This window comes from uncultured Hymenobacter sp., from assembly GCF_964242765.1.
Taxonomy (GTDB): Bacteria; Bacteroidota; Bacteroidia; order Cytophagales; family Hymenobacteraceae; genus Hymenobacter.
The window spans coordinates 1-57,671 of the sequence record NZ_CAXTBM010000005.1; the positions used below are offsets into that span (position 1 = coordinate 1).

49 protein-coding genes (1 of these 49 running past the window's edge) are annotated in these 57,671 nt (G+C 52.3%); 32 read left to right on the forward strand and 17 right to left on the reverse strand.

Annotated elements, in window-relative coordinates:
- Nucleotides 1–123: 123 nt before the first annotated feature.
- The 5 genes from ACFE7X_RS03080 to ACFE7X_RS03100 form a co-directional block, all read right to left on the reverse strand.
- The gene (locus ACFE7X_RS03080; protein WP_375434192.1) at nt 124–1,371 is read right to left on the reverse strand and encodes a sterol desaturase family protein; all 1,248 of its coding nucleotides are present in this window, start codon (nt 1,369–1,371) and stop codon (nt 124–126) included.
- A gap of 160 nt (nt 1,372–1,531) precedes the next feature.
- A complete protein-coding gene (locus ACFE7X_RS03085) occupies nt 1,532–1,834 on the reverse strand; it encodes a DUF4286 family protein (protein WP_375434193.1) in 303 nt (100 codons plus the stop codon).
- 173 nt (nt 1,835–2,007) lie between these two features.
- On the reverse strand, nt 2,008–2,457 hold the full coding sequence (locus ACFE7X_RS03090) for a DUF6526 family protein (RefSeq protein ID WP_375434194.1): 450 nt from the start codon (nt 2,455–2,457) through the stop codon (nt 2,008–2,010).
- Between the two features lie 99 nt (nt 2,458–2,556).
- The gene (locus tag ACFE7X_RS03095; protein WP_375434195.1) at nt 2,557–2,952 is read right to left on the reverse strand and encodes a hypothetical protein; all 396 of its coding nucleotides are present in this window, start codon (nt 2,950–2,952) and stop codon (nt 2,557–2,559) included.
- Nucleotides 2,953–3,017: 65 nt separating this feature from the next.
- Nucleotides 3,018–4,268 (reverse strand): MFS transporter, encoded by a 1,251-nt coding sequence (locus ACFE7X_RS03100; RefSeq protein WP_375434196.1) that lies wholly within the window; start codon nt 4,266–4,268, stop codon nt 3,018–3,020.
- Between the two features lie 315 nt (nt 4,269–4,583).
- Between ACFE7X_RS03100 and ACFE7X_RS03105 the strand changes: the two genes are divergently transcribed.
- Nucleotides 4,584–4,817, forward strand: a complete 234-nt coding sequence (locus ACFE7X_RS03105) for a hypothetical protein (RefSeq protein ID WP_375434197.1) — start codon at nt 4,584–4,586, stop codon at nt 4,815–4,817.
- 45 nt (nt 4,818–4,862) lie between these two features.
- Here ACFE7X_RS03105 and ACFE7X_RS03110 read toward each other — a convergent pair whose 3' ends face one another.
- Nucleotides 4,863–5,738: a helix-turn-helix domain-containing protein gene (locus ACFE7X_RS03110; protein WP_375434198.1), complete on the reverse strand. Its 876-nt coding sequence runs from the start codon at nt 5,736–5,738 to the stop codon at nt 4,863–4,865.
- Between the two features lie 502 nt (nt 5,739–6,240).
- Between ACFE7X_RS03110 and ACFE7X_RS03115 the strand changes: the two genes are divergently transcribed.
- The 3 genes from ACFE7X_RS03115 to ACFE7X_RS03125 all read left to right on the forward strand — a co-directional run bounded on the left by ACFE7X_RS03115 (nt 6,241) and on the right by ACFE7X_RS03125 (nt 10,754).
- Nucleotides 6,241–8,073, forward strand: a complete 1,833-nt coding sequence (locus ACFE7X_RS03115) for a sodium:solute symporter family protein (protein WP_375434199.1) — start codon at nt 6,241–6,243, stop codon at nt 8,071–8,073.
- Between the two features lie 264 nt (nt 8,074–8,337).
- Complete coding sequence (locus ACFE7X_RS03120) at nt 8,338–9,558, forward strand: glycosidase (protein WP_375434200.1); 1,221 nt, start codon at nt 8,338–8,340, stop codon at nt 9,556–9,558.
- 17 nt (nt 9,559–9,575) lie between these two features.
- A complete protein-coding gene (locus ACFE7X_RS03125; RefSeq protein WP_375434201.1) occupies nt 9,576–10,754 on the forward strand; it encodes an AGE family epimerase/isomerase in 1,179 nt (392 codons plus the stop codon).
- Between the two features lie 119 nt (nt 10,755–10,873).
- Here ACFE7X_RS03125 and ACFE7X_RS03130 read toward each other — a convergent pair whose 3' ends face one another.
- The 3 genes from ACFE7X_RS03130 to ACFE7X_RS03140 all read right to left on the reverse strand — a co-directional run bounded on the left by ACFE7X_RS03130 (nt 10,874) and on the right by ACFE7X_RS03140 (nt 15,453).
- Entirely contained in the window at nt 10,874–11,827 is a 954-nt protein-coding gene (locus tag ACFE7X_RS03130; protein ID WP_375434202.1) for a cation diffusion facilitator family transporter, read from the reverse strand.
- Between the two features lie 105 nt (nt 11,828–11,932).
- The gene (locus ACFE7X_RS03135; RefSeq protein ID WP_375434203.1) at nt 11,933–14,392 is read right to left on the reverse strand and encodes a TonB-dependent receptor domain-containing protein; all 2,460 of its coding nucleotides are present in this window, start codon (nt 14,390–14,392) and stop codon (nt 11,933–11,935) included.
- A 719-nt stretch (nt 14,393–15,111) separates the two neighbouring features.
- The gene (locus ACFE7X_RS03140) at nt 15,112–15,453 is read right to left on the reverse strand and encodes a hypothetical protein (protein WP_375434204.1); all 342 of its coding nucleotides are present in this window, start codon (nt 15,451–15,453) and stop codon (nt 15,112–15,114) included.
- 594 nt (nt 15,454–16,047) lie between these two features.
- Between ACFE7X_RS03140 and ACFE7X_RS03145 the strand changes: the two genes are divergently transcribed.
- The 3 genes from ACFE7X_RS03145 to ACFE7X_RS03155 all read left to right on the forward strand — a co-directional run bounded on the left by ACFE7X_RS03145 (nt 16,048) and on the right by ACFE7X_RS03155 (nt 19,760).
- Nucleotides 16,048–16,521 carry a hypothetical protein gene (locus tag ACFE7X_RS03145; protein ID WP_375434205.1) on the forward strand — a complete coding sequence of 158 codons (474 nt, stop codon included), beginning with the start codon at nt 16,048–16,050 and terminating at the stop codon, nt 16,519–16,521.
- 231 nt (nt 16,522–16,752) lie between these two features.
- The gene (htpG, locus tag ACFE7X_RS03150) at nt 16,753–18,597 is read left to right on the forward strand and encodes a molecular chaperone HtpG (protein ID WP_375434206.1); all 1,845 of its coding nucleotides are present in this window, start codon (nt 16,753–16,755) and stop codon (nt 18,595–18,597) included.
- Between the two features lie 206 nt (nt 18,598–18,803).
- Entirely contained in the window at nt 18,804–19,760 is a 957-nt protein-coding gene (locus ACFE7X_RS03155) for a toxin-antitoxin system YwqK family antitoxin (protein WP_375434207.1), read from the forward strand.
- Nucleotides 19,761–19,799: 39 nt separating this feature from the next.
- Here the strand turns inward: ACFE7X_RS03155 and ACFE7X_RS03160 are convergent, their stop codons facing one another.
- Nucleotides 19,800–20,156, reverse strand: coding sequence for a YraN family protein (locus ACFE7X_RS03160; protein ID WP_375434208.1), 357 nt, complete (start codon nt 20,154–20,156; stop codon nt 19,800–19,802).
- Nucleotides 20,157–20,354: 198 nt separating this feature from the next.
- Between ACFE7X_RS03160 and lipB the strand changes: the two genes are divergently transcribed.
- The 10 genes from lipB (at nt 20,355) to gldN (ending at nt 30,777) form a co-directional block, all read left to right on the forward strand.
- Nucleotides 20,355–21,167: a lipoyl(octanoyl) transferase LipB gene (gene lipB / locus ACFE7X_RS03165; protein WP_375434209.1), complete on the forward strand. Its 813-nt coding sequence runs from the start codon at nt 20,355–20,357 to the stop codon at nt 21,165–21,167.
- 51 nt (nt 21,168–21,218) lie between these two features.
- Nucleotides 21,219–21,635, forward strand: coding sequence for a hypothetical protein (locus ACFE7X_RS03170; protein ID WP_375434210.1), 417 nt, complete (start codon nt 21,219–21,221; stop codon nt 21,633–21,635).
- Between the two features lie 67 nt (nt 21,636–21,702).
- Nucleotides 21,703–22,773, forward strand: a complete 1,071-nt coding sequence (locus ACFE7X_RS03175; RefSeq protein WP_375434211.1) for an MraY family glycosyltransferase — start codon at nt 21,703–21,705, stop codon at nt 22,771–22,773.
- Between the two features lie 22 nt (nt 22,774–22,795).
- The gene (locus ACFE7X_RS03180; RefSeq protein WP_375434212.1) at nt 22,796–24,001 is read left to right on the forward strand and encodes a DUF4271 domain-containing protein; all 1,206 of its coding nucleotides are present in this window, start codon (nt 22,796–22,798) and stop codon (nt 23,999–24,001) included.
- Between the two features lie 77 nt (nt 24,002–24,078).
- On the forward strand, nt 24,079–24,909 hold the full coding sequence (locus ACFE7X_RS03185; RefSeq protein ID WP_375434213.1) for a uroporphyrinogen-III synthase: 831 nt from the start codon (nt 24,079–24,081) through the stop codon (nt 24,907–24,909).
- Nucleotides 24,910–25,051: 142 nt separating this feature from the next.
- The gene (locus tag ACFE7X_RS03190; protein WP_375434214.1) at nt 25,052–26,068 is read left to right on the forward strand and encodes a PorP/SprF family type IX secretion system membrane protein; all 1,017 of its coding nucleotides are present in this window, start codon (nt 25,052–25,054) and stop codon (nt 26,066–26,068) included.
- 238 nt (nt 26,069–26,306) lie between these two features.
- Nucleotides 26,307–27,326: an SUMF1/EgtB/PvdO family nonheme iron enzyme gene (locus ACFE7X_RS03195; protein ID WP_375434215.1), complete on the forward strand. Its 1,020-nt coding sequence runs from the start codon at nt 26,307–26,309 to the stop codon at nt 27,324–27,326.
- An 82-nt stretch (nt 27,327–27,408) separates the two neighbouring features.
- Nucleotides 27,409–28,215, forward strand: coding sequence for a gliding motility protein GldL (gene gldL, locus ACFE7X_RS03200; RefSeq protein WP_375434311.1), 807 nt, complete (start codon nt 27,409–27,411; stop codon nt 28,213–28,215).
- Nucleotides 28,216–28,273: 58 nt separating this feature from the next.
- Complete coding sequence (gene gldM / locus ACFE7X_RS03205) at nt 28,274–29,863, forward strand: gliding motility protein GldM (protein ID WP_375434216.1); 1,590 nt, start codon at nt 28,274–28,276, stop codon at nt 29,861–29,863.
- A 47-nt stretch (nt 29,864–29,910) separates the two neighbouring features.
- A complete protein-coding gene (gene gldN, locus ACFE7X_RS03210; protein WP_375434217.1) occupies nt 29,911–30,777 on the forward strand; it encodes a gliding motility protein GldN in 867 nt (288 codons plus the stop codon).
- A gap of 96 nt (nt 30,778–30,873) precedes the next feature.
- Here gldN and uvrC read toward each other — a convergent pair whose 3' ends face one another.
- The 3 genes from uvrC to ACFE7X_RS03225 form a co-directional block, all read right to left on the reverse strand.
- Nucleotides 30,874–32,688: an excinuclease ABC subunit UvrC gene (gene uvrC / locus ACFE7X_RS03215; RefSeq protein WP_375434218.1), complete on the reverse strand. Its 1,815-nt coding sequence runs from the start codon at nt 32,686–32,688 to the stop codon at nt 30,874–30,876.
- Nucleotides 32,689–32,875: 187 nt separating this feature from the next.
- Nucleotides 32,876–35,206, reverse strand: a complete 2,331-nt coding sequence (locus ACFE7X_RS03220; RefSeq protein WP_375434219.1) for a penicillin-binding protein 1A — start codon at nt 35,204–35,206, stop codon at nt 32,876–32,878.
- 130 nt (nt 35,207–35,336) lie between these two features.
- Nucleotides 35,337–38,537: a tetratricopeptide repeat protein gene (locus ACFE7X_RS03225; RefSeq protein WP_375434220.1), complete on the reverse strand. Its 3,201-nt coding sequence runs from the start codon at nt 38,535–38,537 to the stop codon at nt 35,337–35,339.
- 218 nt (nt 38,538–38,755) lie between these two features.
- Between ACFE7X_RS03225 and ACFE7X_RS03230 the strand changes: the two genes are divergently transcribed.
- Nucleotides 38,756–38,986 carry an AtpZ/AtpI family protein gene (locus ACFE7X_RS03230; RefSeq protein ID WP_375434221.1) on the forward strand — a complete coding sequence of 77 codons (231 nt, stop codon included), beginning with the start codon at nt 38,756–38,758 and terminating at the stop codon, nt 38,984–38,986.
- Nucleotides 38,987–39,069: 83 nt separating this feature from the next.
- Here ACFE7X_RS03230 and ACFE7X_RS03235 read toward each other — a convergent pair whose 3' ends face one another.
- On the reverse strand, nt 39,070–39,198 hold the full coding sequence (locus tag ACFE7X_RS03235) for a hypothetical protein (protein WP_375434222.1): 129 nt from the start codon (nt 39,196–39,198) through the stop codon (nt 39,070–39,072).
- A gap of 345 nt (nt 39,199–39,543) precedes the next feature.
- On the opposite strand from ACFE7X_RS03235, the gene atpB reads away from it, so the two are divergent.
- From atpB to ACFE7X_RS03270, 7 genes are all read left to right on the forward strand, one after another.
- Nucleotides 39,544–40,617 carry a F0F1 ATP synthase subunit A gene (atpB, locus tag ACFE7X_RS03240; protein WP_375434223.1) on the forward strand — a complete coding sequence of 358 codons (1,074 nt, stop codon included), beginning with the start codon at nt 39,544–39,546 and terminating at the stop codon, nt 40,615–40,617.
- A gap of 49 nt (nt 40,618–40,666) precedes the next feature.
- The gene (gene atpE, locus ACFE7X_RS03245) at nt 40,667–40,936 is read left to right on the forward strand and encodes an ATP synthase F0 subunit C (protein ID WP_375434224.1); all 270 of its coding nucleotides are present in this window, start codon (nt 40,667–40,669) and stop codon (nt 40,934–40,936) included.
- A 179-nt stretch (nt 40,937–41,115) separates the two neighbouring features.
- Nucleotides 41,116–41,613 (forward strand): F0F1 ATP synthase subunit B, encoded by a 498-nt coding sequence (locus tag ACFE7X_RS03250; RefSeq protein WP_375434225.1) that lies wholly within the window; start codon nt 41,116–41,118, stop codon nt 41,611–41,613.
- Nucleotides 41,614–41,701: 88 nt separating this feature from the next.
- Nucleotides 41,702–42,262 (forward strand): ATP synthase F1 subunit delta, encoded by a 561-nt coding sequence (gene atpH / locus ACFE7X_RS03255; RefSeq protein ID WP_375434226.1) that lies wholly within the window; start codon nt 41,702–41,704, stop codon nt 42,260–42,262.
- A gap of 4 nt (nt 42,263–42,266) precedes the next feature.
- Nucleotides 42,267–43,850, forward strand: a complete 1,584-nt coding sequence (atpA, locus tag ACFE7X_RS03260; RefSeq protein WP_375434227.1) for a F0F1 ATP synthase subunit alpha — start codon at nt 42,267–42,269, stop codon at nt 43,848–43,850.
- 94 nt (nt 43,851–43,944) lie between these two features.
- A complete protein-coding gene (atpG, locus tag ACFE7X_RS03265) occupies nt 43,945–44,835 on the forward strand; it encodes an ATP synthase F1 subunit gamma (RefSeq protein ID WP_375434228.1) in 891 nt (296 codons plus the stop codon).
- Between the two features lie 192 nt (nt 44,836–45,027).
- Complete coding sequence (locus tag ACFE7X_RS03270; protein WP_375434229.1) at nt 45,028–46,776, forward strand: T9SS type A sorting domain-containing protein; 1,749 nt, start codon at nt 45,028–45,030, stop codon at nt 46,774–46,776.
- 206 nt (nt 46,777–46,982) lie between these two features.
- On the opposite strand, the gene ACFE7X_RS03275 is transcribed toward ACFE7X_RS03270, so the two are convergent.
- Nucleotides 46,983–47,708: an HAD family hydrolase gene (locus ACFE7X_RS03275; RefSeq protein WP_375434230.1), complete on the reverse strand. Its 726-nt coding sequence runs from the start codon at nt 47,706–47,708 to the stop codon at nt 46,983–46,985.
- Nucleotides 47,709–47,864: 156 nt separating this feature from the next.
- On the opposite strand from ACFE7X_RS03275, the gene pafA reads away from it, so the two are divergent.
- From pafA to ACFE7X_RS03295, 4 genes are all read left to right on the forward strand, one after another.
- Nucleotides 47,865–49,574 (forward strand): alkaline phosphatase PafA, encoded by a 1,710-nt coding sequence (gene pafA / locus ACFE7X_RS03280; protein ID WP_375434231.1) that lies wholly within the window; start codon nt 47,865–47,867, stop codon nt 49,572–49,574.
- Nucleotides 49,575–49,735: 161 nt separating this feature from the next.
- Nucleotides 49,736–50,320 (forward strand): inorganic diphosphatase, encoded by a 585-nt coding sequence (locus ACFE7X_RS03285; protein WP_375434232.1) that lies wholly within the window; start codon nt 49,736–49,738, stop codon nt 50,318–50,320.
- Between the two features lie 132 nt (nt 50,321–50,452).
- A complete protein-coding gene (locus ACFE7X_RS03290) occupies nt 50,453–51,136 on the forward strand; it encodes a DUF6766 family protein (protein WP_375434233.1) in 684 nt (227 codons plus the stop codon).
- Between the two features lie 109 nt (nt 51,137–51,245).
- Nucleotides 51,246–52,166, forward strand: coding sequence for a UbiA family prenyltransferase (locus ACFE7X_RS03295; RefSeq protein ID WP_375434234.1), 921 nt, complete (start codon nt 51,246–51,248; stop codon nt 52,164–52,166).
- A gap of 72 nt (nt 52,167–52,238) precedes the next feature.
- Here ACFE7X_RS03295 and ACFE7X_RS03300 read toward each other — a convergent pair whose 3' ends face one another.
- The gene (locus tag ACFE7X_RS03300) at nt 52,239–53,753 is read right to left on the reverse strand and encodes an NAD(P)H-hydrate dehydratase (protein ID WP_375434235.1); all 1,515 of its coding nucleotides are present in this window, start codon (nt 53,751–53,753) and stop codon (nt 52,239–52,241) included.
- 337 nt (nt 53,754–54,090) lie between these two features.
- Here ACFE7X_RS03300 and msrB point away from each other — a divergent pair, with 337 nt between their 5' ends.
- The 3 genes from msrB (at nt 54,091) to sdaAA (ending at nt 57,542) form a co-directional block, all read left to right on the forward strand.
- The gene (gene msrB / locus ACFE7X_RS03305) at nt 54,091–54,558 is read left to right on the forward strand and encodes a peptide-methionine (R)-S-oxide reductase MsrB (RefSeq protein WP_375434236.1); all 468 of its coding nucleotides are present in this window, start codon (nt 54,091–54,093) and stop codon (nt 54,556–54,558) included.
- An 84-nt stretch (nt 54,559–54,642) separates the two neighbouring features.
- Nucleotides 54,643–56,514, forward strand: a complete 1,872-nt coding sequence (locus tag ACFE7X_RS03310) for a M48 family metalloprotease (protein ID WP_375434237.1) — start codon at nt 54,643–54,645, stop codon at nt 56,512–56,514.
- 128 nt (nt 56,515–56,642) lie between these two features.
- Nucleotides 56,643–57,542: an L-serine ammonia-lyase, iron-sulfur-dependent, subunit alpha gene (sdaAA, locus tag ACFE7X_RS03315; RefSeq protein ID WP_375434238.1), complete on the forward strand. Its 900-nt coding sequence runs from the start codon at nt 56,643–56,645 to the stop codon at nt 57,540–57,542.
- A gap of 40 nt (nt 57,543–57,582) precedes the next feature.
- Here the strand turns inward: sdaAA and ACFE7X_RS03320 are convergent, their stop codons facing one another.
- Nucleotides 57,583–57,671: the 3' portion of a hypothetical protein gene (locus ACFE7X_RS03320; RefSeq protein WP_375434239.1), read on the reverse strand. 961 nt of this gene lie beyond the right edge of the window; the window shows 89 of its 1,050 coding nt (coding positions 962–1,050); its start codon lies beyond the right edge, outside the window; its stop codon occupies nt 57,583–57,585.

The window sequence follows — 57,671 nt, forward strand, 5'->3', positions numbered from 1 at the left end:
GCCTACACCTGCGCACCCGGCGTAGAAGCCATCGTGACTTCCAACCAGTAGTTAATACCACTCAACGGTTGGCGCGCCACAACAAAAGGCATTGCATAGCGTCTCTGCTCTAAGCCAACGTTTTCACTGAGGTGCTTGCGCCAATGCGGCCGAGGATGCGGCCGAAGCTTTTTGGCGCAGCCACCACAGCCACATACCCGAGCCCAAAACCCAGCCCACACCGCCTGCGGCGGCCACTACTAGCACAGTTGAGTTGAGGGCCAGCAAAGCAAGCAGCCCTGGCAGCAATAACAAGCGCGGTAGTTCCAGCCAAGTGGCCCAGGAGCGCGCTTCCAACAAACCGCCTACATTCATTACGCCCCAACCCAGCCAAACGGCGGTAGCCACCCGTGCGAAAAGCGGCATGTGCGCTTGGGTGAACATAAACAGCGCCCCAAGGCCTAATAGCAGTACATACTGCGCCAGTACGTACCAGTTGAGTGCTGGCGTAGTGGGAGTGGCGTACTTCTGGTACGTGTCCATCGCCACTTCCGGTACCACATAGGAGCCGCCCGCGTGCACGGGCCGCCAGCCGGGCCGGCCGAACAACGTGCGTAGCTTGTCGTCGAAGCGGGGGGTATAACGCACTTGCTGCCAGAGTTGCGTATAGTGCCCGAGGTTGGCCCACAGCGGGTTCCAGGTGTTGACGGGCGTTGTGACGCCGTACACCGGACGTTCCTCTTCCGCCTGAAACGTGTTGAATAGTCGGTCCCAGATGATAAGCGCCCCGGCGTAGTTTCGGTCGATGTACTTGGGGTTGCGGGCGTGGTGTACACGGTGGTGCGAGGGGGTGTTGAGCACCCATTCCAGGGGCCCAAGCCGCCCAATAAACTCGGTGTGAATCCAGAACTGGTAGAGCGTGACAAAGGCCGACACGTACACAAAAAACGTGGGCTCGAAGCCGATAACCGCCAGCGGCAAATAGAAAGCAAACGTAAACAGCTCCTGCCACGAGCCCTGCCGTAGCGCCACCGACAAGTTATAGTCCTCGCTTTGGTGGTGCACTACGTGCCCGCCCCAGAACAAATTGATTTCGTGGCTCATGCGGTGCGCCCAGTAGTAGCAGAAGTCAACCAGCACAAACAAGAGCAGCCCCGTAGCCCAGGTGCGCGGCACGTGCAGCAGGGCCGCGTGCTGATACAGAAACGCGTAGGCCGTAACGCCAATAATCTTCATGAACACGCCCGTTACTTGTTGCGTGAGGCCACAGCTAATGTTGGTTAAGGCATCGTGAAAGTGGTAGTGTTCGGTGCGTTGCCAGCGCTCCACTAGCAGTTCAATTCCAATCAGGAGAAAGTAAATAGGAATAGAGAGGACGATGGGGTTGAGCATGGCAGAAGGAATTGGCAGGTGGTATACTGGCGTGGCGTGCAGCTGAAACAGCTTCCGCCTAACCCAGATTCAAGCATAGAAAGATAAAAAAAGCCGCCTCAATGGAGGCGGCTTCAGTAGGCTACAGCGGTTAAGGCTTGATGCAAAGCGTCAATGAATGCTAGCTTACCACTTCCAGCATGGTGCGAAAGGAAGCATAGCGGCCGCCAAACTGCTGCTCAATATCTTGGCGTAGGGCCGGAGCCGCCACGGTTTGGTACTCTTCTAGCTGCTCTAAGCTCACGCAATAGTATTGCGCGGCGTAGGTAATGCCGTCATCTTCCTCGTTGAGCAAGCGGCAAAGCTGGCTCCTGACAAAGAAACCAGTGGCCATCACCTCGGGCATGTGCGTGTCGCGCATATACGCTACCCACTGCTCGGCTATTTCCGGGTCGAGGCTGGTCGTGACGTTGTAAAGTATCATAGAAGGTAGGGGCTTGGTTGATGGAGCGCCTGAAGACGTTGAAACAAGAAAACGTAGAACAGAGGCCCTTTGCGAAATTCACAGAACAACATAACGCAAAAGTCGGCCAAAAAATCCAAGACATTACCTACGCCAAGCCTGAGAGCTCACTCGGGTAGGTGATAAGCACTGCGTCATACCCGCATGTGGTCGAAATGAAACTCTTGAATGCGGGCTTGAATATCTTTCGAGGAAAGCTTTTCGCGGATAGCCGCTTGTACCAAGGCAGGTAGCTCGGTATTGCCAGCGAAACGCAACGCTAAAATCTGGCTGAGTTGCAGCTGGCTTTCCAGCGGCCGCAAGCTCTGGCCAGTAGCTTCAAAGTATTGCTGCCGTACTTCCAGCCGGATAATTCGGTCTTGGAGCGTTAGGGCATAGTGCTGCCGCAGCATCATGAGAACCCCAAAACTCACAACTGCCAGCGCCATTAGCGTAAACCAAAGTCGCGAAATTTCGGTGTCATCGCCGGCTACGGTGGCGTAACGACGAACACTGTAGAGCGCCACAATAAGTAAGGCGGGTAGCAGCACAAAGTGGTGCCACGCATAAAGCATGGGCTTGTTTTTGGTTGGTTCGGTGGCCATTCAACGGGTGGTTATAAGGAAAGATGCAGACACAAAAAACTCCGGCAATGCGGCCGGAGCTTTTCAATACTAGGTCAGAGAAAAAGCGAGTAAGTGTACCTACGACTTAAGGGCTTTAGCTGCTTTCTTGGCTTCACGGGCGCGGCGCTTCTCTTCGCTAGCTGTTTGCTTGGCCAGTTTTTCCTGGCGCTTAGCTTCTTTGGCTGCGTCCTTTTGGCGGTTTAGCTCCACCTTTTGCTCTTTCATCTGCCGCTTCTGCTCACGCATAGCGTTCTTCTGGTCCTTGAGCTGATTTTCCGACGCATCTACGCTCTTGCGCGAAGAGGCAGTTTGCTGTTTCTGGGCATCTAGCGTGGATTTGGCTTCGGCAGCGCGCTGCTTTTGTTGCTCCAGCCGTATTTGGGCGGAATCTGCTGCGGTTGTAGTTTGAGCCTGGCCACTATGACTGCTCACGATACCAACTGCAAAGGCGAAAATGGCGAGGATATTTTTCATGACGGACTTAAGGTTGAATTCCGTTCTGATACGGCCTGCTGGCACCAAAGTTAGATTTCTTAGCTTTATTCCTCGATATAGTCGAGGTCCTTGCCATAGCTTTCGGGTAAGGTGCTGGCGCTGAAAAAAGCTAAGAGCAGCGTCACGGCTCCAATAACGGCGGCTGCCCCCGTGATGCCCAGCGTGGGCTTCAGGGCCGAAAAAGCCGGGTTGATTAGCACAATGGCCCCCCGCGCAAAGTTGGGCGCCGTAGTTGCTACCGTGGAGCGCAGGTTGGTGCCAAACTGCTCGGCCGAAACCGTCACGAACAAAGCCCAGAAGCCTCCTGCGTAGCCGATTAGGAAGCAAACGAGGTAAAACATGGTGGTGCTGGCACCGTGCAGCCCATATAGGTACACGCCCACCATGGCGGCGCAGGCGGCAATAAACAACTGCAAGGTTCGGTTCCGGCTCTTGAAAAGCTGGCTGAGGGCGCCGCTAGTAAAATCGCCCAGGGTGAGGCCGAAGTAACACCAGAAGATGCTCAGGCCGCCCGTTACGGCCCCTCGCACGCCAAATTCCTGGCCGAACTCCGGGGCCATCGTTATCAGAATGCCAACCAAAAACCAGAACGGCACGCCCAGAAACAGGCAGCGAATGTATTTGGCCAGCCGGGGACCGTTGGTGAAGAGGCTGGCGAAATTACCTCGTTCTACTCCTTCACGCTTGGCCTGCTCGAACATACCCGACTCGAACACGCCCGCCCGCAGGGCCAGCAGCGCCAAACCGAGGCCACCTCCAATAAAGTAAGCGTTGCGCCAGCCGAAATATTGCCCCACCCCATACGCCACCATCGCTCCCGACACGCCCACCGAGGCTACTATCATGGTGCCGTAGCCGCGCTTCTCTTTGGGCAGACTCTCCGCTACCAGCGTGATGCCCGCGCCCAGTTCGCCGGCCAATCCTATGCCAGCAATTAGCCGTAGCCAAGCGTATTGGTCGATGGTCTGCACGAAGCCGTTGGCAATGTTGGCCAACGAATACATCAGGATAGAACCGAACAACACCGACAGCCGTCCTCGTTTGTCGCCTAAAATTCCCCACAGGATTCCGCCCAGCAGCATGCCGCCCATTTGCATACTGAGCAGGTATTGGCCTTGCTCCGTAATGGCCGCTGGTTCCGTAACGCCTATGTCCTTGAGGCTTTCCACCCGCACAATACTGAACAGTACCAAGTCGTAGATGTCAACGAAGTAACCCAGAGAAGCCACAATCACCACTGCGCTAAGCAAGGCGGCAGTCTTGGGGGGAGGCGAAGGGGACTTGGCGACGGACATGGGAGGGAAGGGGAGAAAGTGAAAGATGACGAGATTATCAGGAGCACTTTACGCATAATATCGAAAAGCGGCAACCAACGAATTCACTTATGCCTAAGTGAGTTTAGAGCAAGGTAGAAGCCGGATCGTTTAAGAGTGTCCCTTAAGTTAGATAGCGCACCTTGGTAGCCCCACTGCGAAGTTGGAGAGTGTAAAATCATGCTTCATGTTGTGGAGAGGGTTTATTAGCAAGAATATATACTAAAATACTTGGATTGTTTGCCAATAATATTAGTTTTGTATTTCTGTTACCGTCCTCATCCTTCCTTCTACGCTATGAAAAAGGAGCCACAGTACACGGTTTGCTGCCAACTCACTATTGCAGAGGTTGAGCTTGGGCGCATAGTCGAAACCCGACAAGTGAACCACCACTTGCCAACAGAGACCACCGAGCTAAACGAGCTATTCGCCGATCTTTACGAGCAGTTTCGGAGCCCGTACTTGCTAGGGCTTCAGATTACAGCTATTCACGACCAGTCGCCTTGTCCTGCTACAACGGACGTGGAGTAGTGAGCCGGAAACAGGGTAATGCAGCTAGTTGGGCAGGCCACGGGCTTAGATGAAAATGCGGGTGCCGGAGAAGCTCTGGCGAAACTCCCGCGGTGTGTAGCCTTTCTTCTTCTTGAAGATGCGGTTGAAGTTGGAAATGTTGTTGAAGCCGCACTTATACGCCACTTCCGCCACGTTGTGGGTGGTATCGATAAGCATGCGCGTGGCATGGCCCAGCCGGATTTCGTTGAGACTATCGATGAAGGTGCTCCCGATGCGTTTCTTGATAAAGCGGCTAAACGACACCTCAGGCATGTTGGCTAGCTTGGCTACTTCGGCCAGCGTAATCTGCCGGCTGTAGTTGGCATTCATAAACTCGAACACCTTCTCGAGGCGGCGGCTATTGTAGTTGAACTGCTCGCTGTTGAAGGTGGAGTCGGAGAGGATGCGCATGTTGCGCGAGGTGGAAAGGTCGTGCAGAATGGAAAGCAGTTCCAGCACCGAGTCGAAGCCGGTTTTCTGCTCCAGTGACTGAAGCCGCTCGCGCAGCCGCTCCGTGGTTTCGCGGGAGAACAGTATACCGCGTTGGGCATTCTCCAGCATCTTCCGGATAAAGCTGAGCTGGTTGCGGTGCAGGAGCCGGTCCTCTAGCAGGTCTTTGTGAAACTGAATCGTCACCTCCCGGATTTCCTGGCTTTGGCATTGGTGCGTAAACCAAGCGTGCCCCAAGTTGGAGCCCACCAGCACCAATTCCAGGTCGTCAATCACCTCAATATGGTCGCCTACTATGCGCTTGGCGCCGGGCGCGTCGATAATCAGGTTCAGTTCGAACTCGTCGTGGTAGTGCAAGGGGAAGTTGAACTCCTTTTTTACGCGCGAAAATAAAGTGAAACAGTCGCTCTGGGTGAGCGGAGTGATTTCGCGCATTAAGTTCTGACGCATGGCGAGAGCTAGATAGGGAGTGGTGATTAAACGCCGCTGCAAATGTTAAAATAGTATTAGACTCTTGTATACGAGGCTATCAAATTTAATGCATACACAATGTCAAAAAAGTAAATTTGTTTTATCAGGGCTTACCGACAGGCTAATTAAGTACCAGAGAAGGTTAATATATCATTACTAAGTGAGCAGGTTCGCGGCTACATTTGAAGGTATCAGATGGTGTTGTCTACTTCGATGGTGATGGCGCAGACAGAATAAATCCGGAAGACGAAACAACTGGTCGGATGCCAGCATCCGCACTAGTTTTGGTTGAACTCCTAATGGCACGTGGTACTTCCCTAAAGCCACGGCCAAGACCAGGCCCCTCTTCCAAAACCGCCTTTCGCCCTTGAATGCCTGCCGCAACTAGGAGTAGACCACTAGATCAAGCCGAGCAACAACCGCAGCCCACTTGAATTCGCTCTCTTCTCGCTCCCTCAATTCCCGCCTTCTCTCCCGTTAAATGAAATTACGCCTACTCGACGTACTCATTATTGTTGCTTATCTCCTTACCACTGTTGGGGTTGGCTTGTGGTACCGCAAGAAAGCCCGTGAAAACAAAGACAGCTACCTGCTCGGCGGCAAAAGTCTAGCTTGGTATAAGCTTGGGTTGAGCGACGCGTCGGATATGTTCGATATCAGCGGCACGATGTGGATGGTGAGCTTGTGCTTCGTGTATGGCCTGAAAAGCATCTGGATTCCCTGGCTCTGGCCGGTGTTCAACCAAGTGTTTCTGATGATGTACCTCTCGCGCTGGCTGCGCCGTTCCAACGCCGCTACTGGGGCCGAATGGCTGGCTACGCGCTTCGGCAATACGGGGCCGGGCGTGGGCGCTTCGCACAAAGTGGTTATTACGTTTGCCTTGCTGAGTTGCCTCGGGTTCCTGGCCTACGGCTTTGTGGGGTTGGGCAAGTTCATTGAAATTTTCGTGCCCTGGGAACTGGTGCAAGGATACGTGCCTTTCGCGGTGGCGTCGCAATACGTGCCGCACGTGTACGGCATCATTTTCACGCTGTTCGCCATGTTCTACTCCATTCTGGGTGGCATGCACAGCATCGTGCTCGGCGACATGATTAAGTACGCCATTATGACGGTGGCGTGCTTGTCGATTGGCTTTATTGCGTGGTCGAATTTGCAGGGCAAAACGCTTGCTGTGCCGGCCGGGTGGTACAGTCCGTTTTTCGGCTCGAAGCTGGAACTTGACTGGTCGGGCATCATCACCGAAATCAATCAGAAAATCAAGGCGGACGGCTACTCACTGTTTGGTGTCTTCTTCATGATGATGGTCTTCAAGGGAATATTTGCCTCGCTGGCTGGGCCCGCGCCCAACTACGACATGCAGAAGATTCTCTCGACCCGCTCGCCCGAGGAAGCCAGCAAAATGAGCGGTTTCGTGTCCATCGTGCTGCTGCCCATCCGCTACTCGCTGGTCATTGGTCTGACGGTGCTGGGCCTGCTTTACTACAACCAGATGAACATCAAGGGGCCGGAGGGCACCACCGACTTCGAGCGGATTTTGCCGGTGGCCATCAACAACTTCCTGCCTACTGGCTTGCTTGGGCTGGTGCTAACGGGGTTGCTCGGCGCCTTCATGGGCACGTTCAGCGGCACCGTGAATGCGGCGCAGGCCTACATCGTCAACGACATCTACCTGAAGTACATCAACCCCAACGCCAACACCAAGCAAATCATTTCGCTGAACTATGTGGTGGGCGTGGTGGTAGTGGCCGTGGGGGTGCTGCTCGGCTTTCTGGCCAAAGACGTGAACAGCGTGTTGCAGTGGATAGTGTCGGCGCTGTATGGCGGCTACATTGCCTCCAACGTGCTGAAGTGGCACTGGTGGCGGTTCAATGCCACGGGCTTTTTCTGGGGCATGCTAACTGGCATTGTGTCGGCCCTGATTTTCACTCGGTTTTTCGAAGGCATCGAGTTTCTGTACTACTTCCCGGTGCTGTTTCTGCTCTCGTTGGCCGGGTCGGTTATTGGCACCTACGCCTCGCCGCCCACCGAGCTGGCCGTGCTGAAGGCGTTCTATAAAAACGTGCGGCCCTGGGGTTTCTGGGGTCCCATCAACGAAATGGTGCTGGCCGAGGACCCGTCGTTTCAGCCCAACCGCAACTTCAAACTCAATATGTTCAACGTGGTGCTGGGCATTGTTGCCCAGCTCTGCCTCACCATCCTGCCCATGTACCTGATCTTGATGCAGAAGCTGCCGCTACTGGTCACGGTACTGCTGCTGCTGGTGGTGATTACAATTCTCAAAAAAACGTGGTGGGACAAACTCCAGGATTATTGATGTGCTGAACTATGCTTTTGGGAAGGTCTGCTGCTTGGGGAGCGGTAGGCTGAGGGCCGATGACAACTACAAGTTATCGACCTTCAACTGCTTTGCCGTTGGGAATTCGGCGGAGCAGTTTTCCTGTCAGCGCCTGTTCAGCCTCTTCATCTAATCCCTACCAACTCCCTTCCAATTTTCTGGTCGTACAAAATTCAGCGGCCTAAGCGTACCTAAATCTGCACAAGCAACGCCCGCTGTAGTAGGGTTCCTAATGCAAAGCCCATGACGCCTTCCTTCCACGAGCGGCTGCTCGCCCTCCAATCCACGCAAGAAGCGCTACTGGCGCGCCCCAACTCCAGGCAAGAACTCGGCGGCAACGGCATCTACGACCGATACGAGTTTCCTATTCTTACGGCGGCCCACGTGCCTCTTACTTGGCGCTACGACCTCAATCCGCAAACCAACCCTTTCCTGTTAGAGCGGATTGGGATGAATGCCGTGTTCAACTCTGGGGCCATGAAGTGGCACGACAAGTACGTGCTAGTGGCGCGGGTGGAAGGAGCGGACCGCAAGTCGTTTTTCGCGGTGGCCGAAAGCGCCAACGGCATCGACAACTTCCGTTTCTGGGAGTACCCTATTGCCCTGCCCGAAACCGACGAGCCCGACACCAACGTGTACGACATGCGCCTAACCACCCACGAAGACGGCTGGATCTACGGCACGTTCTGCACCGAGCGGCGCGACCCCACGGCGCCCGAAGCCGACCAGTCGGCGGCCGTGGCTAGCTGCGGCATTGCCCGCACCAAAGACCTCGTAACCTGGGAGCGGCTTGCCGATCTGAAAACCAACTCGGCGCAGCAGCGCAATGTGGTGCTGCACGCCGAATTTGTGAACGGCAACTACGCATTCTACACCCGCCCGCAGGATGGCTTTATTGAAGCCGGTTCCGGCGGGGGCATTGGTTTCGGCTTGTCGGAGGCCATTGAGCACGCCGAGGTGCTCGAGGAAGTACTGATCGACCGGAAGCAGTACCACACGGTGTACGAGGTGAAAAACGGCCTCGGGCCGGCGCCCATCAAAACCGAGAAAGGCTGGCTGCATCTGGCCCACGGCGTGCGCAATACCGCCGCTGGGCTGCGCTACGTGCTGTACCTGTTTCTCACCGACTTACACGACCTCACGCGCATTACGCACAAGCCCGGCGGGTATTTCCTGGCTCCGGAAGTTGATGAGCGTATTGGTGACGTGTCGAACGTGGTGTTCAGCAACGGCTGGATTATTGACGAAGACGGCCAGGTGTTTATCTACTACGGCTCCTCCGATACGCGCATGCACGTAGCTACCTCCACGGTGGAAAAGCTGCTCGATTACGTGCAGCACACCCCCGCCGACAAGTTCACCTCGAGTTCTTCGGTGGAAGCCATTCAAGACCTGATCAACCGCAACAAAGCAGTAGGCGAGCTAGCAACAGTTCCACTGGCAAACACAGTCAACAAGCACTAAAGTCCGTTTAGGCTGGTATGCAACAGGGGCAAGTTTTCAAGCAGGAACTCGACCGGATACTCTCGTATTGGAGCACCTATATGCCCGATGAGGCGCACGGCGGCTTCTATGGGCAGCTAACGGCAGAAAACGAAGTAGTAGCGCAAGCCCCGAAAGGCTCGGTGCTAAACGCCCGAATTCTGTGGACGTTTTCGGCGGCGTATCGCCACGAGCCACGCCCCGAATCGTTGGTGTTGGCTACCCGAGCCTTCGAGTACATAGAGCAGCATTTCATCGACTCCGAGCACGGAGGCGTGTATTGGTCGGTAGATTACCTGGGGGCCCCGCTCGATACCAAGAAGCAGATGTACGCCCTGGCCTTCACCCTGTATGGCTTGGTTGAATATTATGCTGCTAGCGGCAACGAGCGTGCGCTAACGTATGCGCAAGCCCTGTTTCACACCATCGAGACGTACAGCTTCGACCAGGAGCACGGCGGGTATCTAGAGGCACTGGCGCGCAACTGGGGCCCGGTGGCCGACTTGCGCCTGAGCGACAAGGACGCCAACGAAAAGAAAACCATGAACACCCACCTCCACGTGCTGGAGGCTTACACCAATTTGTATCGGCACTGGCCCGACGCCCTCTTGCAGACGCAAATTCGGAAGTTGCTGGCGGTGTTTGCCGAGCACCTAATCAATCCGGTTACGCACCATCTGCACCTGTTTCTGGACGAGCAATGGCAGGTTAAATCCACGGTTGTTTCTTTCGGCCACGATATAGAAGCTTCCTGGCTGTTGTTGGAGGCGGCCGAGGTGCTCGGTGATGAACCCTTGATTCATCAGTTTCGGCAAGTGGCGGTGGATATGGCCACTGCCGCCGCCCGCGGCCTAGATGCCACGGGTGGCCTCAACTACGAATTCGACCCGGCCCTAAACCACTGGATTCCAGAGAAGCACTGGTGGGTGCAGGCGGAGGCGATGGTTGGCTTCCTAAATGCCTACCAAGTAAGTGGGAGCCAGTATTTCTACGACTTGTTCTTGGGGGTCTGGAATTTCACCGAACAACACATTTTAGACTATAAATCTGGCGAATGGCTCTGGGGGGTGAATGAGGACCTCACCGCCATGCCCGGCGAAGACAAGGCAGGCTTCTGGAAGTGCCCGTATCACAACGGCCGGGCCTGCCTCGAACTCCTGGCGCGCCTGCCTCAGTGAGCTTGCAGAAGCAAGCAGTATAGATTTTAAGTTGACCTGAATAGTGGTTTTTTGGGTGAGTATCGTGCTGCGAAACGAAGATTAAGATTGAACAAACAATCAGTTGCGCTTATCTAGAACTAAACTCTCTGTTTAGATTTCTGGGTCTGTAGTTCGTCGCAGCAGCCGTGGGCGCCCATAGCGGGTGCTACGTCTTCTAGCTGCACGGTGCAGTGGCTGATATTGAATTCGTGTAGTAAGTCGTGCTGAAGTTGGCCGAGAAACTGATTGCTGTTGCCCCCGTTGGGGCGTACTAAATGCGCAGTCAGGGCGGTATCCTGCGTGCTTAGGGGCCAAACGTGCAAATCATGGACGCCCACCACGCCGGGGCGAGTTAGCAGAAACTGCCGCACCGCCGCTATATCAATGCTTTCCGGAGCGGCTTGCAAGGCCATTTGCACCGTTTCGCGCAGCAAGCCCCACGAGCTGTACCCCACCACGCCCAGAATCACGAAGCTGATGGCCGGGTCGAGCCACTGCCAGCCCGTGAAGTATACCAGCGCTCCACCCACCACCACGCCCACCGACACGAGCATATCGGTGAGCATGTGCAGATACGCGCCGCGCACGTTCACGTCGCCCTTCTGCCCGCTGCTAAATAGCCAGGCTGTAAACCCGTTGACAAGAATACCCAAGCCGGCCAGCGCCATAACAATGGTGCCGTTGACGGGCGTGGGATGCCGTAAGTGGTCGAGCGTATCCCAGAGAATAAAGCCAAGGGCCAAGTACAGCAGGGCCGTATTAAGCAGCGCCGCCTGAATGGTAGCGCCCTTATAGCCGTAGGTGTAGCGCTCCGTAGCCCGACGCTTGACCAGCCACGTGGCGCCCCAGGCCAGCGCCAAACTAAGCACGTCGCTCAGGTTGTGGCCCGCATCGGAAAGTAGTGCCGACGAATTCGCCCACAGGCCCCCCGCCGTTTCGCCCGCTACAAATAGCAGATTCAGCGTAATTCCCCAGCCAAACGCCCGGCTGAATTCAGCTGGTGGCGCATGGTGATGGTGATGATGGTCGTGTCCGTGGTGGTTGTGGGCCATAAGTAATCAAGATTTTCACGCAGGTCTTGCAATGTAAAACCGCAGAACTGCACAAGGGCGTTCAACTACCGGGTACGAGCTAGTACTTTGCTAGCTACCTGAAATCTACTTAAAACTCAACGGTACTACCAGCCGCACGCTCACATTGCGTCCCTGGTTGAAGACGCCCGTACGGCCATTGCTTGGGTTATAAGCCGCGTACTTCAGCCGGCTTAAGTGGCTTTGATACCCCACGTCGAACAAGTTGTTGGCCGTCAGATACAGCGAAAACACGGTTCTGTCTTTGCCATTCGTCACGTCGGAGCCCACGCCTAAATTCACCAGCGTATATTCGGGTGTAGGAGTTTCCGTCTCGAAGGCCGAGAAAACCCGGTTCTGCGCGAAAGTGTGCTCCACACTACCGCGGGCATACAGGTTGCGCAAGCGCGACTTGCCCACCTTCCGAAAGTTCACCCGCAGCTCCGACTGTAGCCGGTCGGCCGGAATGAAAGGCAAGTATTTCTGGCCAGCCGGTTGATCGAACTGAATAGCCCGCACCATGGAAAACGAGTTTTCGAAGTGCAGCCAGTCGAGGGGGTGGGGGTGGAGGTCGAGGGTTACTTCGCCGCCGGCGAGGCGGGCATTGCCTTGCCCATAGCGAAACACTGGGTCGCCGGTGGTGGCCACCGAGTCGGTGCTGCCGCTGGCGTCGAGCAGCTTCGCGGGGAAGATGTAGTTGTTGATGCCGTTGCGGAACGCATCAAGGGAAAGACCCACGTGGTCGGAGGTGTAGCTTAGGCCACCATCCACCTGCAAGCTGGTTTCGGCTTTCAGGTTGGGCTCGCCAATTTCATAGCGAATCGTGCCCTCGTGCTGGCCGTTGGAGCCTAGCTCCGCAATGTTGGGCGCCCGAAAGCCGCGCGCTATATTCGCTTTCAGCACCAGTTTATCGGTGGCGCTGAACGCCCCCCCCACGCTGCCGCTTACGTTGCGGAACGTGCTCTGAAACCCTGGAAACTTCTCCTCGCCGCTGGAAGCGGGCCGCTCATTCTGATCGAGCAACAGTTGGTCGGCCGTAATGCGGCGTAAATCGTAGCGTAGGCCCCCGCTCAGATCCAGCTTGCCGAAGGTTTTTTTGGTGAGACTAAACACACCACCATCGGTCAGTTGGTAGGCCGGAATCAGGAATTCTATGCCCTTGTTCTGGTTTTCCTGGCGCATTCCGCTCACGCCCAGCGTGGTTTGCCAGCCCTTCATTTCCGGCAGAAAATACCTCGCGGCGTAGTCCACGGTGCGCAACTGAAAGAACAAGGAGTTTTCTTCCCCATCGGCAGGATTGCCGAACTCACGCCGCAGGTTTTGCTGTACGCCTACATTCAGGGTCAGGCGGCTATGCCCCAGAATAAAGCTGTTGTCGGTGCCGATGCGCAGGTGGTTGATCTGCTGGCGGGGCACCGCAGTGCCGTAGCCCCGCAAATCAGCGTCCGTCACGGGTAGTCCCACTAGGTTATCAGGGTCTCCTCCAATAGCCACCTGCTTTAGAAAGCGCCCCGTCACTGAATCCCGGTCGCCTTCCACCAATCCGAGTTCCTGGTTGAAGGAATTGAAAGTGAGATGAGAATAGCCCCAGCTTTTGTTGACGCCCACGTAGCCGCTACCGTCCAATTCCCGAAACCCCGAGTTGTACACGCGCCCGTCGTAGCGGTTGCGGTAGTTGCCGGCTAGTTTGCCCGTGCCCCGCACCATCCAGTTCAGCCCGTTCAAGTTGCCGGCGTTCATCAGCGAATAGCCTTGCAAATGGTTGTTGGTTTGGTAGTTGGTGGCTACCGAACCCACGATGCGGCCATCGTTTACTGGCTCGGGAGGCAGAAAGTTGATAACGCCGGCCAGCCCATCGGAGCCGTACAGTAGGCTGCCGGGCCCTTTGATAATTTCCACCCGGTCGATGCTGTACTCGTCGATTTCAATGCCGTGTTCGTCGCCCCACTGCTGGCCTTCCTGCTTGGCGCCGTTGTTGAGTGTCACCAGTCGGTTCGAGCCCAACCCCCGGATAACTGGTTTGCTGATGGCTGCTCCGGTCGTAATCTGACTTAGGCCGGGCGTGTGGGCAATGGCATCCACGGCGTTGGTTGCAGCCGTTTGGCGCAGCCGCGTTTGGTCTACTACCGTGGTTGGCACCGGCGAGCGGCGCATTTCCGTGCTAGCCGACACTCCCGTTACCACTACCTGCCCAATCTCGGTGGCGGCTGGTGCCAACGCTATGGTCAGCGGCTGGCCCGTGCCAGTAGCTACTGTGCGCACCACTGTGGTGTAGCCTACAAAGCGCACCTGCATCAGAAACCGTCCGCGGGGCAACGCTGCAAACTGAAAGCTGCCGTCGGCCGTGGTGGCAGTGGCACGTTTGAGGTCAGGAAAGTAAATAGTGGCGCCGGGTAAGGCCTCACCAGAAGCAGCGTCCGTTACGCGCCCCGTGGTAGGCGGAATAGCTACTGGAGCCACACGAGCCGGGCGAGTAGAGGCCGTTTGGGCTAATACGCTCCCGGCCCCCAACAATAGACAAGCAGAAAGCAAAGAATAACGAAACATACAGCAAAGAAGGAAGGCTGAAATGAACGGAGAATGAGATGTCTGGATGCGCACTTTACAATAAAGAAGGCTCTAGCCGATGACCAGAACTTTCCTCTTATTTCTTTGAAATCAAACTAGAAGATGGCACCGAGCTGTTTGCAGCCAGCCTCGTAAGGCTGTTTTAAGCCGAGGATGGAGCGTGAAGAACAGGCTAGCACCACACGCAACTTACTTGACTGTAGCTGAGAACGTTACTCGGTTTTGCCGTGTGCGAGGAGCCCGTGCAAGGCAATGGCATCGGGGCGCACTTAAGCTTTGCGCACTACGGCCCGCTTCAAGAACACTCGGTGGAGCCCAGCTTGCGCGTTGTTGAACCCTATGCAAGGAGGAGAATGAAAATTGCGGACGGTGGTTTAGGTGGCTTGCTGCGTTTCGAGCAGCACCGTGCACTCAGCAAGTCTGCCCGCACCGCCTAGCTGGTCACGCGCCCGCTCAGCAATCGTACACTCCGCGAGCAATTGGCAGGAAAGCCAGGCTACACTTTAGTAAGTGTATCAGTCGAATTTTCACCGTCCCGCTCCTAGTGCGCCCATTCGGAAATCTAGAAGGCGTGAACAAGAGAGCTGGCGAAAAATAAACTGGCCGCTGTACTCTCCGTGTTGCCACAAGCAAAGCAAATACGAACCTGTACTTCGTTCCTAGAAAAGCACAAAAGTGCTACGGGCAGCCCTGTAAGCTTAGCTCCAGCGAGGTGGGCCGCGCAAGTCAGCTGTGGCGAGCATAGCCGACAACCACACTGAAGCACTTAACTCAGAGCTGGTGGGTGCATACGCTGCAAAAAGTAGCGGTAGCTCCAGCGGCGGGGCCGGCTGGAAGGGCATTTGGTAAAAGTGGTCGACGTCGCAGTGCAGGTGTTTAGCACTCAGCACCTTTTTATCTTTTAGGGCACCCGGAACCTGCGTCGGCTCCTTGGTGGTGTGCCGGTGAGCATGCAAATCCAGAATCCATGCCTCTGGCAGCAGCACCCGCGTAAAGCAGAGCAGCAGCACCAAAGCCAGCCGGGACCGAAAAGCTTGCATATGCAACAATGTGTCGAAGACGAGTAAAGGTACACTGTAAATTCAAACTTGATTCAGTACCAGTCAAAAACAGTCGAGAAAGTTGATGTGGACTTAATGAAAGCATAATTGCTGGGCAATGTGCTGGCAACAAGTGCACTCGACCTTTGCGGCATAGTTTTCCACTTGTTTGTTCTGCCATGAAAACCTTTGCCGCTCGTTTGCTCCGTCACGTTGCCTCTGCCATACGGCCCACGCCTAAGCGCCCAGCAAGCCTCTACGAAACGCTGTTTGTCTGAGAGGAAAATCTGCGTTCGATACCTCGCTTTTCCAGTTAAAGATAATTCATTCAACTACTGACAGCCACCATTTGCCACGCTTTTATAGCAGGCGCTGCTGTTGAGGTTTAGGAAAAGGCAAGAATGCACCTAGCGCCATGCGTACGCCTAGGCTTGAAATTTCAGTAGCATACAGAGCAACGCGAAGTTCCAGCGCTTTGAGAGCCGCGTTCGTCGTCATATAATTCAGTATAGCGAAAAAGTACTATTACTTTCTACCTCAACAGTAATTTTGAAGCAACTAGTGGTGCTTATGTTATGCAGCTGCTGGCTGCTTATGATCCGTATCTTCGATTCTATTTGTATCCAATTCTATCCTAAGTTGCGCTTGCTGCGGTGGGCGTGGCACGGTCCAATATCGTTATCTAAATTTCAGTTGGCTTTCGAGGAATTGATGCACTTTTCCTTGGAGCAAGGAGCTAACCGATGGTTGGTTGATTCGGCAAGTTTGCCTCCGCTAGGCCTTGATGAGCAGGCTTGGTTAAGTGAATTGTGGCTGCCGTGCGCCGAACATTTAAAACTGCGTCATCTCGCTTTGGTTTTGCCCGGTGATGTCCATAATCAGCTGATAGTCGAGAATGTTATCAGTGATGGTCAGCGATACGTAAAAGCCAACATTCAATTCTTTTCGGACACTTCTACAGCTCTTGACTGGCTGACGGGTTCGGCTACGCTAATGCGCGCCATGGAGCTTGAATGGCACATTGCTCATACCACCTGGCATCAGGCAGGACAGTACGCAACCTGCTAGAGTAAAGTAATTCACCTAGTAGTGTTGAAGCCTCGTTTTGGCGAGCACAAACAGGAGACTAACACCTGTATGTCAGGTTCAGCGGATTGTAAGCTAGTCGTAGAGCGCTGCCAATTTGGCAATTGTGGCGGGGTGGAATAGGTTTTGAAACGAGCAGCCCACGAGTCAGCTTTGTTTGGAGGCTGGCATATCGTCCGGATTCTAGAGTATAAACCTTACAGCCAACGTGCCATGCAAGAGAAAGGCAGTATCTCGATTCATACCGAGAATATTTTCCCGATCATCAAGAAATTTCTTTACTCCGACCACGAAATCTTCCTTCGGGAATTGGTCAGTAATGCCGTAGATGCCACTCAGAAGCTGAAAAGCTTAGGGCAACTAGGCGAGTTCAAAGGAGAGTTGGGCGAGCTAAAGGTGCGCGTAACTGTTGATAAGGAAGCCCGCAAAATCACGGTATCGGACCGCGGCCTGGGTATGACGGCCGAAGAGATTAAAAAATATATCAACCAGATTGCTTTCTCCGGCGCCACGGAATTTGTGGAGAAGTACAAAGAGAAAGATGCAGCGGCCAAAGACCAGATTATCGGGCAATTTGGTCTCGGCTTCTACTCGGCTTTTATGGTAGCCAAGGAAGTTGAAATCTGGTCGAAATCGTACAAAGAGGATACTCTAACCGCACATTGGATCTGCGACGGTAGCACCGAATTCACGCTCGACGAGCCCACTGAGGAGCACGCCAAAGCCGAGCGCGGCACCGACGTAGTATTGCACGTTGCCGAAGATTCCGACGAGTTTCTGGAGGAAGCCCGCCTGCGCAGTATCTTAACTAAGTACTGCAAATTCCTGCCCATCGAAATCGAGTTCGAAGGTCAGGTAATCAACCAGACGCAGCCTATCTGGACCAAACAGCCCGCCGACCTCACCGACGAAGATTACGTCAAGTTCTACCAGGAACTGTACCCCTTCTCGGAGCCGCCGCTGTTCTGGATTCATCTCAACGTCGATTATCCTTTCAACCTGACGGGCATTCTTTACTTCCCGAAAGTGAAAGATGAGTTGCAATTTCAGCGCAACAAAATCCAGCTCTATTCGCGCCAGGTGTTTATCACCGACGAAGTGAAGGATGTGGTGCCCGAGTTCCTGATGCTGCTGCACGGCGTCATCGACTCGCCGGACATTCCACTGAACGTGTCGCGTAGCTTCTTGCAAGCCGATAGCAACGTCCGCAAAATTAACAGCTACATCACTAAGAAGGTAGCCGACAAGCTAGCCGAGTTGTACCGCAAGGACCGCACGGGCTTCGAGGAAAAGTGGTCGGACATTGGCTTGTTCGTGAAGTACGGCATGTTGTCGGACGAGAAGTTTTACGAAAAAGCCAAAGACTTTGCACTGGTACAAAATGTAGCTGGCAAATACTTCACGCTCTCCGAGTACCAGGAGTTTGTGCAAGCCAACCAGAAAGATAAAAACGAGCAGACCGTGGTGCTCTACACCACCGACGCCGAAGCGCAGCATGCTTTCGTGCAAGCCGCCCAAGATCGTGGCTACGATGTGCTGAAGCTGGAAACCGTGCTAGACTCGCACTTCATCGGCCAGCTAGAGCAGAAGCTAGAGAAAATTTCTTTCAAGCGCGTAGATGCTGATACCATCAGCAAGCTCATCGAGAAAGACGAGCAAACCGAAAGTGTGCTCAGCGACGACGAGAAAACCAAGTTGCAGGAGGTGTTCAAGACAGCTATCAGCAACGAGCATATGCAGGTGCAGGTAGCCTCTCTCTCGCCGCAAGATGCGCCCGTAGTTATCACGCTGCCCGAATTTATGCGCCGCATGAAGGATATGCAGCGCACCGGCGGTGGCGGTGGTATGCAAATGTTCGGCAGCCTGCCTGATAGCTACACCGTGAGCGTGAATGCTAATCACCCAGTAGCACAACGCGTGCTAAAAGCAGAAGGTGAAGCAGGCCAGAAGCTGGCTCGCCAAGCTTTTGACTTAGCTTTGCTGGCGCAGAACATGCTGAAAGGAGAGGCACTAACCGCTTTTGTGAAACGTAGCGCCGATTTATTGGCTGTGGAGTAGTTTAAAAAAGTAGTAGAAGTTTAAGATGGTATAAAACCCCGACAGCTCTAAGTTGTCGGGGTTTGTTTTGACCGCTGGCTGATTCCGTTTTCGCTAGTTACTAAGCTACAAGCAATTGCAAGCTGCGAGCAAACGGCACTTAAGCCGGGTACCAAATCCCTATATCTTTGCGTTTGATGCTGCGAAAACTGTTTGTACTTGTTCCCATGCGCCTGTCCTATCTGTACATCTCACTACTATTGTTGAGCAGCTTAGGAGCCTGCTCCAAGAAAACAGTATCGTTTGATAGCCGCACGGAGGTGCCCACTGTAGCTTTTGCTGACACGCTCACTACTTCCGGCGATACCACCAAAACGCCTTCCTTAGATCCGAAGAAGGTGGCGGCGCTTACGAAAGCGCAAGAGAAAGCGGCCAAAGACAAAGAGAGGGCCGAGCTGCGCAAAACCAAAAAGAAGAAAAACATCTTCCTAGGCGAGCGGATCAAAAAAGGCTACACGAAGTCAGGACCGAAAGGCAAGAACCAGGTGGTGGAGATATTCTACTACCTCAAAACGTTCAAAGCGCCTAATGCTTACTCCGCTACTATTTACTACTTCAATCCTCGCAAACGAAAAATCTTTCGAGCCAACACCGAGTTGAATGCCGCTACTGATAAAATACTGCATGGCCCTTACAAGAAGCTGCAAGGCGGCAAGGTGATTGAAACCGGCTTCTTCGCAGTTGGGACCAAGCACTTGCGTTGGGAGAGGCTTACTAAAGACAACGTATTGGTTACCAAAACTCACTACGAGATGGGCTTCCCACGCGACGCCAACGTTACGTATTACGATACCGACAATAAGCTGATAAAGGAAGTGGTACCTTATGTCAATGGTAAGCTGGAGGGCGACTATTTCCGCTACCAGCAAAATGGCCAGAAGGACTGGGCGGGTACTTTTGAGAATGGTAAGAAAGTAGGTGAGTGGACCAAATACTGGGGCTTTCGCAACCGCAGCCATTATGTGTATCAGTACGGTGAGTCAGGCTATGACCCAGAAGTAACCGAGCCTATTCTTATCAAAGAGTATAACCGCAATGGCGTGCTAGTCTACGAGAAAGATAAGTTTGACCGGCGCGATGCTGTAACGGACCGGCCCGGCAAAACGAATCGTCGCACTAATTAACAACTGCGTTGTTGGAGCGAGTGATTCACTTATTTCCTACTAAAAAGCGTCCTCGAAATGCTCTATTCGCCAACCTTCAGCGGCAGGAGTAATGGCTAGGATGTCGAAACGAATGTCGCCAGACCAAGTTGATTCTTCTTGCAAGTGTTCGGCAGCTAACCGGAAGAGTTGCTTCTTGCGTTCAGTAACAAAGGTTTCTGGATAACCAAATTGGGTGGAGGAGCGAGTTTTGACTTCCACGAACACCAATAGTTCTTGTCCCCACTGCATCACCAAGTCTACTTCGGCCCGACCGTACCGGTAGCCTCTGTGCAGCAACTCGTACCCTTGGCTTCTCAAGAAAGCCATAGCAGCCTCCTCGCCGGCTTGTCCTAGCTGGTGGGCTTTAGTGCTCATGCAAAAACGAAGTAGGTAAGCAGAGAAGAAGTCGCTAACTCAGATTGAGTTTGGCGCTTAATCTAGTAACTTTGCGCCTTTTCCGCTCAGGCCGTGGAAACTAGATGGTGTTGATCCTGAGTTAAAGCAATGAAATTGCTTTCGACTTGCAGCTTTCGCTCGGTCCTTGGTTTGTTGGGTACCCTTAGTTGCTTTGCCATGCACACGTATAGTCATTGCGCGGAACCAGCGCCGCTTGCTGCCCCGGATGCTACGTCCGCTACCCTTGCTGGCCAAGTCCGGAAGATTCAGGTGGAGCGACTCGGCTTAATGCCTTATGAGGCTGCCTGGGCTTATCAAGAGCAATTGCTTGCTGATACGCTGGCTTGCAAAACCCGGAATCGTCAAGCAATGGAGGCAGGCATGGCGCCCACCGCTACCACCAATTATCTGTTGCTGGTCGAACACCCGCATGTGTATACTCTTGGCAAAAGTGGGAAGCCAGAGCATCTATTACTAACTGATAATGAATTAGTTGTTCACGGCGCCACGTTTCACCGCATTAACCGTGGTGGCGACATCACCTACCATGGCCCTGGCCAATTAGTTGGCTACCCCATCCTCGACCTCGACAACTTCTTTACCGATATTCACCGCTACCTGCGCCTGTTAGAAGAGGCTGTTATTGAAACCTTAGCTGATTACGGTATACAAGCTGGCCGCATTGCTGGCCTTACCGGAGTTTGGCTCGATTTCGAGGAAGGAGCCCTTAATCCGCGTAAGATCTGCGCCCTGGGTGTGAAGTGTAGCCGGTGGGTAACCATGCACGGCTTTGCACTCAATGTTAATACCGACCTCACGTACTTCGGCCACATTGTCCCTTGTGGCATCACCGACAAGGCTGTAACCTCACTTCAGCAGGAGCTAGGCCGGGCGGTACCGATGACCGAAGTTCAGGACCGTTTGCTGCCTCACCTTGCGCTTTTGTTTGAAGCGGAACTCGCAGAAAAGCGTGTTAGTGCTTCCCTCTAAGAAGGTAGGCGACATCCACACATCGAAATGTAAAGCGGCATTCAAGACTTTATGAAGGAGCATATCAATTTTGAACCAGTCGCTGGCGTTTCGGTGGCTGTAGTGCCCGAAGAGGCCGCTGCTACGGAACAAGGTAAAGCCGGTTGGCAAGTGTATTTGCTGAACGAGAATGCCTTTCCAATTCGCAACGTCATCGTCAATTCCAACGGCTACGGCTCCCGCCCCGATGGGGAAACTGTCCGTACATCTACGTTACGGCACGTCTTCACCGAGGTCGAGCCACGCACAGCCGTGCCTATCGAACCTATCGACCCCGATTTGTTTCATCTCAACAACCAGTATTGGGTGAGCTACTACCGCGACACCCAAGTTTTCGACAAGAAATTCATCTTCGTGCCGGACTCTATCGTGCCTGCTAACCTTACGGCTATCCCCTTACTCGGCCGCGAGGGCGTGCTGCATGGTTAGTTCTTCTTTGCAGTAGCTGTGTAGTTTATTGAACGCAGCTTGTGCTTCTATTTTAAGTTGTTACGTGATGAATCCTCTCGGAATCCAGTTGAGTTTGTCGTTTCTGTGGGCATTTTTGGTGGCCCTCTTCGCGGTGCCTTCCATTATCTACATCGCCCACCTCAAAAACATGCTCGATACGCCCAATGTGCGCACCGTGCATGAGTCGCTTACGCCTCGTCTTGGCGGCGTGGCGATTTTCGCGGGCTTCATGTCGGCTCTCACCATTTTTGCTGATCTCGGCAATGGTATTCAGCAGCTTCTAGCAGGCTGTATCGTGTTGTTTTTTGTAGGCTTGAAAGATGACTTGGTGACTATTTCAGTAATGAAAAAGTTTATCGGTCAACTATTAGCTACCGGTATCGTCATGATTATGGCCGATGTCCGTCTAACCAGCTTTCAAGGCATTTTAGGCGTGCACGAATTGCCGATAGGTATAAGCTACGCGTTTACGTTCGTCGTAATTGTTGGTATCACCAATGCCATCAACCTAATTGATGGGCTCGACGGCTTGGCGGGCAGCATTGTTATCATCATTGTCAGCACATTCGGCTATTATTTTGTGCGTTACGGCGGGCCTGGCTACAGCAACTACGTTTTCGTGTCCGTCTGCCTGATGGGGGGAATTATCGGGTTCTTGCGCTATAATTTCCACAGGGCCAGTATTTTCATGGGTGACACAGGTTCGCTCGTATGCGGCTTCATTGTATCAGTGCTTACTATTCAATTTGTTGAAATGGGTTTAAAGGTGGGGCAGCCATTTGCTTCTTCTGCGCCCTCAGTTGCCGCTGGTATTCTATTCGTTCCTCTCTTCGATACGCTGCGGGTTTTCATCCTGCGTATGATGGAGGGTCGCTCGCCCTTCTCTCCCGACAAGAACCATCTGCACCATCGTATTCTTGCTATGGGCTTTCAGCAAATAGGTACTGTAATTCTGCTTGGCTTGCTCAATCTGTTAGTGATTCTGTTTGTAATTAATTTTTCCTCCCTTGGCAACACTTTGCTTATTGCTATGCTCGTAGGCTTCTCGCTGCTGCTAAGTGTATTTTTGGGTGTTTATCGCAGCCGTACCACTGAAAAGCAACGGGTGACGTCCTAGCTTATTTGAAGCGGAACCGCATATGAGCCATAGAAACAAAAAAGGCGAGGAGCATATGGTTGTTCGGCGGTATTTGCTGGTGCTGCTTTTAGTGTTGTGGCCTTTGACTTCGGTGTGGGCGGCCGAGTACCACCCATTGCCGCCTGCGCAGCGTAGTGGTCTTTCTTCCGATTGGCTTATTCACGATGCCGACCGAAATCGGTTGGTTCTGTACTTGCCCGACTACCATGCTCCCTCACACGCTTACTATCAATGGATAGCACTGCAACCAACACACCTATTCCTTATCAGCTTTACGGCTCGCGAGGGCCAAAGCTTATTCCTCGATAATCGACTTGTCTTTACGGCGGCGGCTACTGCTCCCTACACCCTGGATCTTGGTAAGTTGCTGCCGCCAGACAATGTAGCGAGAACCCATTTGCTTTGTGTATGGCACCCGGAGGCAGCCCCTGATCTAAGTTCATTTACCAACAGTCAAGTCACGACCACCACTGCAGCGAGTATCAGTAAGGCGCCCAATCAAGCATTAGCGCAACCATTAGTACGTAGTCATCCCGGCGAGAATGTGTTTTTGTGTTTCTTACTGCTAATAGGATTGCTGTACGGTGGAGTTCGGGCTACTTATCAACCAGGTTTCGCCCGAATCTACCAATTCGAGGGGCTATGGAGCCGATCTACAGCTCAACAAGACTTCCTGATTAAACCGACGGTAACGTGGCTTAATATCTTGTTAGTTCTTATTTTTTCCTTGTCGTTTGCATTGCTTTTAGTTGCTATTCATACCAACGTTCAGAACATCGTTATCCTACGTCGGCTTTTCGATGTTCCAGAGTCGGCGCTTGTTGTCCGAGTATTACTCTATACTGTACTAATAGCAGGATTCGTGCTTGGGAAATACTTATTCCTAGAACTGTTAAGTTATATTTTTGATGTAGGCGAATTGGTGCTGGTGCAGTACCGAGAATTTATTCGCACTATCTTGTTTCTGGGCTTGTTTCTGCCCTTGGTTATGTTACTGTACTTAGGCCTCAACCAAACCCTTCCTGCAGCGGTACTGTGGGTCTCGAATGGGGTAGTTTCCTTGCTGTTGATTGGTACAGTTATCCGGGTGGCTCGGACGTTGCATCGTAAGACTTCACTCTTTAATCTGCATTTGTTTTCTTACCTTTGCACCACTGAAGTGATTCCTCTGGTCATTTTGCTTAAACTAATCGTTTTCACGTACTAAGCCTCTACTTTTCACTGTCGAGGCAGGCTGCCGCCGCCACTCTCTTATTGCGTTAGATCTACCCTTTCCTTTACCCTATGGCCGAGAGCAAAGACAAACCGGGGACGGGCCGTCATGCCAAGCGAATCTCCAGCATCCTTGTCACCCAGCCTAAGCCGACCACTGACGTTTCCCCCTATTTTGCTATTGCCGAGAAATACGGCATCAAAGTAGACTTTCGGGAGTTTATCGAGGTACAACCGGTTTCCTATAAGGATTTCCGAAAAGAGAAAGTTAATATCTCCGAGCATACGGCTGTCATTTTCACTAGTCGGAATGCTGTAGATCATTTCTTTCGTATCTGTCAGGAAGCTAAGCTGGAAATGCCTGCTGAAATGAAGTATTTCTGCATTTCAGAGCAGACTGCTAACTATTTGCAGAAATATATAGTGTTGCGCAAGCGCAAACTATTTGTAGGACAGCGTACTGCAGCCGATCTTTTTGATGTTATCAAGAAGCATAAGAGCGAGAAATTTCTATACCCATGCTCTGATATTCGAAAAGATGATATCCCCGAATTTATGCGGGCTAACAATTTTAAGTTCACTGAGGCCGTTATCTATCGGACAGTAGCTAGCGACCTGTCCGATTTAACAGATGTTAAATACGATTGTATTGCCTTCTTTAGTCCTTCAGGTATCAGTTCGCTGTTTGTTAACTTTCCTGATTTTCAGCAAAACGGCACTCGAATAGCTGCTTTTGGGCCTACTACCGCAAAAGCAGTCACCGATGCTGGCTTGGAATTGGACATTGAAGCACCTCAACCAAACGCGCCTTCTATGACTGGTGCCATTGAAGCTTACATCCGAAACCATCACGGTCCGGATATTGGCAAGGAAAAAAACAAGAATGGAAAGCAAAACGTATAGAAAAACAAATGGGGGAGCAGTGAATCTGCTTCCCCATTTGTTTTTTACTTAGTATTTGTTGCACAGGGTTTTTTACAATACATTTGAAAACGTCCCTCATCTAGCCACCCTAGTTGTAACGCACCTTAAATCAGATGTTTATATGAAAGTAACTATACTTTCCGCCTGCCTGTTAACCGTTGTTACAGGCACTGCGGTAGCGCAACAACAGCCACAGTTTACTCACTATGGTTTTAATGGTATGTACCTTAACCCAGCCTATGCAGGCATCAAGGGACAAGGTGAAATAACAGCAATCGGGCGCTATCAGTATCTCAACTACAATGCTTCTTTTGACGCAGGAGGAGAACCCAAAACATATATGCTAACAGGATCATTTCCTGTGCAGGTATTAGGTGGTGGTATCGGCTTTCATGTCTTTAGAGACGAAATCGCGCAATTTAAAATGACCAATGCGCAGGTCTCTTATTCAAAACATATTCAGTTAGGTGAGGGCAAGCTAGGTCTTGGAGTACAGGGCGTATACAACTACCTCGCAAAAGGTGTGTATCGTTACATCGATGCGAACGATCCAAGCGTTCCTCTTGATGGATCAGACAACAAGTTTGACGTAGGAGTAGGAGTGTGGTACGAATCCCCAACTCTATATGCTGGTTTGAGCGTAAATAACTTACTTCGGTCAGAATATAAGTTTCAAAGCGCTGTAACTGATGAGCAAGGGAATATTACCAGCTATCAGAACACAGCAAGGTATATTGGTGAAAACCACTCTTATTTTACAGTCGGATATAATATTGAAGCATCTTCATCCGTTGTGGTTACTCCTTCGGTACTGATGAAGATGGTGCTACCTGGAAAGTTTGGTGATGATGGAAAGTTTACGTTTAAAAATAACTCCTACGAAGCGAACGTTCGTGCCACTTTCAATGATAAGTTCTGGGGTGGTGTAGGCTACCGCTATGATGAGTCTTTCACAGGTATGGCTGGGTTAGCGCTTGCAAAAGACAATGCGTTAAGGATTGGGTACGCTTTTGATTTTATTGCATTTAATCAAGATGCGCGGGCTCTTAGCTCGCACGAGATTATGCTCTCCTATCGTCTGCCCAAACCTAGTATGGCTACACGTCCCGCAATACGTACGCCCCGATATAGCTTCTAAGCTTTTTTTGTTAAGGTGGGTCACCTCGATGCCTTGATTACGTGGAGGAAGGATTTCCAGGAACTAGGCACTAATTCTTTGCGTTTCGTCGTTTAGCTGGCAGTTTTGTCAGTTCGCAGACAAATGCAAGGCATTGAGCGTTTGGTTTGCGCACGAACGTAAGTTTCGTTAGATTTGCCAACTCGAAAAATTGTAATCTTCTGGTATCGCCGCCTCAACAGTCATTTTACTTCCTCACATGAATAAGTTTTTCGGATTGCCTCTCTTTGCCATATCGGCATTAATTCTGGGGGGCTGTGGTTTTGGTAAAGGACCACAAGGCGACCTAGTTGGGGCAGAGGACCGGCCCGAGTTTAACCCGCAAGAGGTTCCTTTTGGGATGGTGCCCTGCCCAGGTGGTACGTTTCATATGGGCCAAACAGACCAGGATATTTCGGCTTCTATGGTCAACATGAATAAGCAAGTAACCATTGCTGGCTTCTACATGGACGAAACCGAAATCACCAATAATGAATACCGTCAATTCATGAATGCCATTCGGCAGGACTCAGTTGATGTGCTAGGAGAAGAGTACGTCATGACGGAGCTTTATCCGGATACGACTGTATGGGTGCGTGACTTTACCTATCATATGGGCGATCCATTGATGGAGTACTATTATACTCACCCAGCTTTCGATGACTATCCTGTAGTAGGGGTAGACTGGTTTGCAGCCAAGTACTTCTGCAACTGGCGCACCAAACACAAGAACGCGGCGCAAGAAGAAGTGGGTCTTGCAGCAAATCCTAATTTCCGCCTGCCTTCAGAAGCCGAATGGGAATACGCAGCGCGCGGTGGTCGTGATTTAGCAACCTATCCTTGGGGAGGGCCTTATTTGCGGAACTCGAAAGGGTGTATGCTAGCCAACTTTAAGCCTGGTCGTGGTGATTACGCTTCTGATGGTTATGCCTACACTTCGCCAGTTGGTGCCTTCTTCCCGAACGATTTTGGTTTGTACGATATGTCGGGTAACGTGGCTGAGTGGTGCGATGACGCCTATATGGAAGCTTCGGTACCTGTAGTGTGGGATATGAACCCAACCAACCCAGATGATAACGAGCCTCGCAAGGTTGTACGTGGCGGCTCTTGGAAAGACATTGCTTATTTCCTAGAAACAGGTACTCGCAACTTCGAATACCAAGATTCATCCCGCTCGTTCATTGGCTTCCGTACAGCCATGATCCAGATCGGAATGGGCACCAACGGCCAATTAAACTAGTTGGTTTTTGCTCGCTACGATTTCTATTTGCTTTTCCGTTTCAATTCAATCACCAACCTCTTCTTTCCAACAATCAAATCACATGGCAGCTAAAGGCGGTAGTTTTCTCTATGATGTGCTGATGCCCAAAATCTATGGCATTGGGGCCGCAGTCGTAATCATTGGAGCTTTGTTTAAAATTCAGCACTGGAAAGGTGCTGACGTTATGCTAATCGTTGGTCTAGGGACGGAGGCCGTTATCTTCTTCTTGAGTGCCTTTCAGCCCGCAGCGAAAGAGCATGACTGGTCACTGGTTTACCCAGAGCTTTCTGAGGGATATGATCCTTCAACCAACAGCAACAAGTTTGTTGAGGAGAGCAATAGCAAAGGCTTAACCCGTAAGTTGGATGATATGCTGAAGGATGCCAACGTGACGCCTGAGGCTATATCTTCTTTAGGTCAAGGTTTGAACCGATTGAGTACTACTACGCAGCAACTATCTACTCTTGGTGACGCAACAAATGCTACCGACGAGTACACTGCTAAAGTGCGTTCAGCTGCTACTTCGCTCGAGCGCATCAACGAAGCGTATGCAAATACAGCACAAGCAATGAGTGCTATGTCGGATGCCACTAAGGATGCCAAGGAGTATCATGTACAGGTTCAAACGGTAACCAAGAACTTAGGTGCTTTGAATGCTGTTTATGAAATGGAATTGCAGGATGCTAACACGCATCTTAAGTCAATGAACCAGTTTTACGGTACACTAAGCCAGGCAATGCAGAATATGACCGAAGCTGGCAAAGACACTGAGAAGTTCAAAAACGAAGTGGCTGCTCTTACCGGTAACCTCAACTCGTTGAACCGTGTGTATGGCAACATGTTAAATGCTATGCGGGCTACTAGCTAATAGCTAGGATAGCAGCAAATTAAAATTTTCGGGGCCACTATATAATTAGGTAGACGAGATGGCGGGAGGAAAAGAAACTCCAAGGCAGAAAATGATAGGCATGATGTACCTAGTACTCACTGCACTTCTTGCCTTACAAGTAAACTCAGCAATTCTGCTGAAATTTAAATTCTTGGATGATAGCCTTAGTAGCATCAATGCTAAGGTTTCTACTTCCAATGATGGTACCGTAAAAGGTATTCAAGCACAGGTTGAAAAAAATCGTAACCAAGCTGCTGATGTAGCTGTGCTGAAACAAAGTGAACAAATCCGGGAGCGTACCAAGCAGATGATTGAGTATCTGGGCAGTGTACGCGACAAACTCGTAACGGCCACGGAAAACACGAAAGGCAAGAACGAGTACAAGAATATGAGTGCCGAAGACAAGGTGGCTATCACTATGCTAGGTGGCAAAAAGAACGGTGCTGCTTACGAGATGAAGGGCAAGCTCAACGAGTACTCTACGTACATACGCACGTTTGTTCCTTCCGCTTCCCCGTTAGCTCTGGATGCCAAGGAGGACCCGATGGTTACTGACCCCGAGCAACGTTCCAAGAACTTCGCTGAATTGAATTTCGAGAACACGCCACTTGTAGCAGCTTTGGCAACTTTATCGCAGAAAGAAGCAGAAGTTCTGAAGTACGAATCAGATGCTTTGGCAGCTCAATCCGCGAAAGTTGGTGGCAACATTATCGTATTCGATAAAGTAGGTGCTTTCGCTAGTGCTGAGTCGAACACTGTTGCTGCTGGTACTAAGTACAAGGCGGAGTTGTTCCTGACAGCTTCGGCTACCGGCCTTAAGCCAACTATGACGTTGAACGGTTCGCCTCTGGCCGTTGATCCTTCTACCGGTAAAGGAAAAGTTGAATTTACAGCTCGCCCTGGAGCATTTGATGCTTCTGGTAACGCTAAGGCTCAGTGGACCGGCACTATTCGCTTCAAGCAGAATGGCCGGGACACTACCTTCAAAGTAGCTGTGCCCTATACAATAACTAAACCGGTAATGCAGGTACAATCGGCTTCGGTACAAGCACTTTACTTTAAGTGCGGTAATAAGCTCAGTGTGCAGGTTCCGGCTTTAGGAGCTCAGTATGATCCTAGCTTCTCCGCTTCCGGCGCTTCAACCATCAAAGGTTCTGCCAAAGGTGAAGTGACGCTAGTACCAAACGCACGAGAGGTAACTCTGAGTGTAAGCAGCGGTGGCAATGCTATCGGTTCGCAAACTTTCCAGGTACGGCCAATTCCGAAGCCTGACATTCAGTGCGTAGTAGGCGGGCGTCCTGCCAATGAAAAGCAAGGTACTCCTATCAATGCCGTACGTAACATGCAGTTGCGTGCTGTGCCGGATGCTGGCTTTGCTACATTCCTTCCCGAAGATGCACGTTACCGGGTAGCTCGCTATGAGGTAACTCTGGTTCGTGGCAAGCGCCCAGCTATGCAGGCCATTCCAGTTAATGGTCCTAATGCTGACTTGACTGCCGTAGTAAACGCTGCTCGTGAGGGCGACCGTCTTTACATTGAAGTGAAGCAGGTACAGCGTCAGAACTTCCAGAATCAAGTGGAAGAGGTGAGCGTAGGCAATAAGTCGTTCAATATTCCGCTGCTGTAAGCGTTACTTTTCTGAACTAACTGCAGCTCTTTTTTGATTACTCCGGTATGAACAAATTCTTTTCTTTATCCGCTCTAACGGCCGCTCTAATGCTCTCATTAGCTGCTTCGGCTCAGGAGCAGGCTACTACGGCAAGTAGTAATGGCTCATACCGTCCGATTCCAAATTCGGACATTATGTTCCGCAAAACTATCCTGCGTGCGATTGACTTGCGTGAAAAGCAGAACAAGCCTATGTTCTCGGAAGGCAAGGAAATAAGCCGAGTTATTATTGACGCTGTGAAGCGTGGTGAGTTGCAGGCTTACAAAAATGATTCGTTGACCTCTACATACACTCCAGCTGAAGTAACAGGCAACATGTCGTATTCGGAGTCCAGCGCAGGCTTGAGCGATGAAGAAAAAGCTGCTGGTTTCTCGGAAGAGGCCGTTGATGAATGGGGAGCTCCATTGAAGAAAGGTGCAGCGAAACCAAAAACGGCAGTTGCGGCAGCTAACGAGTATCGGTATAAGGAGTTGTACCAGATGGAATTGAAAGAAGATATGATCTTCGACAAGAAACGGTCGCGGATGTATCATGATATCAAAACCATTACGCTAGTTGTGCCTTCTACGCTAAGCTCCAATACCTCAGGTATTGAAAAGCCAATTGCTACATTTAAGTACAGCGATTTAGTAAAGGTGTTCCGTAACAATCCGGATAAAGCCATCTGGTTTAATTCGCAAAACGACGCGCAACATAAGAATCTTGCTGACGCATTTGAACTGTGGCTTTTCAACTCTTACATCGTGAAGGTTTCCAATCCGAATGATGCTCGTCTTGACGAAATCTATGGTGGCCAGCAGCAAGGTATTCTTGCTTCGCAGCAAGCCGCCGCCGATCTAATCGAGTATGAGTACAACCTTTGGAGCTTCTAAAAATGCAATTTGATCAGGTACGCTTGTCGTAATTGATTGTTTAATAAAGCAAAAGGCCCCAACCAAATCTTGGTTGGGGCCTTTTGCTTTGTCTAGCTAATCTGTTGCCTCTTGTTCCTGCTGCGCAAAATATTCGATGAGTACTCGTGCCTTGGCTTTCCCTACTTCTGCTACGAGTTCAGATTCACTTAACTCACGAAGCTTCTTCACTGATTTAAACTTGCTCAGTAGCTTATCAGCCGTAATGGGACCAAGACCTTTTACCTCAGTAAGCTCCGTTTTAAGGGTAGCAGCATCGCGCCGGCTGCGGTGGAAAGTAATACCAAACCGGTGCACTTCGTCACGCATACGCTGAAAAAGGCGCAACGATTCGCTTTTCTTATCGATGTAGAGAGGTAGTGGATCGTTAGGAACGTAAATCTCCTCTAGCCGTTTAGCAATGCCTATTACCGCTATCTGTCCCCAAAGATTAAGATCTTTTAGCGCCTTAACGGCCATGCTTAACTGACCCTTACCACCGTCCACAATAACTAATTGTGGTAGTGATGCACCCTCGTCTACGAGGCGACGGTAGCGCCGTGAAACGACTTCATACATAGAGTCGAAGTCGTTGGGGCCAACTACCGTTTTGATATGGTAGTGGCGGTAGTCTTTCTTACTTGCCTTGGCATTGCGAAAGCAAACCATGGCAGCCACTGGGTTATCACCTTGAAAATTGGAATTGTCGAAGCATTCAATGTGCTTTGGCAGTTCAGTAAGGCGAAGGTCCTTTTTGATAGTTTCCATAATGCGCACCTCGTTGAGGTCCTTGCTGCGCTCGTTCATGCTTTCCTTTTCTTTGCGGAGGTACAGCACGTTTTTAATGCTCAACTCTAGAAGCTTGCGTTTATCTCCAATTTGTGGCTGAGTGATAGTAACTCCCGGTAGAGGAAGAGCAGGCAGCGGCACGTTGGTCAGGATTTCTTTGGATTGACTATCAAACTCTGTTCGCATCTGCATCACCATAGCGGCAAGTACTTCCTCGTCGGGCTCGTCTAGCTTTTTGAGTACCTCAATGGATTGTGTTAAAATAATAGAACCATTCATCACTTTCAGGTAGTTGATAAATGCCAGCTTTTCGTTGGAAGCAATGCCGAACACATCAATATTGGAAAGCGACGGATTAACAATCGTGCTTTTGGCCTGGAAAGCATCAAGCCGATCTAGTTTCTGCTTGTATTGGTGCGCTAGCTCGTATTGTAATTCCTGAGCAGCCTGCGTCATTTTGTCCCGGAAATACTGCTTGGGAATGCTTAGGTTGCCATTTAAGATCTGCCGGATCTGCTGCACGTATTGGTTGTACGTTTCTTCATCTTGCAAACCTTCACAGGGGCCTTTGCAGTTGCCTAAGTGATATTCCAGACACACCTTAAACTTGTGCGCCTCCACGTTCTGCGGCGACAAGTTGTAGGTGCAAGTGCGCAGTGGGTACAAAGCACGGATAAGCTCTAGCACCACATGAAGAGAAGACCCGTTCGCATACGGGCCGAAATAATACCCTTCGTCCGGACGCTTGTTGCGGGTAGGAATAAGACGCGGAAACCGCTCGTTGGTGAGCAGCAGATACGGATAGGTTTTCCCATCCTTCAACAAGATGTTATACTTAGGCTGATGCTGCTTAATCAAGTTGTTTTCCAGCAAGAAAGCGTCTGACTCGCTGTCCACTATTGTGAATTCGATGCGCTTGATGTTCTTGACTAGTTGCTGGGTTTTCTTGTTGTGATCCTGCTTTGTGAAGTAACTGCTTACTCGTTTGCGCAAATCCACAGCCTTTCCTACGTAGATGATGCCCTCATCATCGAAGTATTTGTACACGCCGGGACGGTGTGGTAGCTGACGGATTTGGTCTTGCAGATGGGCTTGGGCGGCCATAAATCTTGGACGTATGCTAGTTGATGCGTTGGTTTGCTCTAGTGGGCTTACTGTTTGTGCAGAAATGCCTCAGATGAGATACGGCACAGAATTAACATGCGCCATATAAACAACAAAAAACGTGGCTGGTACATCCCAACCACGTTCTGCAATATGTGACTCAATTCAAATAGAACTACTTTGTTGGTTAGATTTCCTCGTCATCTAGATCATCTAAATCAGCTTGGTTGAGCTTCTGGTCGTAGGGAATAGTGTCACGTTGCGCACCATTATAGTAGCGGGAGCAATCAATTTCCACGCTTAATGTATCCGGCTTGGGGAAAGGACCTTTGGCAATATCGACGTTCTTATCAGCGTACATCTTTTTCATGAAGATGCCGTAGAGCGGCAGTGCTAAGCGGGAGCCCTGTCCGTAAGCCCCAGTGCGAAAGTGAATGCTTCGATCTTCGCCACCTATCCACATACCGCACACCAGATCCGGCGTCAGACCCATAAACCAGCCATCGGAGTAGTTGGAGGTAGTGCCAGTTTTGGCCCCCATTTCATACGGAAATTTAAAGCCGCCTTTCAAGATGATGCTGGTACCGCCTGGTTCCTCGGTGGCACCACGCAGCATGTAGGTCATCAAGTAGGCCGTTTCTTCACTCAAAACATCACGGGTTTGCGGCAAAAATTCACGAAGTACGTTGCCGTTTTTGTCCTCGATGCGCGTTACCATAATCGGCGAGGTCCAGACTCCTTTATTGACGAATGTGCTATACGCGCCAGTTAGCTCATAAATGCTCACATCAGATGAGCCAAAACCAATAGCTGGTACAGCATCAATAGGCGAGGTGATGCCTAGACGCTTGGCGTAAGTAGCTACGTCATTAGGGCCTATTTTCTGGACCAACCACGCCGTAATAGAGTTCATGGAGCGGGCTAGCGCTTGGCGGAGCGTGAACGTGCGCCCGGAATAAGAGCCTTCGAAGTTGCGAGGCGTGTAGGCCAGGCGTCCTCGTTCGGCGGGAAATGTGGTGGGGACGTCGGGGCGCTGATAGCAAGGTGAATAGCCTTGGTCAATAGCCGCCACGTACACGAATGGCTTGAATGTAGAACCCGGCTGGCGCTTGCCTTGCTTGACGTGGTCGTATTTAACATACTTGTAATTGATGCCGCCCACCCAAGCTTTCACCTGCCCGTTAAGTGGGTTCATAGCCATGAATCCGGCGTGCAGCAGCCGCTTATAATAGGCCAGCGAGTCCATCGGGGACATGGTGACCTCCTTCTCGCCACCGTTCCAGGTGAACACTTTCATCTTATACTTCTTGTTCAGATGGTACTTGATGGAGTCTTGGTTGCCTTCGTAGCGGGTGCTGAGCGAATGGTAACGCTCGGTGCGCTTGATGGAGGTGTTCAGAAAGTTTGGGATCAGGCGGCCATTCTCGTCGCGCCAGGGCTGCTGACCTTTCCAATGCTGGTCGAACCATCTCTGCTGAAGTTTCATATGCTCAGCCACCGCGGCTTCGGCATATTTCTGCATCCGAGAGTCGATGGTCGTATATATTTTCAGGCCGTCGGAATACAGATCATGGTCGGTTTCCTTGGCCCACTCACGCAGCGACTTACTTAATTCGGTACGGAAGTAGGGGGCAATGCCCTCGTTTTGGTTTTCGACCTTGTAGTCGAGCTTGATGGGTTTGGCTACGGTAGCGGCATAAACTGGCTCGGTGATGTAGCCATTCTTGCGCATTTGGCCCAGTACCCAGTCACGGCGGCGCTTGGAGCGCTCCGGATTACGGACTGGGTTGAACCACGACGGGCCATTGACCAAGCCAACCAGCAGTGCTGACTGCTCTAGCGTCAGGTTGCGGGGATGCTTATTGAAGAACGTTTTGGCAGCGACGTTAATGCCGAAGGCATTGGAGCCAAAATCGGCCGTGTTGAGGTACATGCGCAAGATTTCGCGCTTGGTATAGTTGCGCTCCAATCGAACGGCCAGAATCCATTCTTTGGTTTTAGTGATAAGCATGCGCAAACCCGGTACATCGTTGAGGCGCCCGTTGTTGAGGTCTTCGCGGGTTCGGAACAACATTTTAGCTAATTGCTGGCTAAGGGTAGAACCGCCTCCACTTTTCCCACCGCTCACCAAACCTGTCGCTACCCGCATCATTGCCTTCGGATCGATGCCGGAATGGCTTTCAAACCGGGCATCTTCGGTGGCAATCAATGCATCAATAGTTGTTTGCGGTATCTCCTTGTAGCTAACCGGAGTCCGGTTTTCGCGGAAATATTTTCCCATCAACACCCCATCGGCAGAATACACCTCCGAGGCCAGCTCACTACGCGGACTTTCCAATGCCTTCAAATTGGGCATTTGACCGAATAGGTTAAGAAAGTTGACACTAACAGCCAGGATGTATACTAAGGAGGCCACCAAACCGCCCGCAAACAGCAACCACAGGGTGCGAGTGAGGGCGGCGAAGCGGCTAGGCCGTTGCGGTTTACGGGAGACAGGTCGAGGTTTGGAAACGGGCATTCTTTTCAACTAAAAAGCTTGATAGCAAGAAGCAAGAGCATGATCGAAACTTGTTTCGCGATGTGGCATCTTAATTCAGCGCCACAAACCAGCAGGGAGTTCACTTCAACTCTTAATATTCTAAAGTGGCTTACCGGTACGACTGCTGGTAGAAGCGCTGATATTCTTCCACGTTGCGCCGCTCAAGTAGTAGCGGCAAATTATCAATACCAACAACAAGCGTTTGGTAACCCACACCCCGCAGGCGGTTTAGCGGCGACTGAGGCCCCCGCAGCTTCAAGGCATATGCTTGCGCTACTTTCGCGCCGGTTAGTCCTTGCACAACCACCATTTCCAATGAATCGCTGAGTGGCTGTTGCTGCACCCGTAAGTTGCTGGCCTTGAAGTAGCGGTTGTTGTAAGCGCCCATCTGGTCGGGTAGGGTTTGGAGGGCCACCGCAGACTTTGGGAAAATAAGCAGCACCGCGTGTACAGCAGCTGGATTAGCCGCGTAAGGGGAAACTACGGCAGCAGGAGTAGTAGGAGATGGAGATGCGCCAGCCGGACTTGGTTTGGCTGCGGGAACTGAAGATAAGGCGGGCGGCGTAGCAGGAGCAGTGCTTGGGGTAGTAGTTGCAGGCGAAGACGTAGCCGTAGGCACTGTAGCGGAGGATGCCGCAGGCTCTGCCGATGGAGTAGCAACAGCAACTGGCGCGGATTTCACCGGTTTCTTACCTTTTGCTCTTGCCTGAGCTGCGGCCATTCGGGCTGCTTTCACCGGGTCAACGGCGGGAGTAGCAGGCTTGGTAACGGAGACCGGAACTGTAGTTGAGTCAGAAGGCGGTAGCGCTTGGTTGGACTCTTTAACAGCAGTCAGCTCAGGTTGAGTTGCTAGGGTAGAAGTAGGAGTTAGCGCGGAAACAGCAGGGGCGGGTGTTAGTGCAGGCGCCGCTTTAGCGGGCGGTGTAGGAGTAGTATAAATGATACGCACCCGGTTGTTTACTTCTCCCGGCCGGAACATTGAAACAGTTGGTTTCTGCGTAGAAGCCAAAGCCCCAGTAATGCCTCCGGTTTCATACTTCTTGTAAGAACCTAGCAAAACCCGAGCTTCGTTGCCAAGCGGTGACTGCTCATAGTCCTTCAAAAATTTCTCTAAAGAGCCTTTGGCCACCAATGGCGACTCGGTGCGCACGTCAATCAGCGCACGAAGGAAAGCTATCCGGTCGTTCAAGTCAGTTTCGGGAAACTTCTTCGACGTACTAGCCAGCAAAGCAGCTGCCTTCTTGAAGTCCTGCCTTTTATACATGGCAAAAGCCGTATCTACCTGCACAGCTACTTCCTTGTTCACGAGAGAGACGCGCCGCAGATATTCCGGATCGGCAGCTAAGCGGGCGTAAGTTGAATTAGGAAACTCCTGCCGAAGGCGTTGCGCGTAGATTTCCGCTTTAGCTAGCTCGTTCTGCCCCTTATAGATCAAATACAGGCTGTAGTAGGTTTCTGGCGAATGCGTGGTCTTTGGAAAGCGCGTCAGCAACTTTTCATAGGTCTGTGCGGCGGGCACCGGTTCGCGTAGCTGCTGATTGTATATGCCACCCAACGCATACATAGCCTCTTCCACCTGCTTTTCCGACGCTGCCATTTGCGCGCCGGTAAGCGGTAGCGCCTGCCGGTATTGAGCTACCAATGCCTTGCGTTGCGTGGCTGGGTCGTTTGCGGCTACAGCTTGGCCCGGGGCCGTGGCAGCACCTGCCGTTACGTTGGTTTGGTTGGCTCCAGCAATGCTAACGGGCACGTTGCCACCCCCTGGCGTAACGGGTGACGACCGAGTTGTATTTACAATGCGCCAATTATCTTGCAAGGGACGGTCGCCCCACCTGCGGATGAAGTCGGCCCGGGCCGTGCTCACAGCCGTAGGGTTGTCGAAATACCATTTGCCACCGGTGCTGCCGCTAATAAAATCATCGGTGTTGATGTCGGTTTGCAGGTCGCGGGAAGTATTGATGCCCGAGGCAAGAGCTTGGCGATTGTTGTCGCGCTCCTGCCGAGCGGCTAGTGCTTCGGCTACTTTGCGCTTTGCTTCCAACTCGGCATCAGCATAAGCTGTAAGGCGAGTGCGAAGCGCAACTGTATCTAAGCGGGCCAATGCCTGTAAGCTGTCCTGCGTTTCAATGACGGTAATCTGTTGAGCGAAGTCTTTCAGGATGCCAGCTCGCTCGGAAATAGCAACGAAATCGGGCGCATCCTTGGGCAGATTTTGCACCGTGCTATCGTAATAGGCGGCGGCCATTCGGTACTTCTGGAGGTTCTCGTAATAGATGCGCCCAGCCAGCAGATAGGTATAAGACTTCTGCGCTTTGTTAGTACTCGTAGCTCGGGCTGACTTTTGCAGAAGAATTAACGCCTCATCGTAATTCTTTTGTCTGTAATTGAGCCGCGCCATCTCGTAATAAATTTTATCACGATACTCTTTGTTTTTCGTGTCCTTCAGCAACTTAGCGAAGTACTTATCTAAACGGGTCTTATCTTCTTTATTAAGATCCGACACCTGCCCAAGCATCAACTTTGAAAAGAAGTCTAACTCGTAGGGCGGATTCTTCTTCAGAATCTTATTAAGCTCGGCATAAGCCTTCTTATCGTCACCCTGCTCTTGGTATAGCTGCGCTAAAATGTAGCGTGTACGAGACTGTTCGTTTTTGAACTCAATCAACGGAACCGCCTTCTCCAAATTTTCGATGGCCTTGGCGGGCTCGTCGGTTTTCAGATAATAATCAGCTCGGGTAAGAAATAGTGCGCGGGCATCTGTTTCGCGCCCTTGCTCCTTATCCAATATGTCGGACACCGCCTTGGCGCTTTCCAGGTCCTTGGCGGCGAGAAAAGTGCGCATCAGCCAAATCAAGGCTTCATGCTTGGCATTAGCGTCTTTGCTGGTACTATTGACGTATTTGAACGTTTTGGCCGCGTCCTCATACTCCATTTTATAATACCGGCTCTTCCCAATGAGAAGGTAGGCATCATCCGTCCAGTCGGAGGCCGCACGGTGCTGAATGGGCAACGAAGCCTTCTTTACCACATCCTCTAAGTCGGTCGCCACAGAAGCTACCATTGCTTGGTCGAGCGTCGGAAAAAGAGCTAGCGTGCGGTTGTAGTCGTTTTGGCGGGCTTGATAGAGCTTGGCTTCTACAGCCCACATCTTTTCGCGAGCCAGAAAATAACCATTGTCGCGGGCCACTACGTTGTCGTATGCATGGCCTACTACGCCCCGGCGCTCCGAGGCGCAACCCCCTATACCAGCAGCAATTAGCAACGTGACTACGGGAGCAGCAAGCAGACGAAAAATTGAGTATCGAGTCAAAGCAGAAGGCAAGTCGGAAATACAGATTACCAGTACGCCAACGCGCGGAGCTAGCTAGTTTGTTCAGCCCTCGCCGTTGCGTATAAAGTCACAACGTTACTTAGTCAGTAAAATTACGCTTTTTCCTAGCCCTTAGTAAGCCTTTACGTATCACGTACTCTTGGCCTTGCCTGCTTCCGTGCTTAAAACCATCTTCGCTGTCTTAACTCAGTTCTGCCATGGCTACCTCTCCCACGCCCAAACCCAACTCTTCCAGCCCACGTGGCGGCAATTTCGCCAAGTATTCTGGGCTTGGTATTCAAATGCTGGCCATCATCGGGTTGGGCACTTGGCTTGGTGTCTGGCTTGATGGGCGCTTTGGCATCGGACCATGGGGCACGGTCGTGCTGATGCTGCTCTCGGTTTTTGTCGCCATGTACCAGGTCATCCGATCCGTATCGAGTGATTAGGTAGCTAAAAAGCGAAAAAGAAGAACCAATGATAATGAAACAGAGGATACTTCTATTTTTTGGATGGTACCTTTGTTTCTTCTTCACTTTTTCTTTTCCATCAGCTTCTCAAAGGTTTGGTCCGCTTCTTCTGCTATCTGCTTCTGCTTACGCTGCTGCTCTATGGTACCTTGTACCTGCTGCACGCCCGTTTTGGCACTGCTATAGTGCATCCGTTGTCAGCGTATACGTTAGGGTACTTTGCTTTACTTACGGCCATTATCTATTGGGTAACATCGCGCTTAGTGCGAGCCAACCCCGATAACTTTATGGGAGCCTATTTTGGCTCTATGGTAGTGCGCTTGCTGCTCTCCGTTGGCTTAGTGCTGCTTTACCTATATAAAGGCGGCTCTCACGAAGGCAGTGGCCGGTGGACGTTTCTGGGGCTGTTCTTTATCCTGTACTTTCTTTACGCTGGGTTTGAAATATGGGCTATCCTGAGTAACTTGCGCCCGTTTTCAAAACCGAGTGTAATCACAAAATGAAGATTTTGTGAATTTGCATCTAACTTCCACTGAATGAAGCGTTTACTGATAGCTCTCTTCTGCATCCTTTCGCTTCCCGTATTCGCGCAAGAGCCTACGCCTACTATTGAGGAAGCTACCGATAGTGAAGCTTTCAGTCCTGGTGAAATGATTTTGCATCACATCGGTGACGCTCACGAGTGGCACTTTGCTACTATCGGCGACGAAGCCGAGCACGGTACCCATATCACCATTCCGTTGCCCATTATTGCGTATCAGGCCGGCAAAGGATTGAGTGTGTTCTCGTCTTCCCGCTTGGCAGAAGGCAAAGTATATAACGGCCTCAAGCTAGAGCACGAGCATCTTGAAGCCGAAGACGGCAGCAAGGTATACGATTTTTCGATTACCAAAAATGTTGCCTCCTTGTTGCTAAGTGCTGCTTTGTTACTAGGGGTCTTCTTTACTGTGGCTAGTGGCTATAAGAAAAATCAAGGTGGTGCTCCTAAAGGAGTGCAATCTTTTTTCGAGCCGATCATCGTGTTTATCCGGGATGAAGTAGGTAAGAAAGCTATTGGCCCGAAGTACGAGCGGTACATGCCGTATCTGCTCACTATCTTCTTCTTCATCTGGTTCAACAATCTGCTCGGCTTGATGCCCGGCGCGGCTAACCTCACCGGCAACATTGCCGTGACGATGACGCTCGCTTTAATGACCCTGTTGATAACCCTGTTTAGCTCCAACAAGAATTACTGGGCGCACATCTTCGCTACGCCAGGTGTTCCTAAACTTCTATTGCCTATTATGATTCCGGTGGAATTGATTGGCGTAGTAGTAAAGCCGTTCTCGCTCATGGTACGTTTGTTCGCCAACATTACAGCCGGACACATTGTAATCCTGAGCTTTATCAGCTTGATTTTCATTTTCCAAAGTGTTCTGATTAGCCCGGTTTCGCTGGCTTTCGGCTTGTTCATCAACGTACTCGAACTGCTGGTTGCTGTTCTACAGGCTTACATCTTCACCCTTCTCACGGCCATGTACATTGGTGGCGCCGTAGAAGAACACCATGATGCTGATTTGCAGATGGGTGGAGGCGATGGTGCTTCGCAAGCCCATTCTCATGGTCACTAGTTTTTTCTAACTCCCTTTTTCGTTTTTCACTTCCCCAAATTTCTGTTTTATGCTTCTTTCTCTGTTGTTGCAGGTTGCCAATGAGGTTTCCAATTCGGTTGGCTTAGCCGTAATGGGTGCTGGTATTGGTGCTGGTCTGGTTGCTCTTGGTGTTGGCTTAGGTATCGGCCGTATTGGTGGTAGCGCCATGGAGGCCATTGGCCGTCAGCCCGAAGCTGCTGGTCGAATCCAAACTGCTATGCTGATCGTTGCGGCTCTGATTGAAGGTCTGGGCCTGTTTGCAGTCGTGGTCTGTTTGCTGATTTCCTTCAATCTCTAAGAGGTAGAAGCAATTCTTTGCCAGCCCGCTGCGCGTCGCTTCGGCGCACGACGCGGCGGGCTGACTTAGCTTAATTGGTATTGAGTAGTGAGTAGCGAGCTGTAAGGCAAAATTACTCTGTACTTGTTGTCAACTGGTTCCTCTACTCCATACCAAGCACTTACTCTTACTACTTTCTTATGCCTCCATTAGTAACCCCCGAATTAGGCCTGATCTTCTGGCAGCTGGTGATTTTCCTCATCGTGCTGTTTTTGCTGGCCAAGTTTGCCTGGAAGCCCATTCTTACTTCTTTGAAGCAGCGCGAAGACTCCATTGAAGGAGCTTTGCGGATGGCTGACCAAGCCAAGTTGGAAATGCAGGAACTGCGTGCCGGCAACGAAAAGCTGTTGGCTGATGCGCGCCTGGAGCGCGACCGGATTATCAAGGAAGCTACGGTCTTGGCCAACCAACTTATCGAGCAAGCCAAGAACAAGGCCAATGAAGAGGGCGGCCGCATGATTGTGCAGGCCCGCGAAGCTATTCAGAACGAGAAGAACGCTGCCCTAGCTGAGGTAAAAAACACCGCTGCTCAGTTGTCTATCGATATTGCCGAGCGCATTTTGCGTCGTGAGTTGACTAATACCGACTCGCAAAAGGAGCTCGTCAACTCGTACCTAAAGGATGTGAAGCTTAACTAAGAAGCTAGGAGCTAGGTGCTAAGAACTAGAAATCGATTTTCGACCACTAGTTTCTGGCTCCTAGCTTCGGCTCCTAATTCCTACAAGAATGTCTGAAATACGAGTTGCCTCCCGCTATGCCAAGTCCCTGCTTGATCTGGCCGAGGAGCGGGGTACGCTAGAGCAGGTGAAGGCGGACATGGACTTGTTCAGCAAGACGCTGGATGAGAACCGGGATCTGCGCTTGTTGCTACGTAACCCCATCGTTAAGCACGACAAGAAACTGGCCATCTTACGCGCTGTGTTTGGTAGCAAGGTGTCGGACCTCACCATGAAGTTCTTCACCATTATCACCGAAAAAAACCGCGAAAGCGCACTGGAATTTATTGGTTCGGAGTTTCTAACCCAATACAATACTTTGCGTGGTGTGCAAATAGCTGAGGTTACAACGGCGACACCGCTGAGCCCGCACCTACGTGCGGAGGTAACGCAGATGGTGCGCCAGCAAACTGGTCTCCAGCAAGTTACTCTCACTGAGAAAGTAGATGAATCGCTGATTGGGGGCTTCGTGCTCCGTATCGGCGACCGTCTGATCGATGACTCGGTGAGTTTCCGTTTGCGCAAGCTGCGCAACGAATTCTCGAAGAACCCCTACCAACCTTTAGTATAAGATCATGGCAGAAGTACGTCCGGATGAAGTATCCGCCATTCTGCGGGAACAGTTGTCTAACTTCAAAACCGAAGCCGAACTCGAAGAGGTTGGTACGGTATTGCAGGTTGGCGACGGTGTAGCCCGTATTTACGGCCTGGGCAAAGCTCAGTCGGGGGAATTGCTCGAATTTGAAAATGGCCTCCAAGCCTTGGTGCTGAACCTGGAAGAAGACAATGTAGGTGCCGTAATGCTCGGCGACTACAGCGACATCCGGGAAGGTGCCACGGTACGCCGTACCAAAAAAATTGCGTCTATTAAAGTAGGCGAAGGCATCGTGGGCCGCGTGGTAAATACGCTGGGTCAACCCATCGATGGCCGCGGTCCTATTCAAGGGGAAACGTTTGATATGCCCTTGGAGCGTAAGGCGCCGGGTGTTATCTACCGTCAGCCCGTAACCGAGCCCATGCAAACGGGTATCAAGGCTATTGACGCCATGATTCCAATTGGGCGCGGCCAACGTGAACTAATCATTGGTGACCGTCAGACGGGTAAGTCGGCGGTGGCTATTGATACCATCCTCAACCAGCGCGAGTTCTTTGACCGGGGCGAGCCGGTTTTCTGCATCTACGTAGCCGTAGGCCAGAAAGCCTCTACGGTAGCGCAGGTAGTAAACTCATTGCAGCGCGGTGGGGCTATGGACTACACAGTGGTGGTTTCGGCTTCGGCCGCTGACCCAGCCCCGATGCAGTTCTTTGCTCCCTTCACCGGTGCCGCTATTGGGGAGTTCTTCCGCGATACGGGCCGTCCGGCATTGGTAGTGTACGATGACTTGTCGAAGCAGGCAGTAGCGTACCGCGAGGTGTCGCTGCTATTGCGCCGTCCTCCCGGACGTGAGGCCTATCCTGGTGACGTGTTCTACCTGCACAGTCGTTTGCTGGAGCGCGCCGCGAAGATCAACGCTTCCGACGTTATTGCCCGTGACATGAACGACTTGCCCGAGAGCATCCGGCATCTTGTGAAAGGTGGTGGCTCGCTGACGGCGCTGCCGCTTATCGAGACGCAAGCAGGTGACGTTTCGGCGTATATTCCAACCAACGTAATTTCGATTACGGACGGTCAGATTTTCCTTGAAACCAACCTGTTCAACTCGGGTATCCGCCCCGCCATCAACGTTGGTATTTCGGTATCGCGCGTAGGTGGTAACGCGCAGATCAAATCGATGAAGAAAGTGGCTGGTACGCTGAAGCTCGACCAGGCACAATTTCGTGAGTTGGAAGCTTTTGCCAAGTTCGGTTCCGACCTTGATGCTTCTACCAAGCTCACCATTGAGCGTGGCCGCCGCAACCTCGAAATCCTGAAGCAGCCTCAATTCTCGCCGCAGAAGGTAGAGGATCAGGTAGCTGTAATCTACGCGGCTACTAACGGCTTGCTCGACCAAGTACCAGTGAACCGCGTGCGCGAATTCGAGAAGGAGTTCACCCAAACGATGCAGTCCCGCCACCCTGAAGTACTCCAAAGCCTGAAAGCTGGCAAGCTGTATTATTCCATCACGGGGTCTATTCGGCAGGTTGCGAAATACCTCTTGGCAAGTTACGCTTCCAAGTAATCGTTGATTGTTGGTTGTTGATTGTTGGATGTTCCGCCAACGCGCAAATCGTCCAGCAATCAACAATCAGCAACTAACAATCAACCGTCAATAAATGGCTAGCTTAAAAGAAGTCCGCAACCGCATTGTATCGGTACAAAGCACGCAGCAAATCACCAAAGCCATGAAAATGGTGGCGGCGGCGAAGCTGCGGCGCGCCCAGGATAATATCCTGCGGATGCGACCTTATGCGCAGCGGCTTAACAGCATCCTAACCAACCTGACAGGCCAAACCGACGGAGAAGTAATTAGCGAGTATGCTGTACAACGCGAAGTTCGCCGCGTGCTTGTCATCGCCGTTACGTCGGACCGCGGCTTGGCGGGCGCCTTCAACAGCAACATATTTAAGGGGGTGAATGCGCTGGTGCGCGAGCGGTATGCCGCACAGGCTGCCGCTGGCAACGTAACGATGATGGCCATTGGCAAGAAGGCCCACGACTACTTCCAGCGTCGTGGCCCTCTATTAGGCAACTACACTCATGTATTCGCCAAGCTCTCGTTCGATACGGTGCGTGAGGCGGCCGAGGAAGCCATGCAAGGTTTCCGCGAAGGCCGTTTCGATGAAGTAGTTGTGGTGTACAATGAGTTCAAGAACGTAGCAACGCAAATTGTACGGGCCGAGCAGTTGTTGCCGCTGGTTCCCGCCGAGCCAACCGCTGCAACCACCCCTGCTTCGAACGTGGAATACATCTTCGAGCCCTCGAAAGAGGAAATCGTGCAGACCTTGATTCCACAATCGCTGAAAGTGCAGCTCTACAAGGCCGTACTGGAAAGCAACGCTTCGGAGCATGGCGCCCGCATGACGTCAATGGACAAAGCCACCGAAAACGCTGGTGAACTGTTGAAGTCATTGAAACTAACCTACAACCGCACCCGCCAGGCGGCCATTACCACCGAGATTCTCGAAATCGTAGGTGGTGCCGAGGCCTTAGCCGCTAGTCGGTAGTAGTTTTACTAGTAAAGTTTTGAAAGGCCCGTCTCCAGTTGGAGGCGGGCCTTTTTCGATATGTTAAATAAGCACGTCAAAGCAGTGCTTCTAAATAAAAATTAAAGAATTCTAATAATGAAAACATGCTAATTCTTTAGCTTTATCAGTGATATCTGCACTATCCAATTCAACATTCATATTAATTATAACATGAGCACAGATTTTCTACTCTTCTCTGCTTTCAAAAAAGCACAATGGATTTTAACCTTGTTGCTCCTGTCGCTAATTAAAGGCACTAGCTGCGCTCAGGCGCCGGCTTGGCAAATGGCCATTGCGGTAAATCAGACAAATCCTAATGGCCTCTTGGTGAATGCAGCAACTACTGATACTGACGGCAATGTATACATTGTGGGGCGCTTCAGCGGAACAGCCACCTTCAGTAATAGTACCATTACAGGCGCTGGATCTTGGGACATGTTTGTCGCTAAGTGGAGCCCAAGTAGTAATAGCTTTTTGTGGGCCCAAGCGGCTGGTGGTAGAGACCAAGACGAAGCGACTGCAGTAGCGGTAAACGGAACGAACATCTACGTAACCGGGATTTTTAACAGTGCCACGGCAAGTTTTGGGGGAGCGGTTATCACCGCTGCTGGTGGTGATGACGTGTTTGTAACCAAACTGATCGATGCAGGCGCAAGTGCTAGCTTTAGCTGGGTGCAGCAAGCAGGGGGCCTTTTTGGGGATTATGCTTTATCGCTAGCAGTTAGCGGAACGAGCGTGTATGTAGCAGGGCAGTTCGGCTCCACCGCTACTTTTGGCAACGTCAGTTTAACGGCCACCAGAACGGAGGCGTTTGTGGCCAAACTCACCGATTCCGGGACGACCGGCGCTTTCATATGGGCAAGGTCGGCAGGGGGCATCGACATTGATCAAGCTACCGCCGTAGCGGTCGAGGGGACGAGTGTTTACTTAGCCGGCAGCTTTCAAGGCACCGCTACTTTTGGCAGTATTACCTTAAGGAATAATGATAATACACGCTTGCACACGGATGACATATTTGTGGCGAAGCTCACTGATGGAGGAAGCACAGGCGAGTTCACCTGGGCCTTAGCCGCGGGCGGTTCCGCTCTGGATCGTGTTTCTGCAATAGCTGTGAGCGGGCCACGGGTATTTATAACGGGTGCTTATTATGCAACCGCCAATTTTGGGGGAATATCCTTGACCAATACAGGTGTTAATAACCATGATATGTTTGTTGCCAAGCTGGTAGATGCGGGCGGCTCGGGTAGTTTCGTGTGGGTACAGAGTGCTGTTGGCGCATCCTCAGACGGGGGGGATGCCCTCGTCGTGAGTGGGGCAACTGTCTATGCAGCGGGTACCTTTTATAGTAGTACGATCTTATTCGGCGCTACCACTTTGACGAGCAGTGCCCCTAGTAACCGTGAAATATTTGTGACCAAGCTCTTTGATGCTGGCACGAGTGGAGATTTTGTGTGGGCTCAACAAGCGTCTAGTGCAGGTCTCGATGATGCCAATGCCATTGCCCTCAGCGGAACGCGTGTATACGTGGCAGGTAACATCAGTCCGGTCGGCAGCTTTGGTGCTCACATTATCCCGCAAGTAGGCTTCCCTAGTCCTCAAAGTCAAGCTGGCTTTTTAGCCTCGCTTACGGATGCCGATCTTTTACCTTCTAGTTCTCCCGCCTTATCTACTGCGCTAACTGTGTTTCCTAATCCGGCTCATACGAGCGTCACGGTACGGATACCTGCTATTCCCGGCTCTACTCAGGCAGTTGTCACCCTTATCGATGTGCTTGGCCGCCCGGCTCGCACGCACGATATTTTATTGCCGACCAGTACAAGTGATGTTGAGGTACCACTAAGTGGCTTGATACCGGGGCTTTATCATTTGCGATTGCAAGCTGGCAATCTGCGGTTGCTCCACACTTTACTGGTAGAATAATTTACTCGACAAAGCGGGGAGTGAACATGCTGAAAGCAAACCACAGTTGTCAAGAAATTATCACCGATGGAGTATTTGGCCTGGTAGATAGTAGTGAATCCTTAGCCGCTAGTCGGTAGCAGTTTTAACAGTAAAAGTAAAGTTTTGAAAGGCCCGCTTCCAGTTGGAGGCGGGCTTTTCTATTGTCATCAGAATAGGCAGCCGTATTACGCACGCATATATTGCCGCTTCGCGAGCTCCTTGCTTGGCTTGGGAATCTCGGAATGCTGCCCCACCAGTTCCAATACCTTCTCCGGCGTCAAATCGGTGAAGTCCTTGATAACGGTCATAGGGGCCTGGAACTTATTGGGTTTGATGGAGGTGCTGACGGCTATGCAGCGCATGCCGGCTTTGTAAGCGGCTTGCTCGCCCACTAAGGCATCTTCGAAGACCACGCAGCGTTCGGGCGGTACACCTAGCTTGCGGGCCGTGACGGTGTACGTATCCGCGTGGGGCTTGCCCTTGTCCACATCGTCTTTGGTGATAACCACGTCGAAATACTGACGGATGTCCAAGTGGTCGATGATGTAGCCAATCGTATCGTTGCCGGAGCCGGTACCGAGCCCTAGCTTGAAACCGGCAGCGCGGGCAGCTTTCAAAAATTTGGTTAGGCCCGGTACTTCCTTACGCTTGTCCCAATAGATGGTGCGGTATAGGAATTCGCGCTGGTCGGCATAGGTGGTAAGTTGCTTTTTGGAAACGTCGCTGGTGAAAACGGTTTCCAGGATTTTGGTGGCGGGCATGCCATTTAGGCGTTCTAGTAGCCGCCGAGCATTTGTAGTTAAACCTAAGTCGCGGAAAAGAAGTTGGAAGGCGCGAGCCTGAAAAGCGGTGTTGTCGATGAGGACGCCATCCATATCAAAGATGAGAGCGTAAGGGGCAGCGTTGGGCATGGTTGAGGTTGAAGCGCGAAACGAGGTTCTCGCGCAACTGCTTTACGGCTATACTTGGATTTTGCTGCTGTGGAGTTGAATGCTAACGCCGTAACCTATCTTTGTGGCCGCTACTGCTGGTTCTTTCTTTGTTGACTGTTTCCCTTCCTTTTGATTTTGAAAAAGAGCCTGTGTTTCCTGCTCGCCGCCGCATTAGCGGGACCCGCTTTCGCGCAGAAAAAAGATAAAGCCCTAGCGCGGCCTAAGCTCATAGTCGGCATTGTAGTGGATCAGATGCGCTACGACTACCTCTACCGCTATTGGAGCAAGTATGGCAACGGGGGGTTCCGGCGCTTACTAGGGGAAGGATTTAGCTACGAAAACACGCATTACAACTACGTGCCTACCTACACCGGGCCTGGGCACGCCAGCATTTACACGGGTACTACGCCTTCTATGCACGGCATCGTGGGCAACAACTGGTTTGTGCGCGAGGAAGGCAAAGGCACCTACGTAACCGAAGACAAAACTGTGCAGGCTGTGGGCGGCACGGCCGAGGCGGGCCAACAGTCGCCGCGGCATATGCTCACAAGCACCATCACCGACGAGCTGCGGCTGGCCACCAACTTCCAGAGTAAAGTTATTGGGGTGTGCATCAAAGACCGAGGCTCGATTCTGCCGGCTGGCCACGCCGCTAACGCCGCCTACTGGTACGACGGTACCAACGGCGCGTTCATTAGCAGCTCTTTCTACCAGAACACCCTCCCCGAGTGGGTAACCAAGTTTAACGCCGAAAACCGGGCAGCGCAATACCTTAGCAAGCCCTGGGAAACACTGCTGCCTATCGCGCAGTACACGGAAAGCACCGCCGACGACGTGTCGTGGGAAGGCACTTTCCGGGGTGAGGCCAAGCCAGTTTTCCCCCACGATTTGCCGACGCTCAGCACTGCCCCCAGCCGGGCCGTAACGGCTAGTCAGCCTACAGGCGCGGAAAAAACGCCCGCTGTCACCCGCAACCTCGACCTGATTCGCAGCACGCCGTTTGGCAACACGCTCACCGCCGATTTTGCCCTGGAAACCATCCGGGCCGAGCAACTTGGGCAGCGTGGGCAAACCGATTTCCTGGCGCTTAGCTTCAGCAGCACTGACTACGTAGGCCATCAGTTTGGCGTAAATGCCATCGAAACCGAGGATACCTATCTGCGCCTCGACCAAGATATTACCCGGGTGCTCGACTATCTTGATAAGACGGTAGGCAAAGGCCAGGCGCTGGTGTTTTTGAGTGCCGACCATGGCGCGGCGCACAATCCTGATTTTTTGCGCAGCCAGCGCATTCCGGCCGGCTCAGTTGGGCCGCGGCTGATGCGCGACTCCTTGCAGCAGGTGCTGGTAAAACGGCACGGCGCGGGTCAATGGGTGATAAGCTACGAAAATCAGCAAGTGTACCTCAACCGCCCGCTTATTGCGCAGAAAAATCTTAACCTGCGCACTTTTCAGGATGAAGTAGCCGACATTATGATCGACTTTTCGGGTGTTACGCGCGCCATCACGGCCGACGACCTGCAAAAGTCGCACTGGGAAAGTGGAATGCTGATGTACCTGGAAAACGGCTACTTCCCCAAGCGCAGTGGCGACGTGATGGTGGTGCTGGAGCCAGGTTGGCTGGAAGCGTACCAGTATCCGGTGAGCAAGGGAACCACCCACGGCTCGGCAGGTAACTACGACACGCACATTCCGCTTGTGTTCTGGGGCTGGCACGTGAAACGTGGTAGTTCAGTAGTTTCAGCGCGCATTATCGATATTGCACCCACGCTGGCCCAATGGCTGCACATTCAGGAACCTGACGGCTGCACGGGCGTGCCGCTGCCAGAGGTATTAGGCAAATAACTTATCAGCTGCTACTTGTAAATTCCTCGCTATCATTCTCACAATTCAATTGACTTGCAGTTAGGAATCCCAACCTAGGGTTGAGCCGTATGCATCCCACTCCGTCGTCCAGAAAACGCACTTTAATTAAATCAGTAACCAGTAACTAGAACCCTAATCCAATGGCTCATTTTAACCCCTGGCACGATGTAGAACGCGGCGACAACGCACCGCAAGTCGTGAACGGCATCATCGAAATTCCCAAAGGCTCGAAAGCCAAATATGAACTAGATAAAACCAGCGGCTTGCTGAAGCTCGACCGAGTACTTTTCTCGGCGGTGCATTACCCCGCGGCTTACGGTTTCATCCCGAAAACCTATTGCGACGACAACGACCCCCTCGATATTTTGGTGTTGTGCTCGGTTGACATCGTACCGATGTGCTTGGTCGAAGCTAAAGTTATTGGGGTGATGCAGATGATAGACGGCGACGAAGAAGACGACAAAATCATTGCGGTAGCTGCCCACGATATTTCCGTGAACCACTTCAACGATATTGCCGATTTGCCGCCGCACACCCTGAACGAGATGCAGCGCTTCTTCGAAGACTATAAAGCCCTAGAGCACAAGCACGTAACCGTAGAGCGGTTCATGGGCCGCGAAGAGGCCTACCGCATCATCGACGACAGCATCAAGCTCTACAACGAAACCTTCCCCAACGGCGCTAATTCAGAGTCGGTTACAGAAACGACTGGCGTCGAGCTGTAACGTGGTTCCAACCGGTAAAAGAGCCCTCCTCCAACCAGGCGTTTGGGGAGGGCTTCTTGCTGCATGAAAGGAGCCAGCAATTAGTTGGTGTTAGATAAAGTACTTTTTGATGAGCTTATCGTATGCCGCTGTATGCCAGCTAAACCCTCCTCTTCTGCTTTTATCCGCTTTCTGTACGAGAATAGCCTGTTGCTGGTAGGAACTGCCTTGGTTTTGGTGACGCTGGTTGGCCAAGCGCTGACGGGCTGGCACGAAAACAACGCCGGACTAGAGCACATGAAGATGCTACCCCTCACCCTGGGGCAGTATCTGGGCTCGGGACACTTCCTGGAAGCCACCTTCGAAAATTGGGAAAGTGAGTTTCTGCAAATGGGAGTCTATGTGCTATTCACCATTTGGCTGCGCCAAAAAGGGTCTTCTGAATCAAAAAAGCTGTACGAAGAAGAAGAGGTAGACCAAGAGCCTGATCCAAACAACCCCGATGCTCCTGGCCCGGTCAAGCAAGGTGGTTGGCAACTGCTACTCTACAAAAACTCGCTTACTCTCACTTTCTTTCTGCTTTTTTTTGCCTCCGTATGGCTGCATGCTAAGGGTGGAGCCGAAGTGTACAGCATCGAGCAGCAGCAACAAGGTAAGCCCATCGTATCAACCATAGAATACATGGGCACGTCGCGTTTTTGGTTTGAGTCGTTTCAGAATTGGCAGAGCGAGTTTTTAAGTATCGTGTCCATTGTGGGGTTGTCTATTTACCTGCGGCAGAAAGGCTCGCCCCAATCCAAGCCGATTAATGCCAGTAATGATGAAACTGGCAAGTGAACCAAGCAGGCGAGTTGGCTGCTATAGGAGCAGTGCAAGCAAGGAAAGCGGAGCGTTGTTCAATTTCAAACTCCAGGCCCGATCTTGCTTTTCTTGAAGGTTCTTGCTCATGCCTTTGTTTCCTTTTAAATCGTCGGTAGTGCCATCCGCCCCTTCGGAAAGCGCGGCAGCAGCCTGGACGGCTACCTTGCGACGCTGGACCGACGCCGTACTCTACAGCAGCACTTGGCTGGCTCTGGCAGCCCTAACGCTGAACTGGGCCACCTTTCTTTTCTGGCGCGTTGATATTCCGGTCCGACTTGGACTAATGATTTTTGCGGCCACGCTCTTTCTCTACAACATCGACAGCGTACTGCCCTACAAGCATGGGCAACCCGTAGTACTCTCGGGCCGCAAGCGCTGGATGCTGGGGCACCGGCGCGAACTGCTGGCTTTGGCAATGGCTGCGTTAGCCGTGTCAGGGGTGCTGTTCTTTCTGGACGGCTGGCAGCATCTGACCTTATTTCTGGGGCACTTAGCGGCTATTTCGTTGTTGTACTCGTTGCCCGTAGCCAAGGTGCGCGGCCGGTGGCGTGCCCTGCGCGACTTGCCTTTACTCAAGGTATTTCTGATTGCTTATGTGTGGGCCGCCATCACGGTTTGGGTGCCCGCGCTATACTTAGCTAAGCCTTTGTTCGGACCCGTGGTGCTGGTGCTTTTTGCCCGCCGGTTCTTTTTTATCCTGGCTTTGGCTTTCGTCTTTGATATCCGCGACCACAGCAAAGACCGTCTTACTGGCACCCATACTTTCCCGGGTGTATTTGGCGTGCGCGTCACCAAATGGATAGCTCTAACCTCGCTGGCGGTGGCCTGCCTGCTATTCCCAACCAACATGGGGTACGAGCATCTACTAGTACTCGCGTTGCCTGCTCTCGTTGCGGCCCTCACCATCTGGTACGCCGAAGAAACGCGCCCCGACTACTACTTCGCCCTGCTCACCGACGGTATCATGATTCTTCAGTTTCTAACAGTATACTGGGTAAGTAGCTGAGTAAGTGAGCGAAGGAGCGTACGTCTGTTGCCATTCTCGCCACAGAATGCCGAGTTTGCTCAACTCATCTAATCAGTTACTTAGCGAAGCTAAAGCGGGACCAATAAAGCGAACGATGTCGCCGGCTATAAGGCCGGCTTCGCCGCTTTGTTGGGCAGCGAGGTCGCCGGCTAGCCCGTGGGCAAAGATGCCGACCAGAGCAGCATCGAGAGCAGAGAGGCGCTGGTCGGCACGTAAGGCTAGGAGCAAGCCAGTTAGTACGTCGCCGCTGCCGCCGGTGCCCATACCAGGGTTGCCGGTGCTATTGAAGTAAAGCAGGCCTTTGGGGGTGCCAAGGGCAGTATAGGCGCCTTTCAGCACGCAGTAACAGTGGTAGCGCTGGCAGAATGCTCGTAGCAATTCCAAGCGGTGATAGTCGTCGCGAGCTGATTCGGTTAGACGCTCGAACTCCTTGGGGTGTGGGGTAAGCAGGGTATTGGGCGGCAACTCGTCAAGTAGTTCGCGGTGCGTACCCAACAGATTCAAGGCATCGGCATCAATAATTAGTGGCAAGGGTACCTGCTTAGCGTGCCGTAGCAGTTGGCGAAGTACCTCAACAGTAGCAACTTCCTGTCCTAACCCAGGTCCAATGCCTACGGCAGCGTAGGGTTTCAGGTCGGGTAGCTCGGTGATAAAGTTCGTGGCCGGGTCGGTTAGGGCCATGGCCTCGGGCACGGCGGTTTGCAGAATGGTATAGCCAACGGCGGGAGTCCGCACTGTAAGCAGGCCCACGCCGCCGTGCAGGCAGGCTCGCGCCGCCAGCACGGCGGCACCTATCTTACCATAGCTTCCTGCTAGCAATAATGCGTGCCCGAAAGTGCCCTTGTGAGCAAATTTAGGGCGCTTTGGTAGTCGGCCAACTAAGAAATTCGTATCTAAAAAGTAGTTATCCACAGCTACATTGTGGATAAATTCCTGATTCAACCCAATCGGTAACACTTGCCACTCGCCCACAAATTGCGCATTTTGGGGTAGCAGATACGCCAGTTTAGGCAACTCAAAACCCACGGTGTAGTGCGCCCGCACAACCGCACTATTACGTGGCTGTGCCGCATCAGCAAATAAGCCAGAAGGCAGGTCGATGGCAAAGACAGTTGCTTTGGATTTGTTGAGGTGCTCTACCAGCGCGGCAGCTGCGTTTTCCAACGGTCGGCTCAGGCCCGTGCCAAACAATGCGTCCACTACTGTGGCCTTAGCGGGTAAGGGGGGGAGATTTTCCGGGTTCAGTTCAGCGCAAGATACTTCCGCCGCTAGGCGTTGTCGGTTCACAATGAAATCAGCAGAATATGTAGTAGCAGGCAACAGCCACACGCGCACTGTGTAGCCGGCTAGGTGCAACTGACGTGCTACCACCAAACCGTCGCCGCCGTTGTTTCCTGGACCGCAAAAAACGTGTACTTCACCGGCCGCTTCTTGGCCCACCCGGTCCATGAACCAGTCACTGAAAGCGGTAGCGGCACGTTCCATAAGCTCGTCGGAGCGGATATGGGCGGCCTGAATAGTGGCCTGGTCGGCAGCACGGGTCTGGGTGGCAGAAAGAAGTTTCATACTGGTTTATAATTCGAGTCCAACCGCTGATACGTGGAATGCGCAAAAATTATTGGCTGCCATCTGGTGCACCGGGCGCTGGCAACGCTGTAAGCAGGCCAAGTAGCTTGGTAGTTAGTAGCGGAAGGAAGCTTTTTTCGAACAGCGCCACCCGCTTGCCTGCAATGCGTCCGGCTACACTAGCAGAAATCTACTATTGAAGCACTGCGAAGTAGAGGCGGAGATGTAGCAGTAGAACACAAGCCGCCAGCAAACCTATGGCGCAGAATAAACTTACACCTTGGAGTTTGCGTTTTGCTTGAGATACATTCAACTCTGCTGAACCCAAACCAACGATATGCAAACCTGGAACGACGTTATTCGCCTTGCTAATCACCCGCTGCCTTCTCCGCGCCGCGTCGAGAAAACTGATGCCGAGTGGAAAACTCAGCTCACGTCCGAGCAATTCCACGTTACGCGCCAGCACGGCACCGAGCGCGCCTTCACCGGCGAGTACTGCGAAGCCCACGAGGCAGGTCTTTACGCCTGCATCTGCTGCGGCACCCCCCTCTACGATTCGCGCACCAAGTTCGAGTCGGGTACTGGTTGGCCGAGCTTCACGCAGCCGGTCGATGAAAGCGCTATTCGCTATAAGAAAGACACCAGCTATGGCATGACCCGCGTGGAAGTGCTCTGTAATGTCTGCGACGCCCACCAAGGCCACGTCTTCCCCGACGGCCCCGCCCCGAGTGGCTTGCGTTTGTGCATCAATTCGGCCAGCATTAAGCTGGTGAGTGAGCCCAAGGAAGCTGCACCAGTGAAATAGGATAATTGTATTTTGCACTCTATTTTAGAGGCCACTAAGTTGTCGGTGAAGACGCTTGGTGGCCTCTATTTTTATTAGTGCATTATGACCCGTGAAGATTTCCTGGCTCAGTTGAGCCGACTAAGCCCGTTGGCAGAAGCTAATCCCGCATTATACCGTCGAAAAGTGTGGTTTTGGGCCTTATTGGGCTACGCATTTATTCTGTTGCTCTTGTTAGGTACTGTTGGGCTTATGGCCCTTACGCTGGCCCTCGGTTTCTTTACCCGAGCCTTCGGTCTTATCTGGAAAGTGGTAATTGTACTAGGCGTATTTGCCTGGAAGGTGTTGCGGTCGTTGTGGGTACAATTTGATCCGCCCCAGGGGCTGCCACTCACCTTCACCGAAGCGGCACCGCTTTTGGCATTGCTGCATCAACAAACGTGCGTGCTCAAAGCGCCCCGGGTACACCAAGTACTGCTCACTTCCGACTTCAATGCCGCTGCCATCCAGGTGCCGCGGCTAGGAATATTTGGATGGCCCCGCAACTACGTAGTAGTAGGTTTGCCCCTACTGCAAGCCTTGTCGCCAACCCAGGCGGCGGCAGTTGTTGGGCACGAGCTAGGACATTTGCGCGGCGGGCACGGCCGCTTTGGGGCTTGGATTTACCGCGTCAGCCAAACCTGGACCCAGCTAATTGAGCAACTAGAGAGACAAGCCGGTAAAACCATCTTTTCTCGCTTCACCGCGTGGTACGTCCCTCGCTTCAACGCATGGTCGCACCCGGTACGACGAACTGACGAGTTTGCCGCTGATGCCGCCGCTGCGCAGCTAACCAGTCCGCAAGCTATGGCAGAGGCCCTGTGCGCTACGGTCACGCGTGATGCCGCCCTCGACAAACTACATTGGGATAAGCTAACGGCTTCCTTGGCCGAGCAGCCAGCACCGCCCATCGATGCTATTAGTCGATTGCTGCCTCTAGCCAAAGAAGGCCGTTTGCCCGAGACCGACGAGCAAAGCCAACTCACAGCCGCTTTTGAAGCCGATCCTGACCTGTTCAGCACGCATCCTACCCTTGGCGAGCGGTTGAAAGCATTAGGTCAGGCGCCCGCAGTGCCGCCTCTGCCCGACACGTCGGCGGCCGAAGCTTGGCTCGGCGACCACCTTCCCCGTTTGGCGGCTACACTCGATGCCGAGTGGGCTGCTGCCAACGCGTCTTTGTGGCGGGAGCGTCACGAGTTGCTTCGGCAGCAGCGGCAGCGGCTACAGGAATTAGCTGCCCGCCACGAAGCTTCCGCAACTCTTACTCCCGACGAAACCTGGGAGCTAGCTGATTTAACCGAAGACCATGTGGGTGGTCGGGAGGCACTGCCTCTGTTTCGGCAGTTAGTGGCAGATGCCAAGTGGGGAACGGCTGCTCGTTTTTCGGTGGGCCGCGTCCTGATCAACCTCGATGATGCTGCTGGCTTAGAGGTGCTGGCAGAAGTGATGGCACAGGAGCCGGATTACATGGGGCCGGGTCTTGCTATTCAGGAAGCTTACCACCAGCGCCGTGGCAACCGCGAGGAAGTTCGCCAGATAGGAGCCGTTCAGCTTCGTCATGCCGATGTGCTCGACGAGGCGGTAGAAGAACGTGGCTCTTTGCGCGCGACCGATCATATGCTGCCACACCAGTTATCGGGGCAAGCTTTGCAAGATCTTGTGCAGGAAGTAACTACTCCTGAATACGGAATCAGGCGAGCTTGGCTGCTGCGCAAACAAGTGCAGCATTTCACCCACAAGCCAATGTATGTGCTCCTGGTAACGCCGCATCCCGACAAACGGCTACGGAATCAGGAGGCTATCGGGGCGTGGGTACGAGACTTGGCCGAGAAAATTACGCTGCCAGGCGAAGGCTTTGTTGTTGCCACGGGCAATGAATATGGCTGGTTGGAGCGGAAGGCAAAGCAAACCGAGGGTGCAGCACTAATCGAAGCGTAAGCTGCTCATAGGGTTTTGCGTAGGTTCGTGTGCTGGAAGTGACGGCCGCACTTTGCCGCCGCATTCTATGTTGGCTTTATACCAACTTACCTCGCCTGCTTTACCACTCAATTATAACTCCCCCCACCATGTCCCTGCTCTTCACTGATTTCGCCTCCTGGCGCGCCCATTGCGCTGCCACCAACGAACCGCTTTACCAGCCGGTATTGGCCTACGAAATCGAGCAGAAAGGCCGCACCGAAGAGGAAATATGGACGGGCTTGCAGCGGGCCTACGATGTAATGCGCGACGCCGTGCAAACCGGCCTCACTCAGGACATGACTTCCCGCTCCGGCATGATCAATAACGGCGCGAAAAAGATTGCGGCTTCGCCCGTCACGGTGTTGTCGCCGGAGTTCAAGAACTTGATTACGCGGGCGTTTGGGGCCAAGGAAGTGAATTCGTGCATGGGTCGGGTGGTGGCGGCGCCCACGGCGGGCGCCTCTGGCATCCTGCCCGGCGTGCTCGTTACGCTCCAGGAACTGCATCGCCTCTCTGACCGGGCTATTCTGGAAGGGTTATTGGTAGCGGCGGGTATTGCGCTTATTATCGAGCAGAATGCCTCGCTGGCAGGGGCCGTAGGCGGGTGCCAAGCCGAAACCGGTTCGGCGGCAGCTATGGGCAGCGGAGCCATTGTGTATTGCTTGGGTGGTTCTGTTGACCAGGCTTTTGCGGCCGTCGCCGTCACTATTCAATGTATGCTTGGGCTGATCTGCGACCCGGTGGCGGGGCTGGTGGAAGTGCCCTGCGTGGTGCGCAACGCGTCGGCGGCGGCTATTGCCTTTTCCTCGGCCCAGATTGCCATTGCCGGCATCGACCCCGTGATTCCCGTTGACCAGTGTGTGGCGGCCCTAGGCGAGGTAGGCCAAAGCATGGAAACCCGCTACAAAGAAACGGCTCTTGGAGGCCTGGCCAACACGCCCCGCGGCCGCGAAATCGAGAAAATGGTGCTCGTGCAGGACGTGCAGATTCTGCCTGATGAGGGGTAGTAAGTGTTGTAAGCTAAAGCAAGGCGGCCTCTTATACAGGTTAAACTGACTTCACTTCCGGCGCCATCGTCAGCTTGCCCAAGAAATCCAGGGCCGTGGCATAGCGGCTGCGCAACTCACGATATTGCT

Coding starts and splice junctions, on each gene's coding strand:
- ACFE7X_RS03080 (WP_375434192.1), bottom strand. CDS start 1,371: ATGCTCAACCCCATCGTCCTCTCTATTCCTATTTACTTTCTCCTGATT.
- ACFE7X_RS03085 (WP_375434193.1), bottom strand. CDS start 1,834: ATGATACTTTACAACGTCACGACCAGCCTCGACCCGGAAATAGCCGAG.
- ACFE7X_RS03090 (WP_375434194.1), bottom strand. CDS start 2,457: ATGGCCACCGAACCAACCAAAAACAAGCCCATGCTTTATGCGTGGCAC.
- ACFE7X_RS03095 (WP_375434195.1), bottom strand. CDS start 2,952: ATGAAAAATATCCTCGCCATTTTCGCCTTTGCAGTTGGTATCGTGAGC.
- ACFE7X_RS03100 (WP_375434196.1), bottom strand. CDS start 4,268: ATGTCCGTCGCCAAGTCCCCTTCGCCTCCCCCCAAGACTGCCGCCTTG.
- ACFE7X_RS03105 (WP_375434197.1), top strand. CDS start 4,584: ATGAAAAAGGAGCCACAGTACACGGTTTGCTGCCAACTCACTATTGCA.
- ACFE7X_RS03110 (WP_375434198.1), bottom strand. CDS start 5,738: ATGCGTCAGAACTTAATGCGCGAAATCACTCCGCTCACCCAGAGCGAC.
- ACFE7X_RS03115 (WP_375434199.1), top strand. CDS start 6,241: ATGAAATTACGCCTACTCGACGTACTCATTATTGTTGCTTATCTCCTT.
- ACFE7X_RS03120 (WP_375434200.1), top strand. CDS start 8,338: ATGACGCCTTCCTTCCACGAGCGGCTGCTCGCCCTCCAATCCACGCAA.
- ACFE7X_RS03125 (WP_375434201.1), top strand. CDS start 9,576: ATGCAACAGGGGCAAGTTTTCAAGCAGGAACTCGACCGGATACTCTCG.
- ACFE7X_RS03130 (WP_375434202.1), bottom strand. CDS start 11,827: ATGGCCCACAACCACCACGGACACGACCATCATCACCATCACCATGCG.
- ACFE7X_RS03135 (WP_375434203.1), bottom strand. CDS start 14,392: ATGTTTCGTTATTCTTTGCTTTCTGCTTGTCTATTGTTGGGGGCCGGG.
- ACFE7X_RS03140 (WP_375434204.1), bottom strand. CDS start 15,453: ATGCAAGCTTTTCGGTCCCGGCTGGCTTTGGTGCTGCTGCTCTGCTTT.
- ACFE7X_RS03145 (WP_375434205.1), top strand. CDS start 16,048: ATGATCCGTATCTTCGATTCTATTTGTATCCAATTCTATCCTAAGTTG.
- htpG (WP_375434206.1), top strand. CDS start 16,753: ATGCAAGAGAAAGGCAGTATCTCGATTCATACCGAGAATATTTTCCCG.
- ACFE7X_RS03155 (WP_375434207.1), top strand. CDS start 18,804: ATGCGCCTGTCCTATCTGTACATCTCACTACTATTGTTGAGCAGCTTA.
- ACFE7X_RS03160 (WP_375434208.1), bottom strand. CDS start 20,156: ATGAGCACTAAAGCCCACCAGCTAGGACAAGCCGGCGAGGAGGCTGCT.
- lipB (WP_375434209.1), top strand. CDS start 20,355: ATGCACACGTATAGTCATTGCGCGGAACCAGCGCCGCTTGCTGCCCCG.
- ACFE7X_RS03170 (WP_375434210.1), top strand. CDS start 21,219: ATGAAGGAGCATATCAATTTTGAACCAGTCGCTGGCGTTTCGGTGGCT.
- ACFE7X_RS03175 (WP_375434211.1), top strand. CDS start 21,703: ATGAATCCTCTCGGAATCCAGTTGAGTTTGTCGTTTCTGTGGGCATTT.
- ACFE7X_RS03180 (WP_375434212.1), top strand. CDS start 22,796: ATGAGCCATAGAAACAAAAAAGGCGAGGAGCATATGGTTGTTCGGCGG.
- ACFE7X_RS03185 (WP_375434213.1), top strand. CDS start 24,079: ATGGCCGAGAGCAAAGACAAACCGGGGACGGGCCGTCATGCCAAGCGA.
- ACFE7X_RS03190 (WP_375434214.1), top strand. CDS start 25,052: ATGAAAGTAACTATACTTTCCGCCTGCCTGTTAACCGTTGTTACAGGC.
- ACFE7X_RS03195 (WP_375434215.1), top strand. CDS start 26,307: ATGAATAAGTTTTTCGGATTGCCTCTCTTTGCCATATCGGCATTAATT.
- gldL (WP_375434311.1), top strand. CDS start 27,409: ATGGCAGCTAAAGGCGGTAGTTTTCTCTATGATGTGCTGATGCCCAAA.
- gldM (WP_375434216.1), top strand. CDS start 28,274: ATGGCGGGAGGAAAAGAAACTCCAAGGCAGAAAATGATAGGCATGATG.
- gldN (WP_375434217.1), top strand. CDS start 29,911: ATGAACAAATTCTTTTCTTTATCCGCTCTAACGGCCGCTCTAATGCTC.
- uvrC (WP_375434218.1), bottom strand. CDS start 32,688: ATGGCCGCCCAAGCCCATCTGCAAGACCAAATCCGTCAGCTACCACAC.
- ACFE7X_RS03220 (WP_375434219.1), bottom strand. CDS start 35,206: ATGCCCGTTTCCAAACCTCGACCTGTCTCCCGTAAACCGCAACGGCCT.
- ACFE7X_RS03230 (WP_375434221.1), top strand. CDS start 38,756: ATGGCTACCTCTCCCACGCCCAAACCCAACTCTTCCAGCCCACGTGGC.
- ACFE7X_RS03235 (WP_375434222.1), bottom strand. CDS start 39,198: ATGCACTATAGCAGTGCCAAAACGGGCGTGCAGCAGGTACAAGGTACC.
- atpB (WP_375434223.1), top strand. CDS start 39,544: ATGAAGCGTTTACTGATAGCTCTCTTCTGCATCCTTTCGCTTCCCGTA.
- atpE (WP_375434224.1), top strand. CDS start 40,667: ATGCTTCTTTCTCTGTTGTTGCAGGTTGCCAATGAGGTTTCCAATTCG.
- ACFE7X_RS03250 (WP_375434225.1), top strand. CDS start 41,116: ATGCCTCCATTAGTAACCCCCGAATTAGGCCTGATCTTCTGGCAGCTG.
- atpH (WP_375434226.1), top strand. CDS start 41,702: ATGTCTGAAATACGAGTTGCCTCCCGCTATGCCAAGTCCCTGCTTGAT.
- atpA (WP_375434227.1), top strand. CDS start 42,267: ATGGCAGAAGTACGTCCGGATGAAGTATCCGCCATTCTGCGGGAACAG.
- atpG (WP_375434228.1), top strand. CDS start 43,945: ATGGCTAGCTTAAAAGAAGTCCGCAACCGCATTGTATCGGTACAAAGC.
- ACFE7X_RS03270 (WP_375434229.1), top strand. CDS start 45,028: ATGAGCACAGATTTTCTACTCTTCTCTGCTTTCAAAAAAGCACAATGG.
- ACFE7X_RS03275 (WP_375434230.1), bottom strand. CDS start 47,708: ATGCCCAACGCTGCCCCTTACGCTCTCATCTTTGATATGGATGGCGTC.
- ACFE7X_RS03285 (WP_375434232.1), top strand. CDS start 49,736: ATGGCTCATTTTAACCCCTGGCACGATGTAGAACGCGGCGACAACGCA.
- ACFE7X_RS03290 (WP_375434233.1), top strand. CDS start 50,453: ATGCCAGCTAAACCCTCCTCTTCTGCTTTTATCCGCTTTCTGTACGAG.
- ACFE7X_RS03295 (WP_375434234.1), top strand. CDS start 51,246: ATGCCTTTGTTTCCTTTTAAATCGTCGGTAGTGCCATCCGCCCCTTCG.
- ACFE7X_RS03300 (WP_375434235.1), bottom strand. CDS start 53,753: ATGAAACTTCTTTCTGCCACCCAGACCCGTGCTGCCGACCAGGCCACT.
- msrB (WP_375434236.1), top strand. CDS start 54,091: ATGCAAACCTGGAACGACGTTATTCGCCTTGCTAATCACCCGCTGCCT.
- ACFE7X_RS03310 (WP_375434237.1), top strand. CDS start 54,643: ATGACCCGTGAAGATTTCCTGGCTCAGTTGAGCCGACTAAGCCCGTTG.
- sdaAA (WP_375434238.1), top strand. CDS start 56,643: ATGTCCCTGCTCTTCACTGATTTCGCCTCCTGGCGCGCCCATTGCGCT.